Annotated in this window: 56 protein-coding genes, 1 tRNA gene and 1 pseudogene (2 of these 58 only partly in view); 28 read left to right on the top strand and 30 right to left on the bottom strand. The window is 60.0% G+C overall.

What is annotated here, in order from left to right; all coding sequences use genetic code 11:
* Together ASC96_RS08390 and ASC96_RS08385 are read left to right on the top strand one after the other, a co-directional pair.
* Positions 1 to 813, top strand: the 3' portion of a protein-coding gene (locus tag ASC96_RS08390; protein WP_060502570.1) for an alpha-glucosidase/alpha-galactosidase. Its footprint begins 558 nt before the window's first position; the window shows 813 of its 1371 coding nt (coding positions 559-1371); its start codon lies beyond the left edge, outside the window; its stop codon occupies positions 811 to 813.
* 115 nt (positions 814 to 928) lie between these two features.
* A complete protein-coding gene (locus ASC96_RS08385; protein ID WP_060502569.1) occupies positions 929 to 1675 on the top strand; it encodes a hypothetical protein in 747 nt (248 codons plus the stop codon).
* Between the two features lie 93 nt (positions 1676 to 1768).
* On the opposite strand, the gene ASC96_RS08380 is transcribed toward ASC96_RS08385, so the two are convergent.
* From ASC96_RS08380 to ASC96_RS08365, 4 genes are all read right to left on the bottom strand, one after another.
* Positions 1769 to 3373 carry a DUF1963 domain-containing protein gene (locus ASC96_RS08380; RefSeq protein ID WP_060502568.1) on the bottom strand — a complete coding sequence of 535 codons (1605 nt, stop codon included), beginning with the start codon at positions 3371 to 3373 and terminating at the stop codon, positions 1769 to 1771.
* 366 nt (positions 3374 to 3739) lie between these two features.
* The gene (locus ASC96_RS08375) at positions 3740 to 4426 is read right to left on the bottom strand and encodes a D-lyxose/D-mannose family sugar isomerase (protein WP_060502846.1); all 687 of its coding nucleotides are present in this window, start codon (positions 4424 to 4426) and stop codon (positions 3740 to 3742) included.
* Between the two features lie 22 nt (positions 4427 to 4448).
* On the bottom strand, positions 4449 to 5234 hold the full coding sequence (locus ASC96_RS08370) for an SDR family oxidoreductase (protein WP_060502567.1): 786 nt from the start codon (positions 5232 to 5234) through the stop codon (positions 4449 to 4451).
* Positions 5227 to 5964 (bottom strand): FCD domain-containing protein, encoded by a 738-nt coding sequence (locus ASC96_RS08365; protein WP_060502845.1) that lies wholly within the window; start codon positions 5962 to 5964, stop codon positions 5227 to 5229. Before ASC96_RS08365 ends, ASC96_RS08370 begins: the two co-directional genes overlap by 8 nt.
* Before the next feature lie 123 nt (positions 5965 to 6087).
* Here ASC96_RS08365 and uxuA point away from each other — a divergent pair, with 123 nt between their 5' ends.
* A complete protein-coding gene (uxuA, locus tag ASC96_RS08360; protein WP_060502566.1) occupies positions 6088 to 7263 on the top strand; it encodes a mannonate dehydratase in 1176 nt (391 codons plus the stop codon).
* An 18-nt stretch (positions 7264 to 7281) separates the two neighbouring features.
* On the opposite strand, the gene ASC96_RS08355 is transcribed toward uxuA, so the two are convergent.
* The 7 genes from ASC96_RS08355 to ASC96_RS08320 form a co-directional block, all read right to left on the bottom strand.
* A complete protein-coding gene (locus ASC96_RS08355; RefSeq protein ID WP_060502565.1) occupies positions 7282 to 8034 on the bottom strand; it encodes an ABC transporter permease in 753 nt (250 codons plus the stop codon).
* Positions 8031 to 8969: an ABC transporter ATP-binding protein gene (locus ASC96_RS08350; protein ID WP_060502564.1), complete on the bottom strand. Its 939-nt coding sequence runs from the start codon at positions 8967 to 8969 to the stop codon at positions 8031 to 8033. Before ASC96_RS08350 ends, ASC96_RS08355 begins: the two co-directional genes overlap by 4 nt.
* Positions 8966 to 10132, bottom strand: a complete 1167-nt coding sequence (locus tag ASC96_RS08345) for an ABC transporter permease (protein WP_060502563.1) — start codon at positions 10130 to 10132, stop codon at positions 8966 to 8968. Before ASC96_RS08345 ends, ASC96_RS08350 begins: the two co-directional genes overlap by 4 nt.
* Positions 10133 to 10206: 74 nt before the next feature.
* Entirely contained in the window at positions 10207 to 11118 is a 912-nt protein-coding gene (locus ASC96_RS08340) for an ABC transporter substrate-binding protein (RefSeq protein WP_156397422.1), read from the bottom strand.
* Between the two features lie 328 nt (positions 11119 to 11446).
* Positions 11447 to 12760 carry a TRAP transporter large permease gene (locus tag ASC96_RS08330; protein WP_060502561.1) on the bottom strand — a complete coding sequence of 438 codons (1314 nt, stop codon included), beginning with the start codon at positions 12758 to 12760 and terminating at the stop codon, positions 11447 to 11449.
* Positions 12757 to 13269, bottom strand: coding sequence for a TRAP transporter small permease (locus ASC96_RS08325; RefSeq protein WP_060502843.1), 513 nt, complete (start codon positions 13267 to 13269; stop codon positions 12757 to 12759). Before ASC96_RS08325 ends, ASC96_RS08330 begins: the two co-directional genes overlap by 4 nt.
* A gap of 60 nt (positions 13270 to 13329) precedes the next feature.
* Positions 13330 to 14304 (bottom strand): C4-dicarboxylate TRAP transporter substrate-binding protein, encoded by a 975-nt coding sequence (locus ASC96_RS08320; protein WP_060502560.1) that lies wholly within the window; start codon positions 14302 to 14304, stop codon positions 13330 to 13332.
* Between the two features lie 517 nt (positions 14305 to 14821).
* Between ASC96_RS08320 and ASC96_RS08315 the strand changes: the two genes are divergently transcribed.
* Positions 14822 to 16336: an acetyl-CoA hydrolase/transferase family protein gene (locus tag ASC96_RS08315; RefSeq protein ID WP_060502559.1), complete on the top strand. Its 1515-nt coding sequence runs from the start codon at positions 14822 to 14824 to the stop codon at positions 16334 to 16336.
* A gap of 146 nt (positions 16337 to 16482) precedes the next feature.
* Here ASC96_RS08315 and ASC96_RS08310 read toward each other — a convergent pair.
* Positions 16483 to 16572: transfer RNA gene (locus ASC96_RS08310), tRNA-Ser, on the bottom strand.
* A gap of 289 nt (positions 16573 to 16861) precedes the next feature.
* Between ASC96_RS08310 and rplU the strand changes: the two are divergent.
* The 4 genes and pseudogenes from rplU to ASC96_RS08290 form a co-directional block, all read left to right on the top strand.
* Positions 16862 to 17173 (top strand): annotated as a pseudogene (gene rplU, locus ASC96_RS08305) (50S ribosomal protein L21); the annotation flags it as partial.
* 99 nt (positions 17174 to 17272) lie between these two features.
* Positions 17273 to 17542, top strand: coding sequence for a 50S ribosomal protein L27 (gene rpmA / locus ASC96_RS08300; RefSeq protein WP_037096930.1), 270 nt, complete (start codon positions 17273 to 17275; stop codon positions 17540 to 17542).
* Positions 17543 to 17669: 127 nt separating this feature from the next.
* Positions 17670 to 18326: a GNAT family protein gene (locus ASC96_RS08295; RefSeq protein ID WP_060502558.1), complete on the top strand. Its 657-nt coding sequence runs from the start codon at positions 17670 to 17672 to the stop codon at positions 18324 to 18326.
* Positions 18323 to 18904 carry a GNAT family N-acetyltransferase gene (locus ASC96_RS08290; protein WP_060502557.1) on the top strand — a complete coding sequence of 194 codons (582 nt, stop codon included), beginning with the start codon at positions 18323 to 18325 and terminating at the stop codon, positions 18902 to 18904. The genes ASC96_RS08295 and ASC96_RS08290 overlap by 4 nt, the downstream gene beginning before the upstream one ends.
* 49 nt (positions 18905 to 18953) lie before the next feature.
* Here ASC96_RS08290 and ASC96_RS08285 read toward each other — a convergent pair whose 3' ends face one another.
* Positions 18954 to 19805 carry an endonuclease/exonuclease/phosphatase family protein gene (locus ASC96_RS08285; RefSeq protein WP_060502556.1) on the bottom strand — a complete coding sequence of 284 codons (852 nt, stop codon included), beginning with the start codon at positions 19803 to 19805 and terminating at the stop codon, positions 18954 to 18956.
* 89 nt (positions 19806 to 19894) lie between these two features.
* On the opposite strand from ASC96_RS08285, the gene obgE reads away from it, so the two are divergent.
* From obgE to ASC96_RS08235, 10 genes are all read left to right on the top strand, one after another.
* Positions 19895 to 20905, top strand: coding sequence for a GTPase ObgE (obgE, locus tag ASC96_RS08280; protein WP_060502555.1), 1011 nt, complete (start codon positions 19895 to 19897; stop codon positions 20903 to 20905).
* A 1-nt stretch (position 20906) separates the two neighbouring features.
* Positions 20907 to 22076: a glutamate 5-kinase gene (gene proB / locus ASC96_RS08275; RefSeq protein ID WP_060502554.1), complete on the top strand. Its 1170-nt coding sequence runs from the start codon at positions 20907 to 20909 to the stop codon at positions 22074 to 22076.
* Positions 22069 to 23349 carry a glutamate-5-semialdehyde dehydrogenase gene (locus ASC96_RS08270; protein ID WP_060502842.1) on the top strand — a complete coding sequence of 427 codons (1281 nt, stop codon included), beginning with the start codon at positions 22069 to 22071 and terminating at the stop codon, positions 23347 to 23349. The genes proB and ASC96_RS08270 overlap by 8 nt, the downstream gene beginning before the upstream one ends.
* A gap of 37 nt (positions 23350 to 23386) precedes the next feature.
* Positions 23387 to 23968 carry a nicotinate-nucleotide adenylyltransferase gene (locus ASC96_RS08265; RefSeq protein WP_051980854.1) on the top strand — a complete coding sequence of 194 codons (582 nt, stop codon included), beginning with the start codon at positions 23387 to 23389 and terminating at the stop codon, positions 23966 to 23968.
* A 106-nt stretch (positions 23969 to 24074) separates the two neighbouring features.
* Positions 24075 to 24521: a ribosome silencing factor gene (rsfS, locus tag ASC96_RS08260; RefSeq protein ID WP_060502841.1), complete on the top strand. Its 447-nt coding sequence runs from the start codon at positions 24075 to 24077 to the stop codon at positions 24519 to 24521.
* Positions 24522 to 24724: 203 nt separating this feature from the next.
* Positions 24725 to 25207: a 23S rRNA (pseudouridine(1915)-N(3))-methyltransferase RlmH gene (rlmH, locus tag ASC96_RS08255; protein ID WP_060502553.1), complete on the top strand. Its 483-nt coding sequence runs from the start codon at positions 24725 to 24727 to the stop codon at positions 25205 to 25207.
* 116 nt (positions 25208 to 25323) lie between these two features.
* Positions 25324 to 26763: a murein hydrolase activator EnvC gene (locus tag ASC96_RS08250; RefSeq protein ID WP_060502552.1), complete on the top strand. Its 1440-nt coding sequence runs from the start codon at positions 25324 to 25326 to the stop codon at positions 26761 to 26763.
* Entirely contained in the window at positions 26753 to 28075 is a 1323-nt protein-coding gene (locus tag ASC96_RS08245) for a S41 family peptidase (RefSeq protein WP_060502551.1), read from the top strand. The genes ASC96_RS08250 and ASC96_RS08245 overlap by 11 nt, the downstream gene beginning before the upstream one ends.
* 126 nt (positions 28076 to 28201) lie before the next feature.
* On the top strand, positions 28202 to 29401 hold the full coding sequence (locus ASC96_RS08240) for a divergent polysaccharide deacetylase family protein (protein WP_060502550.1): 1200 nt from the start codon (positions 28202 to 28204) through the stop codon (positions 29399 to 29401).
* Between the two features lie 70 nt (positions 29402 to 29471).
* Positions 29472 to 30008, top strand: a complete 537-nt coding sequence (locus ASC96_RS08235; protein WP_060502549.1) for an RNA pyrophosphohydrolase — start codon at positions 29472 to 29474, stop codon at positions 30006 to 30008.
* Between the two features lie 330 nt (positions 30009 to 30338).
* On the opposite strand, the gene bfr is transcribed toward ASC96_RS08235, so the two are convergent.
* The 5 genes from bfr to ASC96_RS32525 form a co-directional block, all read right to left on the bottom strand.
* Positions 30339 to 30824, bottom strand: a complete 486-nt coding sequence (gene bfr, locus ASC96_RS08230; protein WP_060502840.1) for a bacterioferritin — start codon at positions 30822 to 30824, stop codon at positions 30339 to 30341.
* Positions 30790 to 31101, bottom strand: coding sequence for a (2Fe-2S)-binding protein (locus ASC96_RS31580; RefSeq protein WP_082511986.1), 312 nt, complete (start codon positions 31099 to 31101; stop codon positions 30790 to 30792). Before ASC96_RS31580 ends, bfr begins: the two co-directional genes overlap by 35 nt.
* 324 nt (positions 31102 to 31425) lie before the next feature.
* Positions 31426 to 34887: an error-prone DNA polymerase gene (locus tag ASC96_RS08220; RefSeq protein ID WP_060502547.1), complete on the bottom strand. Its 3462-nt coding sequence runs from the start codon at positions 34885 to 34887 to the stop codon at positions 31426 to 31428.
* Positions 34884 to 36461, bottom strand: a complete 1578-nt coding sequence (locus ASC96_RS08215; protein WP_082511985.1) for a DNA polymerase Y family protein — start codon at positions 36459 to 36461, stop codon at positions 34884 to 34886. The genes ASC96_RS08220 and ASC96_RS08215 overlap by 4 nt, the downstream gene beginning before the upstream one ends.
* Positions 36343 to 37272 (bottom strand): hypothetical protein, encoded by a 930-nt coding sequence (locus tag ASC96_RS32525; protein ID WP_060502545.1) that lies wholly within the window; start codon positions 37270 to 37272, stop codon positions 36343 to 36345. Before ASC96_RS32525 ends, ASC96_RS08215 begins: the two co-directional genes overlap by 119 nt.
* A 170-nt stretch (positions 37273 to 37442) precedes the next feature.
* Between ASC96_RS32525 and ASC96_RS08205 the strand changes: the two genes are divergently transcribed.
* Complete coding sequence (locus ASC96_RS08205; protein ID WP_060502544.1) at positions 37443 to 37877, top strand: metallopeptidase family protein; 435 nt, start codon at positions 37443 to 37445, stop codon at positions 37875 to 37877.
* A gap of 34 nt (positions 37878 to 37911) precedes the next feature.
* Here the strand turns inward: ASC96_RS08205 and ASC96_RS08200 are convergent, their stop codons facing one another.
* Positions 37912 to 38118, bottom strand: coding sequence for a DUF1737 domain-containing protein (locus ASC96_RS08200; RefSeq protein WP_060502543.1), 207 nt, complete (start codon positions 38116 to 38118; stop codon positions 37912 to 37914).
* Positions 38115 to 39023, bottom strand: coding sequence for a CoA ester lyase (locus tag ASC96_RS08195; RefSeq protein WP_060502542.1), 909 nt, complete (start codon positions 39021 to 39023; stop codon positions 38115 to 38117). Before ASC96_RS08195 ends, ASC96_RS08200 begins: the two co-directional genes overlap by 4 nt.
* 115 nt (positions 39024 to 39138) lie before the next feature.
* Between ASC96_RS08195 and ASC96_RS08190 the strand changes: the two genes are divergently transcribed.
* The 3 genes from ASC96_RS08190 (at position 39139) to ASC96_RS08180 (ending at position 40501) form a co-directional block, all read left to right on the top strand.
* Positions 39139 to 39384 carry a hypothetical protein gene (locus ASC96_RS08190; protein ID WP_060502541.1) on the top strand — a complete coding sequence of 82 codons (246 nt, stop codon included), beginning with the start codon at positions 39139 to 39141 and terminating at the stop codon, positions 39382 to 39384.
* Positions 39385 to 39502: 118 nt separating this feature from the next.
* Positions 39503 to 40108, top strand: a complete 606-nt coding sequence (leuD, locus tag ASC96_RS08185; protein WP_060502540.1) for a 3-isopropylmalate dehydratase small subunit — start codon at positions 39503 to 39505, stop codon at positions 40106 to 40108.
* Between the two features lie 6 nt (positions 40109 to 40114).
* Positions 40115 to 40501: a RidA family protein gene (locus ASC96_RS08180; RefSeq protein WP_060502539.1), complete on the top strand. Its 387-nt coding sequence runs from the start codon at positions 40115 to 40117 to the stop codon at positions 40499 to 40501.
* 6 nt (positions 40502 to 40507) lie between these two features.
* Here the strand turns inward: ASC96_RS08180 and ASC96_RS08175 are convergent, their stop codons facing one another.
* On the bottom strand, positions 40508 to 40891 hold the full coding sequence (locus ASC96_RS08175) for a hypothetical protein (RefSeq protein ID WP_060502538.1): 384 nt from the start codon (positions 40889 to 40891) through the stop codon (positions 40508 to 40510).
* A 757-nt stretch (positions 40892 to 41648) separates the two neighbouring features.
* On the opposite strand from ASC96_RS08175, the gene ASC96_RS08170 reads away from it, so the two are divergent.
* Positions 41649 to 42089 (top strand): DoxX family protein, encoded by a 441-nt coding sequence (locus ASC96_RS08170; RefSeq protein ID WP_037096884.1) that lies wholly within the window; start codon positions 41649 to 41651, stop codon positions 42087 to 42089.
* Between the two features lie 109 nt (positions 42090 to 42198).
* Entirely contained in the window at positions 42199 to 43029 is an 831-nt protein-coding gene (locus ASC96_RS08165; protein ID WP_060502537.1) for an alpha/beta hydrolase, read from the top strand.
* Positions 43030 to 43137: 108 nt separating this feature from the next.
* Here the strand turns inward: ASC96_RS08165 and ASC96_RS32520 are convergent, their stop codons facing one another.
* Together ASC96_RS32520 and ASC96_RS32515 are read right to left on the bottom strand one after the other, a co-directional pair.
* The gene (locus ASC96_RS32520; protein ID WP_156393924.1) at positions 43138 to 43314 is read right to left on the bottom strand and encodes a hypothetical protein; all 177 of its coding nucleotides are present in this window, start codon (positions 43312 to 43314) and stop codon (positions 43138 to 43140) included.
* 123 nt (positions 43315 to 43437) lie between these two features.
* The gene (locus ASC96_RS32515; RefSeq protein ID WP_156393925.1) at positions 43438 to 43668 is read right to left on the bottom strand and encodes a hypothetical protein; all 231 of its coding nucleotides are present in this window, start codon (positions 43666 to 43668) and stop codon (positions 43438 to 43440) included.
* Positions 43669 to 43696: 28 nt separating this feature from the next.
* On the opposite strand from ASC96_RS32515, the gene leuB reads away from it, so the two are divergent.
* A complete protein-coding gene (leuB, locus tag ASC96_RS08160) occupies positions 43697 to 44809 on the top strand; it encodes a 3-isopropylmalate dehydrogenase (protein ID WP_060502536.1) in 1113 nt (370 codons plus the stop codon).
* A 226-nt stretch (positions 44810 to 45035) separates the two neighbouring features.
* Positions 45036 to 45731 carry a phosphatase PAP2 family protein gene (locus ASC96_RS08155; RefSeq protein ID WP_060502535.1) on the top strand — a complete coding sequence of 232 codons (696 nt, stop codon included), beginning with the start codon at positions 45036 to 45038 and terminating at the stop codon, positions 45729 to 45731.
* Between the two features lie 72 nt (positions 45732 to 45803).
* Here the strand turns inward: ASC96_RS08155 and ASC96_RS08150 are convergent, their stop codons facing one another.
* From ASC96_RS08150 to ASC96_RS08130, 5 genes are all read right to left on the bottom strand, one after another.
* A complete protein-coding gene (locus ASC96_RS08150; protein ID WP_060502534.1) occupies positions 45804 to 47690 on the bottom strand; it encodes an MFS transporter in 1887 nt (628 codons plus the stop codon).
* A 160-nt stretch (positions 47691 to 47850) separates the two neighbouring features.
* Positions 47851 to 49131 carry an ABC transporter permease gene (locus tag ASC96_RS08145; RefSeq protein ID WP_060502533.1) on the bottom strand — a complete coding sequence of 427 codons (1281 nt, stop codon included), beginning with the start codon at positions 49129 to 49131 and terminating at the stop codon, positions 47851 to 47853.
* Positions 49128 to 49820: an ATP-binding cassette domain-containing protein gene (locus tag ASC96_RS08140; protein WP_060502532.1), complete on the bottom strand. Its 693-nt coding sequence runs from the start codon at positions 49818 to 49820 to the stop codon at positions 49128 to 49130. The genes ASC96_RS08145 and ASC96_RS08140 overlap by 4 nt, the downstream gene beginning before the upstream one ends.
* Before the next feature lie 5 nt (positions 49821 to 49825).
* Complete coding sequence (locus ASC96_RS08135; RefSeq protein ID WP_244481964.1) at positions 49826 to 50248, bottom strand: hypothetical protein; 423 nt, start codon at positions 50246 to 50248, stop codon at positions 49826 to 49828.
* A 137-nt stretch (positions 50249 to 50385) separates the two neighbouring features.
* On the bottom strand, positions 50386 to 52143 hold the full coding sequence (locus ASC96_RS08130; protein ID WP_060502530.1) for an alkaline phosphatase: 1758 nt from the start codon (positions 52141 to 52143) through the stop codon (positions 50386 to 50388).
* A 418-nt stretch (positions 52144 to 52561) separates the two neighbouring features.
* On the opposite strand from ASC96_RS08130, the gene ASC96_RS08125 reads away from it, so the two are divergent.
* The gene (locus ASC96_RS08125) at positions 52562 to 53596 is read left to right on the top strand and encodes an aspartate-semialdehyde dehydrogenase (protein ID WP_060502529.1); all 1035 of its coding nucleotides are present in this window, start codon (positions 52562 to 52564) and stop codon (positions 53594 to 53596) included.
* A 271-nt stretch (positions 53597 to 53867) separates the two neighbouring features.
* Positions 53868 to 54689: a lytic transglycosylase domain-containing protein gene (locus ASC96_RS08120; protein ID WP_060502528.1), complete on the top strand. Its 822-nt coding sequence runs from the start codon at positions 53868 to 53870 to the stop codon at positions 54687 to 54689.
* Between the two features lie 150 nt (positions 54690 to 54839).
* On the opposite strand, the gene ASC96_RS08115 is transcribed toward ASC96_RS08120, so the two are convergent.
* Entirely contained in the window at positions 54840 to 55481 is a 642-nt protein-coding gene (locus tag ASC96_RS08115) for a carbonic anhydrase (protein WP_060502527.1), read from the bottom strand.
* 214 nt (positions 55482 to 55695) lie between these two features.
* Positions 55696 to 56152, bottom strand: the 3' portion of a protein-coding gene (pdxY, locus tag ASC96_RS08110) for a pyridoxal kinase PdxY (protein WP_060502526.1). 419 nt of this gene lie beyond the right edge of the window; only the last 457 of its 876 coding nucleotides appear in the window; its start codon lies beyond the right edge, outside the window; the stop codon is at positions 55696 to 55698.

Below are 56152 nucleotides of genomic sequence, written 5' to 3'. Positions count from 1 at the left end.
CTCGATATTCCCTATGAGGAGATCCGCTATCGTTCGGCCGGTATCAACCACATGGCCTTCTTCCTGAAGTTCGAACACCGCCAGGCCGACGGTTCCTACCGCGATCTCTATCCGGATCTCGTGCGTGGCTACCGCGAAGGCCGGGCACCAAAGCCGACCTGGAACCCGCGCTGCCCCAACAAGGTCCGCTACGAGATGCTGACCCGGCTTGGCTATTTCGTCACTGAAAGCTCGGAGCATTTTGCCGAATACACGCCCTATTTTATCAAGGAGGGCCGCGAGGACCTGATCGAGAAATTCGGCATTCCGCTCGACGAGTATCCGAAGCGCTGCATCGAACAGGTCGAGAAATGGAAGGGTCAGGCCGCCGCATTCCGCTCGGCCGACAAGATCGAAGTCGCGCAATCGAAGGAATATGCTTCCTCGATCATGAACTCGGTCTGGACCGGCGAACCCTCGGTGATCTACGGCAACCTGCGCAACAATGGCTGCATCACCTCGCTACCGGACAATTGCGCCGCCGAAGTGCCGTGCCTAGTCGATGAAAACGGCATCCAGCCGACCTATATCGGCGCCCTGCCGCCGCAGCTGACGGCGCTGATCCGCACCAACATCAACGTGCAGGAACTGACGGTGGCGGCAATGATGACCGAAAATCGCGAGCATCTCTATCACGCCGCGATGATGGATCCGCATACGGCCGCAGAACTCGATCTCGACCAGATCTGGTCGCTCACCGACGATCTGCTCGCCGCCCACGGAACCTGGATTCCCGAATGGGCCCGCGTATCGAAGAAGGTCCAAGCCGCGTAACGTCCCTCCCCGTTGCGTGACAGGAAGCCCCGGAACAATAATTCCGGGGTTTTCCTTTTGTCCGAGGTGTGGTCGAAGGGAATGACACATCGCCGATCCCCTGCAGGAGACAAACATGCCCGCCACCCTCGCCCGCCAACTGTCAGACGCCGACAATCAGGGTATCCGGCTAACATCCGCATCGCTCACTGAGCCCGCCACCCCGGCGGAAGCGTTTGCCGTGCAGCGCGAGACGCTGGCCTTGAACAATTGGCTGACCGGCGGCTACAAGGTGGCAATCCGCCCCGATGGAAGCTCGGTCTCGGCACCGATCGCCCATATCACCCATGCCAGCGAATCGGGAACCGCGGGTTTCGAGCGCCCCGCCGTCGATGCACTGGAAGTGGAAATCTGCTTCGTGCTTGGCAAGGATCTCGCCGCCCCCGGCACCACGCCCTATACCCGTGAAACCCTGCTCGATCATGTCGCCGCCATCTATTCCGGCGTCGAATTTCTGGGCCACCGGCTGGATAACGGCGGAAGCTCGCCCGCCCTGCTGTTCCTCGCCGACCGTCTCGGCAATGCCGGCTACATATTGGGCGAAGAACTGCCAGCGAAAGTGATCGAGCCCGGGCAGGTCTATCCGCTGACCATCACCGTCAATGGCGACACGGTGTTTACCGGCCCCGGCAAACACCCCAACGACGACCCTGTCGCCGGTTTTCTGGTCTTCGCCAACGCGCTGACGGAAACCGTCGCCAAGGGCCGCATCATCACCACCGGTAGTCTCTGCGGCGCCATCCCGACCCCCGCCCGCGCCGCCATCGCCATCAGCGGGTTTACCACACTGACAGTCACTGCGGCATCGACGCGGGAGGGATGAGGCGGGGGGATCTTGCGTGCTTCGGAGAGGCAGCCGCCTGCCATCTCCGGGGCAAGCATAGACAAATGACTGCCGGACGTTACAGGGCCAGTCTCAATTCGTGATCTGCGCCATGACCTGGCCAAATTCACCGCGCTCGAGGTCTGCCCTGCTGATCGTGAGTACGAGGTCGTACGTGTCTCCCCACATCCAGTTCATCAGATGGCTGGTGGGCAACTGCAACAGCGTCACTTCGCTGTCCATCGCAAACTGGTGAACATAACCGTCAGGCACGTGCCGCATCGCTCCCATTTCGTATTGCGCGTCGAAAGCCGCCTGTTCCTCGACCTTCGCCCGCCACGCCACCGGCAGCGAACGAGGATCGGAGGCGTAAAGATACGTTGCATGCTGCTGTGCGAGCACTGCCCAGTCCGATAGCCACCCACCAACTCTTGGTGCACTCAGCGTGGGAAATGCTTGCCGGGTCAGCGCACCATCCTTCTCTGGCGTCTTCATTGCCGCAAGTCTGGAGATCAAGGCATCGACCCTCGCTTCCGAGAAAGGCTCGGCCTCCGCTTCCGTTGCGGTCTTCGCGCGCAAGGCCTCTACGTCTGGCAAGTGGGTTTCCCAGGCCGATATCCGTTGCTTGGTCCAAGCCAAATTCGCTTCCGCCCGTTCCCGCGTCATGCCCGGAAGCCATGCCGGATCAAGTAATACCTGATCCAGAACCTCGATATTGGTGGCGAGCTGCTGTTGGTCCCGCCTTAAGTTTGAGCGTACGTAAGCAATGGCGGTATCGAGCAGCAGCAAGGTGGTTGCCCAATCGAACGGTTTCCAGCCCGGCTCGGTCAGGGCAAAACCCGTTTGATAACGAACCGCACGCGGATCGCCGTCCCGGCCACCACTCACCGGTTCGCGAACCAACGGGTCTTCTTCCGGTGAAGGTACCCAGACCACATCGACCGGCCACTTCGGAACATCCCTCCGGGCAAGCGAAGTCCAATCCATGGTTGGTATCTCGCTGAGGTATAACCATTCGGAATCAACCGGCAGAAGCGGCTGCACCGGAGCACCGCGAGACTGGGTATGAAGTATCTTCGCGACGGTATAGCCCTCCTCGGAGCCGAGGAAAAACGACAGCCAGCCGGCGCGTGGTCCCACGCCATCCCAGAGATCGGCAGGAAGGCTGGAGCAATCGATCTGGGCTAGGAATTCTGCCGGTTTTCCATCGCAGACCGGCCATGCGGTGCCTTCGGGCAGCGATGGCGTTCCGCCAAACCAGCTGCGCGGCGGCACACCGACCAAGATCGGCACCTGCGGCACAAGCCGGACGAAGGGTTTCGGCCGCTGATTGGCAGTCACCATCTCGTGCTCGCGTGCAACCTGTTCGATAGCGCCGATCAGGAGGTTCTTCATGAATTGCTTGTTCTCGGGGCTCAACTCGCTCTGGGGCGACCGATCCACCGCACGCCGCATGCGTGCCGGCGTAATTGCGGCAGGCTCCGGCTCTAATGGCCGCGCGGTGCGGGGGCTGCCATAATAGACGAGAATCGGCAGAAAGAGCGTTAGGAAAACAAGAAGCGCCTGAGTATTGGTGTGGCCCAGCCAGGAGACCAGGCCGATCCGTATAGTGGCGTCGATCCCTTCAACCGCACGCGGCACTTTCTCGGTAAAGCTTGCCAGCAGCCCGGTGCTGAAATGGACAGTGAGCAGCAGCATAAGGGCAAAAACGATAACGGCACGTCCCACTGTGTTCATCGCTACCTCGAAGATTAGATCGACAGACAATTATTGGTTGTAATTATTGATAAGTCGTCAAACGGGAAGCGAATATGGAGGGAATCGGACGTGTGTTATTTGGCACATCTTCCCCCGCGTCCGTCTTCCTCTCCTCGGGTTTAACCCGAGGACCTGTGGCAGGATCCAGCTCCCGCGCGTCCGCACGGTGAGAAAACTGGCCAACCCAAAAGGAAGAGAATCCCCTTGCGACATAGACGCGGCGCGCTGGATCCCGGAACAAGTCCAGGATGACAGGGAAATTGGAGGCCCAAAGCCGAACGAAACGTCAGGCAAAGGCCCGACCGCCTACCGCAACCACCCCGCATAATCCGGCACCAGCAGATGCAGCGGCGCCTCGTCTTCCTCGATACCGGAAAACCGCGTCACGGCCGGATCCTCGAAGATATTGTCGGTATTGTCGTCGTTGACGGTCGAAACCTCGGCGACAAAGACATCGGCGCCCTCGCCCCAGAAGGCGTGCCAGTCGCCGGGCATCAGCGTCACGCTTTCGCCTGGGGAAAGCTTCAGCTTGTAGCCCGGCGCCAGATCGCGCCAGATGCCGTCCGTCGCCACCCGCGTTCCCTTGTTGCGATCGCATTGCCCGCCGGTATCTCCGAACAGCTCGATCACCAGCGTACCGCCGCCGCGATTGATGATGTCCTCGGCCTTGAGGATATGCCGGTGCATCGGGGTCAGCTGGTCCTTTCGGGCGATCATTGCCTTTTCCGCATAAAGCATGCCGCGTCCCCGCTGCAGGTCGGCAAAACGTCCGTTGCGGACGGTGAAGAGAAACAGTCCGGTCTTTTCGAAATCGCCAAGACCGAAATCGGTGATATCCCAACCGAGCGACGCACTAGTGATCCCGTCGATCTCGCCCTTGCGCGCCTGCATCTCGTCCGGAGACCAGCGCGAAAACGGCGGCAGGATGAAGCCGAACGAGCGCATGAAAGCCTCGCTCTCGCGCATGATGGCATTGATGGCGCTGCGTTTCATCGGAATGCTCATTGTCTCTCCCTCAGCGAACGCCGATGCCGGCCGTCAGGCCGCCGTCGATCCGGTGATCCGATCCAGTGATAAAGCCCGCCTTGTCGGAGGCGAGGAAAGCCGCAAGCACGGCCACCTCCTCCGGCTCGCCGATCCGCCCCAGCGGATGGGCGGCGCCGAAGCGTTGAAACACGCCGTTGATATCGGCATCGGGACCTTCGAATGTCCGCGCCGCCAGTTCCAGGATGGGCGTGCGCACCGAACCCGGGCTGATCGACACGACCCGGATGCGGTCAGTGGCAAAATCCAGCGCCATCGCCCGCGTCAAGGCATGGATCGCGCCCTTGGAGGCGACATAGGCGGAGACGCCGCTCTGGCAGGCATGGCCCTGCACGCTGGAGAGGTTGACGATGACGCCGCCGCCGCGCCTGCGCATCTCCGGCACGCCGAATTCCGCCGTCAGGTGGATCGAGCCGACATTGACGGCCATGCAGCGCATGAAAATCTCGAACGGTGTCGTCTCCACCGTGCCATAGGGGTGAACAGCGGCCGAGTTGACGATGATGTCGATGCCGCCGAACGCCGCCACCGCGGACGCCATGGCACGCTGCACATCGGCGGGGACGGACACATCGGCGTGAAAGACGGTCAGTGCAAGGTTCTCGGCCACCGCCATCGTCTCAAGCTCGGCATTGGCTGCCTGATCGATCCCGAGCGAAGCAACGGCCGCGCCCTGCCGGGCGAGATGCAGAGCAACGGCGCGGCCGATACCCGTCGTTCCGGTGACCACCGCGACTTTTCCGGTAAATTCACGCATCGCCTACCTCCCGTCCACTGGCCGCTTCCAATCCTGCGGTTTGTCCGCCTCGCGCCGCCGGAATGAACTCCAGCCCCGCATCGAGATGCCGGTCCATATGATAGGCGAATCCGATCCGGTCACGCTCACGCAGCGCCTTGACGATATCGGCATGTTCGGCGGTAACGTTTTCAAGCACCAGCCGCTGCGACTTGCCGGCCAGCATCAACCGCCCGATCACCGGTTTCAGCATGCCGTAGGTTTCCGACAGCGTGCGGTTTCCGGCCGCATCCACCATCAGCTTGTGGAACTGATAGTCGAGTTCGGACGCCTCTTCCGGCGTACCCGCCTGCCGTATCCGCGCATTGAGCATCTCCATCCCTTCAAGGGTTTCCTCGGTGATCCGGGTCGAGAGCAGATCGAACAGGTTGATCTCGGTCAGCCGCCGGTAACCCTGGACATCGCGGAAAGCATCGACGGAAATGTCCATGGCAAAGGAAAACAGATCGCGCATCGCCGTCTGGTGCTGATCCGTCAGCACGGCACCGACCTTTTGTCGGGATTCGGCCACGCCATAGGCCTTCAGCGTCCGGAAGGCCTCGCGCACCGTGTTGCGGCTGGCATCGAACATGACGGCGAGCTCCGCCTCGCTTGGCAGAACGTCGCCGACGGTCAGGCCACGCTCGCGGATAAGGTCGCGGATGTGGTCCACCATTCCGTCAACGGCAGAACCCCGCACGCCGTTCTCCATGCCATTCTCCTTGCCCAGCTTGTGGCAGCATATGTCCGACATAATGATCGGATCAACACTCCCGTATTGATTTTCCGAAAATTAACGCATTAATTGTCCAACATTATAACAGGAGAGATGGACATGCTCGAAAGCTGGCGCTGGTTTGGACCACAGGACCCGGTTACTCTTTCGGATGCGCGCCAAGCGGGCGCACATGGTGTCGTCACCGCCCTTCACCATATTTACGATGGCCGTATCTGGACACCGGATGACATTGCCGAGCGTATGGCGCTGGTCCGGAAAGCCGGAATGACCTGGTCCGTCTGCGAGTCCATTCCCGTCAATTCCGCAATCAAGCGGCGCGACGGCGAATGGCGCCGCTATCTCGATGCCTGGAAACAGAGCCTGGCCAATCTCGGCAAGGGCGGCGTGCCGGTGGTTTGCTACAATTTCATGCCGGTGGTCGACTGGACCCGCACCAACCTGATGTACCCGACCGAGGCCGGCGGCTTCGCGCTGCGCTTCGACATGATCGATTTCGTCGCGTATGACGTCTTTGTGCTCAAGCGCCGCGCCGCCGAAGACAACTACGCGCCGGATGTCATCGAGGCTGCAAGACAGCGGCTTACAGGAAAGAGCGAAGACGAAATCCTGACACTCGAAAAGAACATCATTGCCGGCCTGCCCGGTGGCGAGGATAGCCATACGCGGGAAAAAATCCGCGCCGAGATCGCCAGCTTCGATGCCGTCTCATCCGATGACATGCGCGCCAATCTGATCGAATTCCTCAAGGAAGTCGTGCCGGTTGCGGCGGAAAATGGCGTCCGGCTCGCCATCCACCCGGACGACCCACCCTTCTCGCTGTTCGGCCTGCCCCGCGTCGTATCCACGGCGGGCGACGTTCAAACCATCCTCGATGCAGTCAATGAGCCGGCAAATGGCATTACCTTGTGCGCCGGTTCCTATGGCTCGCGCACCGGAAATGATGTGGTTGCGTTGGCAAAGCGCTTTGCCGATCGCATTCATTTTGCGCATCTGCGTAACGTCAGCAAGGAACCGGACGGCTCCTTTATCGAATCCGAACATCTGGCCGGTGACGTCAACATGGTCTCGCTGATTTCGGCCCTGCGCGCCGAGGAGCGGCGGCGCGAGAAGGAAGGGCGCAGCGACACCGTCATCCCGATGCGGCCGGATCACGGCCATCTGTTGATCGACGACCAGAAAAAGACGGTCAATCCCGGTTATTCCTGCATCGGTCGCCTCAAGGGCCTCGCCGAACTGCGCGGCGTCATCGCCGCCGTCGATCAGTTGACTTAGAAAGGTTGAGGCGCGGGATCAGGCCCGCGCCGACAGGCCTGCGCGACGGGCAAGGACACGTTCAATCGCCGAAAACCCATCATAGATCAGCACGGCAAGCGCCCCGACGATCAGCCCGCCCTGCAGAACGAAGGCGATATTGTTGGATTGCAGCCCGGCGATGATGACTTCGCCCAGCGTCTTTGCTGCGACCGTCGAGCCGATCGTCGCGGTGGCCAGGCTGATCACCACCGACAGCCGGATACCGGCCAAGATCACCGGCATCGCCAGCGGCAGTTCCACCTTGAACAACCGCTGGCGATCCGTCATGCCGGCGCCGCGCGCCGCTTCCATCATCGAGGGCGGCAAGGTCGTCAATCCCGTCAGCGTGTTTTCAAAGATCGGCAGCAAGCCATAGAGAAACAGTGCCACCAGCGTCGGCTTCTCGCCGAAACCGAGGATCGGCACCGCTAGCGCCAGCACGGCCACCGGCGGAAATGTCTGCCCAATGTTCACGAGACTGCGCGACAAAGGCAGGAATTCGGCACCAAAGGACCGCGTGACAAGGATCGCTAACGTCACAGCAACGAGTATGGCGCCGGTCGTGGCGATGGCGACGGTGCGCAGATGCAGGAGGGTCAGCGTCAGCAGGCTGCCCTGATTGTAGATCGCCGGCGCATTGTCCTGCACCAATGGTTTCAACAGGGGATCAAACAAGTCTGGCGACACCAGAAAGGCGATCAGAACAGCCAGCAGCGCTGCGCGCAGGATATTTGGGATCCATGCCCTCATTGCGGTTTTGCCGCCCGTCTGCTCAGTCCCTCCAGGGTCACCCTGCCAAGGATCGTCCCATCGGCGGCGGCGACCGGCAACGCGGATCGGCCGGTCCACAACAGTTCGGAAAGCGCGTCGCGCTGGCTCATCGTTTCCGCCAGTGGTTTTCCATCGGCCGCTCCCGGCTCGACGGCATCACCCGCGGTCTTGATCGACAACAGGCGGAACGGCCGCTCGCTGGCGCCGATCAGTGTCTGGACGAATTCCGTCGCCGGGTCCTTCACCAGTTCGGCGGGCTTGCCGTATTGGACAAGCGCGCCCTTGTCCATGACGGCAATCTTGTGGGCGAGATGAAACGCCTCGTCCATGTCATGCGTCACCAGCACGATCGTCGTGCCCAGCAGCCTCTGGATGGCCAGCAGATCCGCCTGTGCCTTTGCCCGGATGATCGGATCGAGCGCACCGAACGGTTCGTCCATCAACAGCACGTTCGGCTCCGCCGCCAAGGCCCGCGCCACGCCGACACGCTGCTGCTGGCCACCGGAAAGCTCGTGCGGAAACCGCGCCGAAAACGCAGCGGGATCAAGCTGAAACAGGGCCAAGAGTTCCGCCACCTTGGCGTCGATCCGCGCCTTGTCCCAACCCAGCAGAGTGGGCACCGTAGCGATGTTCTGCGCGACGGTGCGATGCGGAAACAGTCCGTGCCCCTGGATCGCGTAGCCGATCCGGCGGCGCAGCTCAAAGCCCGGCATCGAACGATTGTCCTCGCCATCAAGGCGGATCGCCCCGGATGTCGGCTCGACCAGCCGGTTGATCATCCGCAGCAGCGTTGTCTTGCCCGAACCGGAGGTCCCGACAATGACCGTCACCGTGCGTGGTTCGATCATCATCGACACATTGTTGACGACCGTGTTGCCGTCATAGCGTTTGGTGATCCGGTCGATTTCGATCATGCGGCCCTGCTTCGTTCTCGCTGAGGAGCGGTGATTTCAATAAGTGCGTCGAGCACGATCGCCGCTGCAAAGGCCAGCACCACGGTCGGCACCGCCCCAAGCAACACCAGATCCATTGCCGTCTGGCCGATGCCCTGGAACACGAACACGCCGAAGCCTCCACCACCGATCAGTGCGGCAATCGTCGCAAGGCCGATATTCTGCACCAGCACAATGCGAATGCCAGTGAGGATCACCGGCATTGCCAGCGGAAACTCGATCCCGAACAATCGCTGCCGGTCCGTCATGCCGATGCCGCGGGCAGCCTCGTTGGCCTCGCGCGGCACGCCTGCTAGGCCAACCACGGTGTTGGCGACCACTGGCAGCAGCGAATAGAGAAACAAGGCGACGAAAGCGGGAGCGGCACCGATGCCGCGAATGCCGATGGCGGCGGCCCCCGGCACGTGGACGGCGATCCAGCCAAGCGGTGCGATGAGAATGCCGAACAGGGCAATCGACGGTATCGTTTGAATAAGGTTCAACGTGTTGAGTACGCCGGCCCGCAAAGGCGCCACCCGATGGCAGAGAATGCCGACTGGCAAACCTACCAGGACGGAAGCAACGAGCGACCCAAGCGCCAGCGTCACATGCCTTCCGGCCTCCAGCCAGAACACATCGGCACGGCCGGAATATTCCTTGAGGATCGACAGCCCATCCCACAGGCCCGACATCAGGACCACGGCTGCCCCACCGAGCGTGATCGCCAGAAGCAGCACCCTGACCAATGGCAAAGGCCGCAGTCGCGTGATCGAATCGGCAGCAAGCAGGGCAAAGGAAAACAGCAGGATCCAAAAGCCGGAAGCAGGAGAAACCCGGGCATATGCGTTGGCGGGTGGTGTCAGGTGGGTCGCAGCCATTCCGATGAACACGGCAATGGCGGCCAGACCGGCCGCGGCGACAAGCAGCCGAAGACGTGTAGGCGTCCTTAAAAGAACGATCATCGCCGCTCCGACCATCAGCCCAAGAAGGAGCATGCCTGCCCCAGTGGGCAAGGCAGCGAGGATACCCTTTGCGTCGCCCGGCACGATGCGGTTGGCGCGAAAGGTCGCAAACGGTGCGGCGAGCGCCCCGTAAGCGATCAATACCCCAATGACCACGCCGAGCTTATCGAAGCGAATGCTCAAACTGCCATCCCCATCCCATTAGACCGGCTCCGCTTCGGGAACCGGTCATTTCAGGGCAGCCTATTTCAGCCGGCTTACTTCAGAAAACCATTCTTTTTCAAAAAGTCTTCCGCAACCGCCTTTGCAGGCTCGCCGCCAACCTGAACGCGGCCGTTCAGGTCCTGCAGGGTCACCAGGTCAAGCTTCTCGAACACCGGCTTCAGCAGGGTTTCGATTTGCCGATGCTCCTTTAGAACCGCCTCCCGGATGATCGGCGCGGGCTGGTAGACGGGCTGCACCGCCTTGTCGTCTTCCAGAACCACAAGACCCGATGGCGCGATGCCGCCGTCCGTGCCGTAGACCATGGCGGCGTTGGCGCCATTGGTCTGGTTGGCCGCGGCCGCGATGGTCGCTGCGGTATCGCCGCCCGAAAGGGTGATAAGTTGGTCTGATTTCAGCGTGAAACCATAGGTCGTCTGGAACGCAGGCAGGGCTGCCGCCGAGTTGACAAATTCCGAGGATGCCGCCAGCACCACCGCGCCGCCGCCCGCAACATATTTGCCGAAATCGCTGAAGGTCTTGATGCCGCTGGCATCGGCCAGATCCTTGCGCACGGCGACGGCCCAGGTATTGTTGGCCGGCGACGGCGACAGCCATACAATCTTGTTGGCGTCGTAGTCGAGTTTCTTGGCTTCGGCATACCCCTTTGCGGCATCCTTCCAGAGCGGATCGTGCGCCTTTTCGAAGAAGAATGCGGCGTTGCCGGTATATTCGGGGTAGATATCGATTTCACCGGCAGCGATCGCCTTGCGCACGACCGGGGTTGCCCCGAGCTGCACCCGGTCGGTCGTCTCGATATTGTTGGCCTTGAGCACGGCAAGAATGATGTTGCCAAGCACACCACCCTCGGTGTCGATCTTAGAGGAGACGACGACCTGGGCATTGGCCGCAGCCGTGGAAACGAGCACGGCGAACGCGGCCCCGATCAATGTTATTTTCAGACGCACGTTAATTCTCCCTTGAAACTGTTCACAATTTCTCCCACGCCCGCCGGCATGCGTCGGGGCATAAACTGCCATATGTGGCAAGGTTCGGAGAAAAATAGAGCGCGGAAAAGGGAATTTGCGCAGAACAACAACCCGATCGATCCAGGCCGCTTCAGAACCATGAGGGATACAAAGGTTAAGGATGCCGAAAAGCGGCCCGCCCAAGGTACAAACCGGGACGGAGCCCCACCTGCCCGCCCGGTTTTGTCGTTCGGCAACGTCTCTGGCGTTGTCTATGCTGATGCCTGAACCGGCATCAGCATGCCCCAGGTGCGCGCGAAGCGCACCATCATTGCACGGACGCCGTTCCGTAGATGAGGTCGGGAAGCCAGAGGGAAAGCTGCGGAAAAATACTGAGAATCCCGAGCAGAACCATCATCATGAGCAAGTAGGGAACGACCTCTCTTGCATAGGCCATCATCGGAACACGCATTACCATCGAGGAGATGTACATCAGCCCTCCAACCGGCGGCGTAATGCCGGCGATTGTCAGATTGGTGATGAAGATGATGCCGAAATGCACCCGGTCGATATGGACGCCATCGATGATCGGAATGAGCATCGGCGTCAGGATGATCAATGCCGCCGATCCCTCGATCGCCGTGCCGATAATCATCAGCATGACGTTGATCAACAGCAGCATCATCAACGGATTGTCGGTGGCCGCACCAAGCCAGCTCGACATCGCCTGCGGAACCTGCTCCCAGGCAAGATAGAAACCAAAGGCCGCGGCAGCGCAAATCATCACCATGACGACGGCGGAATCGCGCACGGCCTCAGCCAGCACTTCCGGTATCTGGCGGACGGTGAATTCCCGGTAGCCGAAGATGGCAACGAACAGCACATAGACAACGACGACCGCGCCGGCCTCGGTTGTGGTGAACAGGCCATAGCGTGTACCCGCAAAGATGACGACCGGGATGGACAGAGCCCAGAGACCGTCAAGCAACGCGGCCCTGACCTCGGCGCCGCTCGCCCTTTTCTCGCGCAACGATTTGTAGCCGCGCTTCTTGGCGATAAAAAACGTGGTGATCATCAGGCCAAGGGCAAGAGCGAGCCCGGGGACGACCCCGGCTGCAAACAGCCGGCCGATCGAGGTTTCCGCCAGAAAGCCATAGACGATCAGCCCGATGGACGGCGGAATGAGGCTGGTGATGACAGCAGCCGAGGAGGTGATCACGGCGGCAAAGGCGCGGCTGTAGCCGCGCTCGGCCATCTGCACGCCCAGCGTCTTGGCGAGCATCGCCGCGTCGGCATTGGCCGATGCCGTGAGACCGCCGAGAAGCGTTGCAAGCACCGTGCACATCTGAGCAAGCGCACCGGTCATGTGGCCAACCAAGACATCGGCCAGGTTGAGCAGGCGCCGCGTGATGCCGGACGCGTTCATGATGCAACCGGCCAGAACAAACAGGGGAAGCGCCAGCAGAGAAACCGACTGGCTGCCTTCCGCCATTTCCTGCGCGAAATTGGACAACGGGATCATGTCCATGTTCAGGAAGAAGAAGGCGAGCGCGCCGATGGCCATGGCCCAGGTGATCGGCGTCGAAAGCAGGAAAAGGATGGCAACGAGAAGGGACGGCCCGGCAAGATGGAAAAAGGTCATATGATCGAATCCACGTTTCGGTGCGTTCTCGGGCGCCACGGCCGCTCAACAAGCAAATGCTGGAGCAGCATGCCTGCCGAGGCCAGCGCCAGCGGGCCGTAAGCGAGGCTGCGCGACAGATCGAGGGCGATCGTGTGCACATGCCGCGATGTCCAGGCCTGCCAGAGGAAGAGAACGGTCATCAGGATGAAAAATGCAGCGAGAAGCACATAGTTGAACCAGCGGATGGCAGTCTGCCAGCGGTCAGGGAGCGCCGTCACCAGCACATCGATGGCCGCATGCGTTCCGAGGCGGACGCCGGTGATCGCACCGAAAAACACCAGGTAGGAAAATGCAAGGATGGCAAGCTCGTATGTCCAGGCCGCCGGCTGCGGAAAGATGTAACGGCTGACGACACCCCAAAGGATCGAAAAGACGACGACGATCAAAGCGGCGACACCGATCGCTTCATCGGCACGGCGAAGACTGAGCAGCGGGCTATCGCCGCTGGTTTCGGTAAAACTGTTCATGATACCCCCCGGACGCGACAGAAATGGCCAGCCGGACACATGTCCCGCTGGCCGGCTGTTTCACTTCATGGCGTCCTGGATACGCTCGAACATGCCGGGCGTCAGGTTCGGAACCTTGCCATAGGCAGCCTTGGAGGCTTCGACGAAGGCAGGAACATCGACATCGGAGATGATGTCCACACCGGCATCGGCCAATTGCTTGGCGTAGACATCATCGGTCTCGAGCGTCATTTTCGTCAGGTCGATGGCGATTTTCTGGCCCTCCTCGGTCATGATCTTCTGCAGATCTTCCGGCAGGCCGTTGAAAAATTGGGCTGACGCGACCCAGGCGGTGAACATCGCCTGATGGCCGGTCTTGGAAATGACCTTGCGCGTCTCATTGAGCTTGGACCCGGCAATCGACCCAAAAGGACCTTCCGCCGCATCGACGACACCGGACTGGAGCCCATTGTAAACATCGCCCCAGGGCAGTTCCGTCGGACGCGCGCCATAGGTGGCGAACGTCGCCATCATGATCGGCGAGGAGGGCACGCGGATGGTGACACCGGCCAGATCGGCGGGGGTACGAATAGCCTTGTTCGCGATGATGTGGCGATAGCCGAAAAGGCCATTCGGCATCAGAATCTTGATACCCTGCGCCTCAAGCTTGGCGGACAGCTCCTTGTAGACGTCCGACGAGAACAGCTTGTCGCTCGCTTCGAGGCTTGGATAGACGTAAGGGCCGGCGAGAATGGACATATCGGGTTCAAACTGGCCGAGCTGCCCATAATCGGTCGCGCTGAGCAGGTTTGCGCCGCTCATGACCATCTCATTGACCTTCTTCTGCGCTCCCAGCTGGTCGCCGGTCATGACCGTGATGGCGATCCGGCCCTCTGACCGCTCGCCGACACGCTCGGCATAAAGCTTCATCGCCTTCACGATCGGCTCGTTCGGATTAACCTGCGATGTCGAAAAGCGCAGATTGTATTCCTGAGCCGACGCGACGCCGCAAAACGACAATGCGGCCAGAACGGACGCAAGCATGACTGCCTTCATGAAATCCTCCCCTTCAGCCTGAACTCCTCTTCAGGCATAATTCATATGCGAATATAAAAGTTATAAGAGAATGATTTAGGAACGTCAACCAAGCAAACGCCTTGCCTTCCCGCACAGTCTGGTCTTTTAGCGGAAGAGACAGGGAATTAATTTCTTATATAAAGACTAAGTCTATATATGAGCAAAAATGAGCCTCTTCCCGCATAAAGGGTAACCATCCCTCCGCATAAGGGTAAAAAGGCTGCACGCCCTTCCTCAGGGCACAGGCAAGCGCGCGCCGGGCGTCGATGAAAGCTGTGGTTCGGCGGCACTCGGCGCGAAGATGTCCCGCTGGGAAAGCCCCATCAATCTCCGATTATTCCGGGCGCAGCGCTGCGGACGCTCCTGGACCAAGCTTTAAGATGTCCAAATGTGTTGGAGGCCTGCGCAAGCCGGCGTATAAACACGTTTGGAGCCGCCCAAAATCAGGCGTCTACCGATGGATAGCCCGACATTGCGTGCGACCCGAGGAAACAAAATGACTGGAACACGGATAGGCTGCGAGCAGCTGCGTTCAAAGGTAATGCACGCAGAAGACGCGGCATCCCTGATCAAGACAGGCTCCACCGTCGGGATGAGCGGGTTTACCGGATCCGGCTATCCCAAGACCGTTCCACTCGCGCTCGCCGCACGCATCGAAGCCGCGCACGCGGCCGGTGACCCCTTTCGGCTGCGTGTCTGGACCGGCGCCTCGACAGGACCCGAACTCGACGGTGCACTAGCCAAGGCAGACGGGATCGATTTCCGGTTGCCGTACAATTCCGACCCTATCGCCCGCGAGAAAATCAATCGCGGCGCGATGAACTATTTCGACATGCACCTGAGCCAGGTCGCGCCGATGGCCTGGCAAGGCTTCCTCGGCCCCCTCGACACGGCGATTGTCGAAATTTCCGGTATCCGGCCCGATGGCTCGCTGATCCCCTCCTCCTCCGTTGGCAACAACAAGACCTGGCTCGACCGCGCCGACAAGATCATCCTCGAACTCAATCGCTGGCAAAGCCCCGACCTGGAGGGGATGCACGACATTTACTATGGTACGGCACTGCCGCCGAACCGGGTTCCGATCCCGCTCACCCGGCCCGACGATCGCATCGGCGAGACCGCTTTCCGCTGTGATCCCGAAAGGATCGTCGCAATTGTCGAAACCGACGCGCCGGACCGTAACCTGCCCTTCACACCGCCCGACGGCACTGCCCGCGCCATCGCCGGCCATCTTCTCGAGTTCCTGGCCCATGAGGTGAAAAAGGGCCGCCTGCCGGCCTCATTGCTACCGATCCAGTCCGGCGTCGGCAATATTGCGAATGCTGTGCTCACCGGGTTGATCGACAGCCCGTTCGAAGACATGACGGCTTTTACAGAAGTCATCCAGGACGGCATGCTGGATCTCCTCGACGCCGGCAAGCTGCGCATGGCCTCAGCCACCGCCTTCTCGCTGAGCCCCGAAGCGGCCGGCCGGCTGAACGCCGACATGGCCCGCTACAGAAACCGGATGATCCTTCGCCCTCAGGAGATCAGCAATCACCCCGAATTGGTCCGCCGGCTCGGCTGTCTGGCCATGAACGGCCTGATAGAGGCCGACATCTACGGCAACGTCAACTCGACGCACATCATGGGCTCACGCATCCAGAACGGGATTGGCGGGTCCGGAGATTTCGCCCGAAATGCCTATGTCTCGATCTTCATGACCCCCTCGACCGCGAAAGGCGGAAATATTTCGGCGATCGTGCCACAGGCAAGTCACGTCGACCACATCAGCCAGGACGTGCAGGTGCTGGTGACAGAGCAAGGACTTGCGGACCTGCGTGGTCTCTCCCCCAAACAGCGCGCGGCAGTTATCATCGATAACTGTGCGCATCCGGACTACCAGCCCGCGCTTCGGGACTATTTCACACGCGCCCTCAAGGGCTCCTATGGCCTGCAGACCCCGACCTTGCCCAGCGAGGCATTGTCCTGGCACCAGCGCTACATCGACACGAGTTCAATGATGATGTGACATATGACCGACATCGCCGCCTCCGGCAGAAGCCCCGGCCCGTAGCCAGTCGGGACGGACGTGCGGCCCTGACCAATTTTGGCATTGGGATCTAAGATTGAGCAAATCAACTGATCGCGGGAGACCTTACGGCCCAGGGTTCAGAATGGCGGAGAGGGTGGGATTTGAACCCACGATACCCTTGCAGGTATGCCGCATTTCGAGTGCGGTGCGTTCGACCACTCTGCCACCTCTCCGGATATGCTGGTCGGCGCCGTAGCGCGACGCGGTTCATAGCGGCAGTTTTTGGCGATGGCAAGAGGGTGGATCAAGGAAAATCAGGCTCATCCGCGCCTTTCTTCTTGACAGTTTTGCCGGCTTCCCGTAATTCGCGAACTTGAAGTGGTGTGGCATGCCCTCACCGCGCCGGGCTTTTATTGGCCCGTTTCACCGGCAAGACCCACAAGGCCTTGTCATCGTCCGACTGAAGAAAAAGACGGCCTCGCCATCGCGTGAAGAGCCGGAACGAACATGAAAGGATAAAAAATGTTCGCAGTCATCAAGACCGGCGGTAAGCAGTACCGCGTGGCAGCCAACGACGTTCTGACGATTGAAAAATTGGAAGGCGCCGCAGGCGACAAGATTGAATTTACCGAGATCCTGATGGTCGGCGTCGGCGCCGATGCAACCATCGGTGCTCCGTTTGTCGAAGGTGCCGTTGTCAGCGCCGAAGTTGTGGAACATGGTCGCGCCAAGAAGGTTATCGCCTTCAAGAAGCGCCGCCGCCAGAACTCGAAGCGCACCCGCGGTCACCGCCAGCACAACACGACTGTCCGCATCCTGGATATCGCTGCTGCTGCCGGCGCGAAGGCGAAGAAGGCTTCCAAGAAGTCTGACGACGCTGCCGCTGAAGCCGCAAACTGAGACAACGGATCCAAGGTTTAAAGGAGAACATCCATGGCACATAAAAAAGCTGGCGGTTCCTCGCGCAACGGTCGCGATTCGCAGTCCAAGCGCCTCGGCGTGAAGAAGTTCGGTGGCGAAGTCGTCATTCCGGGCAACATCATTCTGCGTCAGCGCGGAACCCAGTGGCATCCGGGCGCCAATGTCGGCCTCGGCAAGGACCACACCATTTTTGCACTTACGGCCGGCAACGTGAACTACCGTACGAAGGCCAATGGCCGCGTGTACGTGTCTGTAATGCCGAAAGCCGAAGCAGCGGAATAAGCCGGTAGCGCTCTAAAACAGCCGGCGTCTCATCGACCCGGCTGGCGCTTATCCGTTCAGGCCAAGACCAAAAGGGGAGATGGGGCGATGCCCGATCTCCCCTTTTTCACGTCTTGGAGAACTGAACATGCAAAGCGAACTGTTGAGGGAGAGCCAATCACGGTCTCCCCGGGAAGATTCCCTGGAATCTTCTCAGGAACGGCTGCGGCCACAACGGTCAAGGACCGATTGCCCGATATTGTTATCGCCCCGGCTCGTTTTGCGCGCGCCCCACGAAGACGATATCGACGCCCTTGCCCATCTTGCCAACAACGCCAATATCGCCACCATGGTTTCGCGCATGCCGCACCCGTATACGGTGGCCGATGCCGCGGATTTCGTACGCCGTACGAAGACCGGCACGATTGGCAAGTGCGTCTATGCGATTACCAAAGCGGATAATGGCGCATTTCTGGGGTGCTGCGGTATCGAGCCGCATCCCGATGGCAAGACTGCCGAGCTCGGCTACTGGTTGGGCGAACCGCACTGGAACAAGGGTTACGCCACAGAGGCAGCGCAGGCGCTGACCGACATGGCCTTCCGCACCCGCGACATCGACCAGATCGATGCGCGTTGCCGGGTCATGAACGTCGCTTCGCGGCGGGTCATCCAGAAATGCGGTTTCCAGTTCCAGGGCTCCGGTATGGTCGACAGCCTGGCTCTGGGCGGCATGATGTCGGTCGAATGGTACCGGCTTGACCGCAAGACCTGGATGTCGTTGCGCAGCTGGGGAGGTCTGAGATGACCGCTCACCTGCGAGAACGGCCAAAGATCGCTGTTCGTCCCGATCCAGGCCCCTGCCCGGTCATCGAAACCGCACGGCTGACCTTGCGGCCGCACAAGCTGTCGGATGCCGATGCGGTGGCGGAATCGCTTGCCGATTATCAGGTCTCGCGCATGCTGTCGCGGGTGCCCGTGCCCTATCACCGGCAGGATGCACATGACTGGCTGGTCCGCCAGGGCTCGGGGCTGATTGCCGGTTGGACGCTGGCGATCACCACCGGCGACGACGTCCATATCGGCTGCATCGGCATCGAGCTCATGCACGGCCAATGGCATCTTGGCTACTGGCTGAACCGCTATTACTGGAACCGCGGTTATGCCAGCGAGGCAGCACATGCGGCGATGGAACGCTTCTTCCGGCGCATGCCGGCAACCGTCCTGCATTCCGGTGTCTTTGCCGATAATGCCGGATCGCTGAAGCTGCAGAAGAAGCTCGGCTTCGAGATCACCGGCTGCAGCCAGATTTATGCACTGGCCCGCAACGGCATGGTCAGCCATATCGAGACCAGTATTACGGCGGCTGCACTGCGCACGCCGTAAAAACGAACGAAGGCCCGCAGCACCAAAGCCGCGGGCCTTTTCTTTGGCGTTATTCCAGTTCGAAGCCGACCGGCAGGTGGTCCGAACCGGTGGCCTCCATATCGATCCAGGCATGTCTCAATCGCGGCACAAGGCCGGCACTGAGGAAACAATAGTCGAGATGCATGCGCCTTTGATGATCCGCGGGATTGATCCAGCTGTAGCTTTCAGGCGAAAGCCGGCCGAGATGCGCCAACGTGTCTACCAGGTTTTCCAGCCGCAACGAACGGCCGTAATAGGCATCGCGCGAGCCGGTCATCGTGCAGTATTCCGGCCCTTCCGGTTCCATGTTGAAATCGCCCATCAGCACGAAATCGTCGGGATACGGCAGCTCGCTAAAGCCGAAATCGCCGCCGCCGGTCATGGCGCCGCCTTCGCGCGAATAGGACACCGCCTTCTCCTTGAGATAGGCGATCTGGGCGATGCGTTCGGCCGGATAGGCATGGTCGAGATGGACTGAATAGACCCGCAACGGACCCGCCGGAGTTATAATGAGCGCTTCGGTCGCGCCGCGCTGCAGGTTCATCGGCGAGATCGTGCGGGTGCGTGGCAACGGAATGAGCCGGGTCGCGGCAATCGGAAAGCGCGACAGGATCATGTTGCCGAACTGGAAGCGGCGATCGACGGCACGGCCGTTCTCGATCGCCGATCCGGCATCGATCTCGCAGGCGGGCCAGAAGGTGGAAAAGTACTGCGGCATCAGATCGCGGAAAATGGCGGGAAGATCGGCATGGCCGTTGCGATGAAAATTCCGCGTCACTTCCTGCAGCGCGATCACATCGGCGCCTTCAAGACTTCTCACAATGCGTTCGGGATCGAAACGGCCGTCGAGACCGACGCCGTACTGGATGTTATAGCTCAAACTTCACGATATTCTTTGACCTCCGGGGCACGCGCCTATATCGATGGCGGCAATTGTGGCGGCAAATACACCAAACAGATGGCAGTGCGATGAAATTTCTCGACGAAGCAAAAGTCTATATCCGGTCCGGTGACGGCGGTGCTGGCGCTGTGTCGTTCCGGCGCGAAAAATTCATCGAGTTCGGTGGCCCGGATGGCGGCGACGGCGGGCGCGGCGGCGATGTTTGGGTGGAGGCCGTCAACGGGCTGAACACCCTGATCGATTTCCGCTTCCAGCAGCATTTCAAGGGTGGCACCGGTATTCACGGCATGGGCCGCAACCGCACGGGCGCCGGTGGCGCCGACGTGACGCTGAAGGTTCCGGTCGGTACCCAAATCTTCGAGGAAGATTCTGAAACGATGATCGTCGATATGATCGCCGAAGGCCAACGCTTTCGCCTGGCCGCCGGTGGTAATGGTGGCTTCGGCAATACCCATTTCAAATCCGCGACCAACCAGGCGCCGAATTGGGCCAATCCGGGACTTGAGGGTGAAGAAAAGACCATCTGGCTGCGGCTGAAGCTGATCGCCGATGCCGGTCTGGTCGGTCTTCCGAACGCCGGGAAATCGACCTTCCTGGCAACGGTGACCCGCGCCCGCCCGAAGATCGCCAACTATCCGTTCACGACGCTGCATCCGAACCTGGGCGTGGCGACGATCGATGGCCGCGAATTCATCTTGGCTGACATTCCCGGCCTGATCGAAGGCGCCCATGATGGCGTCGGCCTCGGCGACCGGTTCCTCGGCCATGTCGAGCGCACGCGCGTGCTGCTGCATCTCGTGTCCGCGCAGGAAGAGGATGTCGCAAAGGCCTACAAGACGGTGAAACACGAGCTTGAGGCCTATGGCGGCGAATTGCTCGACAAACCGGAAATCGTAGCGTTGTCGCAGATCGATATTCTCGACCCCACCGAATTGAAGAAGAAGCAGAAGGCATTGGCGAAGGCCAGCGGCCAGACGCCGCTTCTCTTGTCGGCCGTTGCCGGCATGGGCATGACCGAAACCCTGCGCGGCTTACGCGATATTATCGTCGCCGCGCAGACCCCGGTGGACGAAGACTGACATGACACCGCACCGCAAACCGCTGGAAAAATACCGCCGGATTGTGATCAAGATCGGCTCCGCCCTGCTTGTGGATCGCAAGTCCGGGCTGAAGAAGCAATGGCTGAATGCCATGTGCGCCGACATTGCGGCGCTGAGAGCCAAAGGCGTCGAGGTTCTCGTCGTCTCCTCCGGGGCCATTGCGCTCGGTCGCTCGGTGCTGGATTTCGCGCCCGGCGCGCTGAAGCTGGAGGAAAGCCAGGCGGCCGCGGCCGTTGGCCAGATCGCATTGGCCCGCGCCTGGTCCGAAAGCCTGTCGGCAGACGAGATCGTTGCCGGACAGATCCTGTTGACGCTCGGTGATACCGAAGAGCGTCGCCGTTATCTCAATGCCCGTGCCACGATCAGCCAGCTTTTGAAGATGGGCGCCGTGCCGATCATCAACGAGAACGACACCGTCGCCACCACTGAAATCCGCTATGGCGACAATGACCGGCTTGCTGCCCGCGTCGCCACGATGACCGGCGCCGATCTGCTCGTGCTTCTCTCCGATATCGACGGGCTCTACACGGCTCCGCCGCATCTTGATCCCGATGCGCGTTTCCTTGAAACGATCGCCGAGATCACGCCCGAGATCGAGGCGATGGCCGGGGGGGCTGCGTCCGAGCTGTCGCGTGGCGGCATGCGCACCAAGATCGATGCCGGCAAGATTGCCACGGGCGCCGGGTGCGCCATGATCATCGCGTCTGGCAAGGTCGATCATCCGCTGTCGGCAATCGGCGAAGGCGCCCGCTCGTCCTGGTTTGCTCCGTCCGGTTCGCCGGTCACTGCGCGCAAGACCTGGATTGCCGGGCAGCTGCTGCCCGCTGGCAGCCTTTCCATCGACGCTGGTGCCGAAACGGCGCTTCGCTCCGGCAAGAGCCTGCTTCCGGCCGGCGTTCGCCAGGTAACAGGATTGTTCAGCCGCGGCGATACGATCGCCATCCTCAGTGCGGAAGGCCGCGAAATTGCCCGTGGGCTGGCCGGTTACGATGCCGATGAAGCCCGTCAGATCGCCGGCAAGAAATCGGCAGAAATTGCCGTCATTCTCGGTTATGCCGGGCGCGCCGCCATGGTGCATCGAGACGATATGGTGATGACAGCATCCGGAAAGCGGGAGACGGATGCGGTGAGGAGCGATGCTCATGCTTGACGATGCACGAAAGAAAGAGATCCAGGAATTGATGGCGGTGATCGGCCGTCAAGCCCGCGCCGCCAGCCGCCCGCTCGCCACGGCGTCGGCCGAGCGCAAGCATGCGGCCCTGATCAGCATGGCCAGCAATATCGTTGCCCACAAGGACGACATTCTCGCAGCCAACGCGCTCGACCTCGAAAACGCCCGCGAAACCGGCGTCGCCGCATCCTTCCTCGATCGGCTGACCTTGTCGGAAACCCGTGTCCTCGACATGGCCAATGCCATCCGGGCGATCGCCGAACTGCCCGATCCCGTTGGTGATGTCATCGCCGAGTGGGATCGCCCCAACGGCCTGCATATCGAACGCGTACGTACGCCCCTTGGCGTCATCGGCGTCATCTATGAAAGCCGGCCGAACGTCACGGCCGATGCCGGTGCGCTCTGCCTGAAGGCAGGCAATACCGTGATCCTGCGCGGCGGCTCGGACAGCCTGCATTCATCGCAAGCGATCCATGCCTGCATGGTGCAGGGCCTAAAGGATGCCGGGCTTCCCGTGCATGCGATCCAGATGGTGCCGGTTGCCGACCGTTCGGCCGTCGGTGCCATGCTCACCGGTCTTGGCGGCTGCATCGACGTCATCGTTCCGCGCGGCGGCAAGAGCCTTGTAGCCCGGGTGCAGAACGAGGCCCGTGTGCCGGTCTTTGCCCATCTCGAAGGTCTCTGCCACGTCTATGTCGATGCTTCCGCCGATCTGGAGATGGCGAAAAAGATCGTCGTCAATGCCAAGATGCGCCGCACCGGTATCTGCGGCTCGGCCGAAACCTTGCTGATCGATCGCAAGGCGAAGGACAAGTTCGTCCTGCCGCTGATCACTGCCCTGCGCGATGCCGGCTGCGAGGTCCGCGCCAGCGAAGACATTCGCGCCATGGTGCCGGGATTGATTGCCGCGACCGAGGAAGATTGGGCAACGGAATATCTCGATGCGATCATTTCGGTGACGCTGGTCGACGATATTGCCGGCGCAATCGATCATATTTCGTCTTGGTCCTCGGCTCATACGGAAGCCGTCATTGCCGAAGATCCGGCCGTCGTCGAGCGCTTCTTCGCCGAAGTCGATTCCGCCATCCTCTTGCACAACGCCTCGACACAGTTTGCCGATGGCGGCGAGTTCGGCATGGGCGGCGAGATCGGCATCGCCACCGGCAAGATGCATGCGCGCGGCCCAGTCGGCGTCGAGCAGCTGACCTCGTTCAAATACAGGGTGCGCGGCACCGGTCAGGTCCGGCCTTAAGGTGCAGCCGGGCGACGTCGATCCGTTCTACCTGAAAATGCCCCATGTCGAAAACGGCATGACCGTCGGACTGTTTGGTGGCTCGTTCAATCCGCCGCATGACGGCCATGTGCTCGTTGCCGATATTGCCCTGCGCCGGCTTGGCCTGGAACAGCTCTGGTGGATGGTGACACCCGGCAATCCGCTGAAAAGCCGCAACCATCTCGCCCCGCTTGCCGAACGTATTGCGCTCAGCGAAAAAATTACCCACGATCCGCGCATCAAGGTGACGGCGTTCGAGCAATCGCTCGGCCAGAGCTATACGGCGCGCACGCTGGAAAAGATCCGCGAACGGAATCGCGGCATCCATTTCGTCTGGATCATGGGCGCCGACAATCTGAAGAATTTCCATCTCTGGCAGGACTGGCAGAAAATTGCCTGCACCTTCCCAATCGCCGTCATCGACCGCCCGGGCGATACCTTGTCCTACCTGTCATCGAAGATGGCAAAGACTTTTGACTATGCGCGCGTTGACGAAGCCCATGCCGCGAGCCTCGCGTGGCGCAAGGCTCCCGCCTGGACCTTCATCCATGGACCGCGTTCACCGCTCAGTTCTACGGCGCTGCGGGCGAAAACATGAGTGCACATAAGCAATGATTAACCGTCATTTACTTCTCGTGTCTTGAAACATTAGGGTATTGGTGCCTACATTTAGGGTGCGGCTCGACCGACATTCGAATCGCATCATGCCTGTTCTGTTCACCTGGAAAGGAAAACCTCTGACAACAGTACACGCGAAGGGAAATGTCACCCGCATTTTCCCGCAAAGCCCGGAACGCAGCGACGAAGCCGCTGCCCGTGCTCTTCAGCTGGTTCTCGGCAGTCTCGAGGACTCAAAGGCAGAAGATATTGTCACCATCAACATTGCCGGAAAATCGGCGCTTGGGGACTACATGGTCGTGGTCTCAGGGCGGTCGAGCAGGCATGTCATGGCGATCGCCGATCACCTGATCACCGATCTCAAGGACGGCGGCCAGGGCAATGCCCGCGTTGAAGGTCTGGAAACCGGCGACTGGGTTCTGATCGACGGCGGCGATATCATCGTCCACGTATTCCGCCCGGAAATCCGCGAGTTCTACAACATCGAAAAGATGTGGGCCGCGCCGGACATGGAAGACGGTACTTTGCACTGAGCCTTTGGCGCCCTTCCCGGGTGCTTTGAGCGGCAGTGATATATTGGGATCCTGTAGTGGTCGTGCAGGACAGGTTATCTGATTGCGGCCATTTGCAGAATGAAGTCCGGCACCAGCGCTCCGCTGGACGGATAGGAATGTGCCTCACGTCGCTGACTGAACGGCAACGCCCTGACCGGCGTGATGAAAATTAAGGAACTGACATGCGGGTTGGCCTCTTTGCCGTCGGGCGCCTCAAGGCTGGCCCGGAAAAGGATCTTGCGGCCCGTTATCTCGACCGTTTTTCCAAGGCCGGCCCTGCCATCGGCCTGGAGCTTTCGCGCATTGCCGAAGTTCCTGAAAGCCGCGGTTCGAGCGCCGATACGCGCAAGCGCGAAGAGGCCGCACAGCTCGAAAAATCGCTCCCCGATGCCAGCCTGCTCGTCCTGCTCGATGAGCGCGGCAAGGCGCTGGATTCCGAAGGTTTCGCAAACCTCATCGGCTCCTTCCGCGATAGCGGCAAGCGCGACCTGACGATTGCAATCGGCGGCGCAGACGGGCTGGACCCGGCCCTGCACGCCAGGGCAGATGCCGTCATCTGCCTCGGAAAAATGACCTGGCCGCATCAATTGGTGCGTATCCTGATTGCAGAACAGCTCTACCGGGCTGTCACCATCCTTTCCGGCCATCCGTATCACCGGGTTTGAAGAAACACCGTTGCGCCGCCATCCCGATGCCGCAATTGCCGCGAAAGGCTGTTGGCTGAAACAGCCAAATCAGCGTAGGGTTTTGCTTAATTAGACAGCTGACAGCGAATGGCGGAATGACGAAAGGTGCGGCAGAGCAAGCGCGGAAAGAGCAACCGGGAAAGACCGGGTGGCTCTGTTTCCGCGCGGGCCTTTTGGCCACCGCGCTCCTATTTGCGACCAGCGCGCCGGCACAAACTGCGGAAACACCTGATCAGGGCCGACAAGACAAGGAAGAGCAGGGGCAGCCGCCTGCCGATCCAGCTGCTGACCTTACGCTCAAACGCGACAGCACCCGTAGCGAACTGGAAGCCCTGTCGAAGACCATCACGCTATCGAACGACCGCGCCGCGGAATTGCAGGCCGGCATCGCCGAGATCGAAAAGACCAATGAATCGCTGCGATCAGCATTGGTCGATTCCGCTAACAAGCGTAAAGCACTGGAACAGCAGATCGTCGATGGTGAAAACAAGCTGAATACGCTGCGGACAAAGGAAGATGCCGTGCACGCATCGCTGCGGGCCCGGCGCGGTGTGCTTGCCGAGGTCCTGGCAGCGCTACAGCGAATGGGACGCAATCCGCCACCGGCACTTTTGGTGACGCCTGAGGATGCGCTCGCCTCCGTGCGCAGCGCCATCCTGCTTGGCGCCGTTGTTCCCGGCATCCGGCACGAAACGGAAAATCTTGCCGCCGACCTCAAGGCGCTCGCCGGCGTTCGCAAGGACATCGTAGCGCAAAGAGAGGCGCTCGGTGACGACATGACGGCGCGGCTTGAGGAAGAGCGGCGCATGAACATGCTGATTGCCGAAAAAGAAAAACTCAAGCAGCGCAGCGCCACCGAACTCGCCTCAGAGCGTCACAAGGCCGAACAGCTTGCCACGCAGGCGACGAGCCTCGAAGGGCTGATCGGTTCGATCGAGAACGAGATCGCGTCCGTTCGCGATGCAGCGGCTGCAGCCAAGGCCGAAGAGGAAAACCGCAGGCTGATGTCGGAAGCGCAGCGCAATGAGGCCCGCGAACTGGCCAACAGCACGACGCCCGACAAAAACCGTATTGCGCCTGCATATGCGTTTTCGGACCTGCAGAAAAAGCTCGCGCTTCCCGTTGCCGGATCGATCCTGCGCAAGTTCGGCGATGCCGATGGCACGGGGCATTCGCTTCAGGGCATGATGCTTGAGACCAATGCGGGGGCTTTGGTGACTGCGCCATCGGACGGCTGGATCGTTTTTGCCGGCACGTTTCGCAGCTACGGCCAGATGATCATTCTCAATCCGGGCGACGGCTATCACGTCGTTCTCTCGGGTTTGGAAGGTGTGACAGTACAGCAGGGGCAGTTCGTCGTCGCCGGCGAACCGCTTGGCGCCATGGGTAACAAAAGAGTGGCTAGCGCCACCGCATTGGCGCTGGAAACCGAGCGTCCGACGCTTTACATTGAATTCAGGAAAGACGGAAAACCGGTTGATTCCCGACCATGGTGGACCGCAGCAGACACCGGAAAGGCACGCAATGATTCGTAGAACGTCACTTGTTCTGGTCGGGGCACTCATGGGTGCAGCGGCCACGGGCCTTGTATATTCCTCCATAGTTCCGGCCGTCGCCGCCAATCCGTCGACCTATCGCGAATTGTCGATTTTCGGTGACGTTTTCGAGCGCGTGCGTGCACAGTACGTGACCCCGCCGCAGGACGACAAGCTGATCGAGAATGCCATCAATGGCATGCTCTCCTCGCTGGACCCGCATTCGAGCTACATGAATTCGACAGATGCCGAAGATATGCGCACCCAGACAAAGGGTGAATTTGGCGGTCTCGGCATCGAAGTCACCATGGAAGACGATCTCGTCAAGGTGACGAGCCCGATCGATGATACCCCGGCCGCCAAGGCTGGCGTTCTCGCCGGTGACTTCATTTCGAAGATCGACGGCGCTGACGTGCGCGGCCTCAAGCTCGAGGAAGCCGTAGACAAGATGCGTGGCGCGGTCGGCAAGCCGATCAAGCTGACCATCCTGCGCAAGGGCGCTGACAAGCCGATCGAACTGACGATCATTCGCGACATCATTGCCGTTCGCGCCGTCAAGTTCCGCACGGAAGACGATGTCGGTTATGTCCGCGTCATTTCCTTCACGGAAAAGACCTATGACGACCTGAAGAACGCAATCGAAAAGATCAAGACGCAGGTTCCGGCTGATAAGCTCAAGGGCTATGTGCTCGATCTGCGCCTCAACCCGGGCGGTCTGCTCGACCAGGCGATCAACGTCTCCGACGCTTTCCTGGAGCGTGGCGAAGTGGTTTCGACTCGCGGCCGCAACCCTGACGAAACGCGCCGCTTCAATGCGACGCCGGGCGACCTGACCGATGGCAAGCCAGTGATCGTTCTCGTCAACGGCGGTTCGGCTTCGGCATCGGAAATCGTTGCCGGCGCCCTGCAGGATCTGAAGCGCGCCACAGTTCTCGGCACGCGTTCGTTCGGCAAGGGCTCGGTCCAGACGATCATCCCGCTCGGCGAAGCTGGCGCGCTGCGTCTGACCACCGCGCTCTACTACACGCCATCGGGCAAATCGATCCAGGGCACCGGCATTTCGCCTGATATCAAGGTCGAACAGCCGCTTCCACCAGAACTGCTCGGCAAGGTCGAAACGACGAGTGAGTCCAGCCTGCGTGGCCATATCAAGGGCCAGAGTGAAAACGAGGAAGGCTCCGGCTCCGTCGCTTACGTTCCGCCGGAAGCCAAGGACGACCTGCAGCTGAACTATGCGCTCGACCTCCTGCGCGGCAAGAAGACGGATCCGGCTTTCCCGGCCAATCCGGAAAAGGCCGAACTGAAGCCATAACATCCACTGAAAATGTGGATGGCCTGATACTCTTCGCCGCCTGGCTCCGGCCGGGCGGCGGTTTCGATTCTTAAGGGAACGCCACCAAGGCTTCCGTCACCGCAACTCAGATCGATAGAGGCCCTCTTGGGAACAGATCTCAACGCTCCTCTTGGTCAAAACCGCAAGACGCGCGCCTCCAAAGCTGAAAAATCCAGCCTGACATTCGGCCGCCTGTCCCTTGGCCTCGCTGCCTTGGCATTGATCGGCATTTCCGCGTGGGCAGTGCTGAAACCGACCGGCCTGATCATTCCGCCAGAAACGCAGACTGTGGCGGATGCTGCCCAACCGAATGAAAAGAGGGTGGCAGAGCCCAACACCACCCCGCTCAAGCAGCAGAAGACAAGCGGCGCGCTTTCCGGCGCCCATGTCGAGGAAACGCTGACCGATAACGGCTCCATCGTCACCAAGTTCTCCCCAAAGCAACGCGATGGCGATGGCCCCGCCTTCATCGAGGTCGGCCGCACCAAAGGTCAGGACCCGCGCCTTGCCACCTTCCCGAATGAGGATCTCTTGGAAGACAGTCCGGAGGGGCGTCTACCGATCACCGGCCCTGATGGTCTACGGCCGATGGATCAATATGCGCGGCCATGGTCGGGAGCACGTGGCATCCGCATCGCAATCGTGGTCGGCGGTCTCGGGCTCAGCCAGACGGGAACGCAGAATGCCCTGCGTCAGCTTTCCCCCGATGTCACGATGGCCTTTGCCGCAACCGGCAACAGCCTGCAACGCTGGATGCAGGAGGCCCGTCGCACCGGCCATGAAATCCTTTTGCAGATTCCTTTTGAACCTTTCGATTACCCGGACAACAATCCCGGCCCACACACGCTTCGCGTCGGGCTCGATGCGAAGAAGAACCTGTCTGAACTGCACACCTCGCTGGCACAGATCACCAACTATACCGGCATCATGAATTTCCTCGGTGGCCGTTTTCTCTCGGACGCGGATGCGCTGGAGCCGGTGATGCGCGACATCGGTAGACGCGGGCTGCTCTTCCTCGATGATGCGACATCGGCACAGACCCTGACTGGAACGCTGGCCGGCACGATCGGCGTCCCGCACGGTTTTGCCGACATGGTTGTCGACGATCAGATTGACCGCACGGCGATCCTGAAGAAACTCGATGAACTCGAACGCATCGCCAGGCGCAATGGCGGCGCCATCGGCGTCGCCTCGGCCTTCGACGAAAGCGTTGCAGCCATTTCCCAGTGGATGGATGAGGCAAGCACACGCGGCATCGAATTTGTCGGCGTTTCGGCGCTCGTCAAGGATCCGCAACAGCAATAGCGTAGATTTGGTTGAGCCGCGCGAACCTCGTTGTTGCGGCATGCAAGGCAGATAGACAAGGGGCAGGCACATGAGCAAGGACAAATCGAAACCGGTAAAGGCGGACGACTTGCCGTATCGCCCCTGCGTCGGGATCATGGTACTCAACCGTGAGGGGCTCGTCTGGGCAGGACGACGGATTCCGATCGGCAATTCCGAATATGACGGCTCGGCGCAACTCTGGCAGATGCCGCAAGGCGGCATCGACAAGGGCGAGGATCCACTGAAGGCTGCCTATCGCGAACTCTACGAAGAAACCGGCATGACCACCGTCTCGCTGCTTGCCGAAGCACCGGACTGGATCAACTACGATCTGCCTGCCCATCTGATGGGTATCGGTCTCAAGGGCAAATATCGTGGCCAGACCCAGCGCTGGTTCGCCTTCCGCTTTGAAGGCGGCGAATCCGAAATCGCCATCAACCCACCGCCAGGCGGCCATGAACCGGAATTCGACGAATGGGCGTGGAAGCCGATGCACGAATTGCCAGGCCTGATCGTGGCGTTCAAGCGCGGTGTTTACGAGGATGTCGTGGCGGCGTTCGGACATCTGGCTGCATCGTCACGATAGATAAAAACGCGCGTCCACGTTTCGAAAGAGCGCTGCCGGTCAAGATCGGAAAACAGCGTCGATCATTTGACGTGCCAACCCGCCAGTTCCTGTGGTCGGGCACTTGAGTGCCCTCTTGTCGATACCAGCGAGTAGCGAGGGCCACCCCCAAATACCCAGCGGCCGCCCAGGGAGATTTCCGGCAAACGACAACAAGGTCCAATATGAAGGCGGCTTCCAGCGTAGAGCCGTGAGCTGACGGCTTCCACGCACATCCCGGCGGGCCACTGGTTTTCGATGTCAGCAAAACGCCCGCCACGGAACCGGGGCGGGCGTTTTGCTGAGTGAGGCTTATTCGGCTTCGTTGGCCGGAGCTGCGTTGAGCTGGCCGTATTTCTCGGCGCCGATCTTGTTGAACAGATCGAGCTGGGTTTCGAGGAAGTCGATATGGCCTTCCTCGTCCATCAGCAATTCTTCGAACAGCTTCATGGACACGTAATCTCCCGCATCATGACAGATATCGCGGGATTTCTTATAGGCTGCGCGGGCGTCGTATTCGCCAGCGAGATCGGCTTCCAGGACTTCCTTGACCGACTGGCCAATACGAAGCGGTGCGACCGTCTGCAGGTTGGGATGACCTTCGAGGAAGATGATGCGCGAAACAAGCTTGTCCGCGTGCTGCATCTCTTCGATGGATTCGGCCCGCTCCTTCTTGGCGAGAAGCGTGTAGCCCCAATCGTCAAGCAGGCGATAGTGAACCCAATACTGGTTGACGGCACCGAGTTCGAGATACAGCGCTTCGTTAAGCTGCTCGATGACTTTTTTGTCGCCTTTCAAGATCCGCTCTCCTGTTTTCTTCATGGAATTGTTTGAGGCGGGTCATGAAATCAAATATCTGGTCGCCCGTCGAGGGGCGGCCGGCGTGATATTGCTCGGTGGTGCGGATGATGATGTCGACGACATTCGGGAAACAGCCGCAGCAACGGCCGCGTTTTTCCATCGCATGATAGACTTTTGCAGGCACGATAAGCTGCCAACAGTCCTCATCGAGCATCTCGATGATGGTGTCTTGAATGTCCTTATCGGTGATAAAATTGCAGCTACAAACCAGCATTTCCGTCTGCCCGTGATACGCAACGCACTGAATTCAAGCCATAAAGCAAAAGCGGATATTTAGTGTCAACAAAAAAGACCTCCCAGATGAGGTGGCAAATGAGCGGCACAACATTAGATCAATTCCAAACTTGATAAAAAACATCGCCTTTTCATTGGCTTAGTATTAGAGGTTTCTTTCTGTTGCGCCTTTTTGGCAGAATTCAAGTTTTCTTGAGCGGCAAAAATTCCATACAATTTTTGTTACAATGATGTGGAAATTGACCTGCTGAATCCAAATCACCGATCTCAGCTCAGCAATGTGCATGCTCCTGTACTGCAAATGTCAGTGAAAATTTCGCCCTTTCGGCATGACGGCTGCGGTCTCGGCGGTATCACTGCGACGAGTGACGTTGCGTGCCTGCGTGTCAGGCGAGAATCCTTCCATCCCGCTTGACCGTCTCTTCTGCCGATGATCGGCTGTCGGGCGCAGGACCTCGTCTGCTCGCTCGCATGCGCCAAAACGGCGGGCCTCGCGCTGCAGCAGGCCCAGCATTGGCTTCATATCCTCGATATGATCGGCCACGACGTGAATGACCCCGCTTTCACATTGCAGCTTGCCCCTGATTTTCACCAACCGGGCGTTCATGACAACGGAGCGGTACCGGTCGAATGTCTTGGACCAGACGATAGCATTGGCAACGCCGGTTTCGTCTTCCAGCGTCATGAAGATCACCCCCTTGGCGGATCCCGGCCTTTGGCGAACCAGCACAAGCCCGGCAATAGTGACAAACTGCCCGTTCCGCACATCCAGAAGCTTCCTGTTCGGCAGGATACCCATGCCGGCAAATTCATCGCGCAGGAAGGAAACCGGGTGCGCTTTCAGCGAGAGCGACAGATAGCGATAATCCTCAATAACCTGTTCGCCCGGCAGCATGTCCGGCAGGCGGGTTTTCGGCTCCAGCCGAAGATCGGCGCGATCCGCACGGTCGAACAAAGGCAGATTGTCAGCCGCACTTTTGGTATCCAATCCCCGCACGGCCCAGAGTGCTTCCCGCCGCGACAGCCCGATGGAGCCGAAGGCGTCGGCATCCGCCAGCCGCTCGATATCGGATTTCTGCAATCCCGACCGCAGCCAAAGATCGCGCACGGAGAGATAACGCTCACCGCGATTGGCGACGAGCGCGATCATATCCGGCTCCGAAAGACCCTTCACCTGCCGGAAACCAAGCCGCACCGCTCTTTTCGTCCTGATGCTTTCCCGCATCGAAAGATGCCGCTGATCAATCATATCCGGATCGAACCCCGCCTCTTCCAACAGGCAATCCCACTCCGAAATATTGACGTCAACCGGCCGCACCGTGACCCCATGTTCCCGTGCATCACGAACCAGTTGCGACGGCGCATAAAAGCCCATCGGCTGCGAGTTCAACAAGGCTGCACAGAAGACGTCGGGGTAATAGGCTTTGATCCAGGAGGACGCATAGACAAGCAGCGCAAAGGAGGCGGCATGGCTTTCCGGAAAGCCATACTCGCCGAACCCTTCGATCTGCTTGAAACAGCGCTCCGCAAAATCACGCGTATATCCATTGGCCACCATGCCATCGACCATATCGTCTTTGAACGAGTTAACCTGCCCGGAACGCTTGAACGTTGCCATGGAGCGGCGGAGGCGATCGGCTTTCGCGGGCGAAAACTTCGCGGCGGTAATGGCAATCTGCATGGCCTGCTCCTGGAAAAGCGGCACACCAAACGTCCGCTCCAGAATGGGCCTCATCTCCTCCTTGGGATAATCGATCTTGAACCCGGGAAGATGAGACTGCCCACGGCTCTTCAGATAGGGATGCACCATATCTCCCTGGATAGGGCCGGGCCGGACGATCGCAACCTCGATGACCAGGTCATAAAATATGCGGGGACGAAGGCGCGGCAACATGCTCATCTGCGCCCGGCTTTCGATCTGAAAGACTCCGATCGTATCGGCCCGGCACATCATGTCGTAGACCGGCTTGCCATCCTCGTGATCCTTGTTGCCGAGATCCGCCAGCGTCTTGCTGACACCATAGTGAGACCTCAGAAATTCAAAGGCTTTGCGCAGGCAGGTGAGCATTCCCAAAGCCAGGATATCGACCTTCAGAATGCGAAGATTGTCGAGATCGTCCTTGTCCCACTCAACCATGTACCGGTCCAGCATGGCCGTGTTCATGATCGGAACGACCTCATCAAGCCGGTCCTTGGTGATGACAAAACCACCGACATGCTGTGTGAGGTGCCGGGGAAAGCTCATGAGTTGTGTCGCGTAGTGAAGAACATTCCGGGTAACAGGGTCGGAGAGATCGAGACCCGCTGCCTTTGCCTCGCGCTCAGACAAATCCTCTGCCGACCAGCCCCACACCGTGCTGGCAAGAGCCGATTGCACATCCTCCGAAAGCCCGAAGGCCTTGGCCACCTCGCGGCCAGCAGACCGGGCACGGTAGCTCGTCACCGCTGCGGTCAGGCCGGCGTGCTCCTTGCTATACGTGCTATAGATATACTGGATGACCTCTTCCCGTCTGTCGTGTTCAAAATCGACATCGATATCCGGCGGCTCATCCCGGTCCATCGACAGAAACCGGTCGAAGAGAAGCGTGCTTTTCTCCGGGTTGACCTCGGTAATCTCCAAGCAATAGCAGATGACGGAATTTGCCGCTGAACCGCGTCCCTGACAGAGGATCTTCAATTCATAACGGGCATGCTGGATGATCTTGTAAACCGTCAGGAAATAGGGGGCATATTCCTTGTCGCGGATAAGCTTCAGCTCATAGCCGATCTGGGTTTTGACTTTATCCGGAATGCTTTCCGGGTAGCGTTTCCGCGCGCCCTCCCACGTCAAGCGCTCAAGCATGTCGGATGGTGGTTCTCCTTCATCGCCTTCATCCGGATAATTGTGTTTCAGTTCATCCAGCGAAAAGGACAGGCTTTTGAAGAGTTTTTGCGTGTTGGCGATGGCCTGCGGATAGGCGCGGAACAGCCGCGCCATTTCACGTGAATCCTTGAGGTACCGTTCGGCATTGGGGGCGAGCCGGAAACCGGCCTGCGTAACCGGCACGTGCTCGCGAATGGCGGTAACGATGTCTGACAGAGGGCGGCGGGATATGTGGTGATAGAGCGGCTGGTTACTGGCAATCAGTGGCACGCGGTTGCGGGCGGCAAGCAGGGAGAGCGTCGCAAAAACCTCTGCATCCCGTCCGTCATAGGCGGGCGACAAAACCATAAAGAAGGCCTCGCGAAAGCGTTCTCTCAGGCGAGCAAGACAGCCTTCCAGCTTTTCTTGTGCTCCCGCATCGCCCACGAGAGAAGGGGAGGGAATGAGGGCAAGCATCATCTCGTCCCCCCATTCCATGAGATCATCCTCGTTGAGAATGCACGATCCCTTTTGAGCTCTGAGATTCCCGGCGCTGAGCAAGCGGCAGAGGTGCCCCCATCCCCTCCTGGTTTGGGGGTAGGCGAGAACGTCCGGCGTGCCGTCGGAAAAGACCAGCCGGGCGCCCGGCTGAAAAGGCACGGCTTCGAGAGGCCGCTTCTGTTCCTCTCCCTTTTTACAAAGGGTCAGATTTTCCTGAATTGTCTTTGCGTGCTCCTCCTTGAGTGCCTTGATCTGCGCATGGGCGCGAACCACACCTGCAACGGAATTACGGTCGGCAATCCCGATGCCCGAGAGGTGCAAGAGCGCGGCTTGCATCACCATCTCCTCAGGTTTCGATGCCCCTTCGAGGAAGGAGAAATTCGAGCGGGCACCGATCTCGAAAAATTGGGGTTCCGCACTCATGCGAAAATTCCGTGCATGAACCAGCGCGGTGACGGCAACTGGCCGTAAAGCCCCTCGCGGTAGAGCCAGAAGCGATGACCGGTATCGTCCTCAATGCGGAAATAATCCCGCGACTGCGCATCCGCGCCATCGACCCACCACTCCATGGCAAGCCGTTCCGGCCCTTGGCTGCGGGAGACGCGGTGCGTCACGCGGCGCCAATGAAAGCTTTGCGGTGGTCCCTCCGGCACTTCGGCCAGGGAGACCTCTACCAGCTCCGGCCGGCGGAAAAGCCTGAGTGGGCGTTCGCTACGGGACCAGGGAAAAACGCCTGCGGCCGGTTTCTTGCCCGGTGTGAACGCATGGATGGCCGGGTTCGCGGCCACCGCCCGTTCCGGCACATGGCTTTCGCACAATTGAAAACTCTGCAGGCAATCCGCGCCGAGGCGGGCTGACACGCGATCGACAAACCCTGCGAGAGAGACATCCTTTTGCCGGGCACCGTCAAAATCCTCCTGCGGTGTATCAAAGGCTTCATACCGCATGACGTTCAGCCGCAGGATTTCAAACCCATAGCCGGCATCCAGATCATCATGAACGGCTTGAAGACGTTCGGAAAACAGTCCGGCGATCCGCTTCGGATCCCGCAATGGCTGCGAGACACCGGCGGCGATGCGAAAGACCCGGCCATCGACCCTAAACAGCATGAGTTCGAAAGCCCGCCCGCCCGCGCCGCGCTCTTCCAGGCTTGTTTTCAGCGACAGGGCGATCTGCCCGGTCAAATAGAGGATATCCTCCTCCGCCTGGACAGGTTCGATCAGGCGCCGCTCGGCAGAAAGACTGGCGACGGGACGGCGTGGAGACACCGGCTCTTCATCACGGCCGAGCGCCTGATCAAGCCGCAGCAGCAGTTTCGCTCCGAAACGCCGCGCAAGGGGCGCTCGTGGCGCCATGATGAGATCACCGACCTGCTTCAATCCAAGCTTCTGGAGTGAGGCGACCGTCTGCTCCTCCAGCCGGAGAGACGCGACCGGCAAGGGTGCCAGCACGAGCTCCATGTCCTCCTCGGCGATGACGCCACCGCTCCCGAAGCGGGAGGCCGCCCAGGAAAGACCCGGCGCCGAAGAGATGGCGCCGCGCGCATCGATACCCATCTGGAAGAGGCGCAAGAGAATGTCCTTGAGCAGCGCCTGCTCGCCGCCGAAGAGATGGGAACTGCCGGTAATATCAAGAAACAGCCCATCCCGGCCATCAAGCGCCACCAACGGCGTGTAGCGGTCGCACCAGTCGGCAATGCCATCGAGCAGGCGGCGATCGGCGGCCAGATCTTCTTCCATGACCTCAAGCCTGGGACACATGGCGCGCGCCTCCGCCACGCCTTGGCTTTTCTTGAGGCCAATCGCTTCCGCCACCTCGTCAAGCGCCGTCAGCCGCATGGCATTGTTGAGCCGCCCGGAGCAGACGATGGGCGGGGCGTCAGGACGCCCGCTCAAGCGCCAGGACAGACCCCACTTCTTGCGGGCGATCCGGTCGGTTGACAGGTGCGGGAAGGCGAGGGCCAGAATGCGCTGGGAGCTTGCGCGCAGACCGAGCATGGTCTGGCTCGCGGGCGGGGAGAAACTGACGGTCATGGGGATTCCACTCCAGAAGCAGGGAGACAGGGGCCGGATTTCGGCTTTTCTCCAGGGTGAGACGGAAAACCGGGTTGCCGATGCTGCCGCCAAGCATCGACCGATCCGGCAAAAAGCGGCTTGTTGCGGGCGCGGGTTCAACCAGAAAGCGGAAAGGTGCGCTGCTTGCCTCTTCCTCTCCGGACTGACGCAGGAGGAGGAGCGGGCGCCCTGCCATCTTTGCCCGCAGACTCAGCCGCCGGCTTTCGGTCAGGCCGAAATGGGCCGGATTGCCTTTGACCTCCAATATGCTGACTGAAAAGGCACCGCTTTCGACGGCGGTTTCCGCAAGCCAGAGCGCCTCCTCCAGCCGGCGCGGAGCAGCGTGCAGGAAACGCTCCGGCTTCACTCCGAAATCCGCAAGCCCGAGCGCATAGGGAATGCCTGTTTCCATCGATGTAACGGCATCGCTGATCCACAGAACCGGCGAGCGATCCTCATCCGGCATACGCTGCAGCAGGGCGGCAAGCGCCAATGCAAAACCAGTTGCCGCCGTTGCATCGCGCATCAGTTGCGAGCGGATTTCAGTCATGCCATTTAGGGCCAACCCGCCTTCCATGGCATGATCAAGCGCCGCTATCCCCAGCGGAACACGGTGGATTTCCCTTTGTTTTGCATAGCCGCTTTCACCGTCCAAAGCCTCCTGCCTCGCGGCGACGATGGAGCTACCCTCCAGCCTTGATATCTCTTCGCGGAGCGCAAAAAGACGCTCGCGCGTCATGGGCGTCTGCACCATGACGTCACTCCAATTCAGATTGTTCCTGTTATGTTCTTATAGATTCCAGAGCTTCAAAGAAGAGTCAACGGGATTCTCTAAGAATTTATTCCTTGACAGAGGGCATTCAAATTCAACCCTCGAAAAACGCTGGGGAAATAGCTATATCAGGGGGCAAGCAAGGAGTGCCCATGGCCCGCATAGACCAGAGCGACGATTGGCGAGACCGCCACGCGCCGACAATCAGCACATTCGAATCCCTGGCGCTGGAGGCTTACAGCCACCTGCCGGAGGAATTCCGGGCGCTGGCAACCGATCTGACCATCGAGATCAATGATTTTCCAGACGAGGACGTTTTCGAGGACATGGCGCTGGAAACGCCGTTCGATCTGCTTGGATTGTTCGAGGGGCGCGGCATCGGCGAGCGCTTCACCATGGAAACCGGCGAGATGCCGAACCGGATCATTCTCTACCGCCGGCCGATCCTCGACTATTGGGCCGAGAACGAAGAGACGCTGGGCGATATCGTCACCCATGTGCTGATCCACGAGATCGGCCATCATTTCGGCCTGTCAGACGACGACATGGAGCGGATCGAGGAAAGCGTCGAGCATGTCGGCGGCTGAGATGGCTTGAACCATCCCAGCCGGCCTTGAAGGCTCAGTGTTCGGAGAGCTTGGTGTCGGGGGTATATTCCTTGCCCTCGACATTCTTGATGACGGCCTGGCCGCACATCATCACCTTGGCTTCCTTGTTCCAGGCATAGGTCGGCGAACCATAGAGGTCCCAACCCTTGTTGAGGGCGGCGGTAACCTTGTGGCAGAAGGTGGCGTCATCGACGGCAGTCAGCAGGCGGTAGAGTTTCAAGAGTTTTTTCCTTTTGTGGTGATGGCATCAGCCTTTGCGGCGAGCCGCAGGGCTTGATCCAGATGAAGGCGCTCGACCATCAGGCCGTTGAGATTGATGACGGCTTTATCCCTATTTTCCGGGAGCGCGAAGGCATCAATGATGGATCTGGCCTCGGCAAGGGCGGTACCGGCCACACCGAAGGCGCTGTTGGCCGGGCCGATCTGGGCCGGGTGGATCAGCATCTTGCCATCAAAGCCCATGTCGCGGCCCTGGGTGCACTCGGCCGCAAACCCGCTCTCATCCCGGAAATCGTTGAAGACGGCATCGATGATATCAAGGCCGCAGCTGCGGGCGGCGAGCAGGATCTGCATCAGCCAGGCAATCAGGTAGGTGCGGCCGAGCAGGGCAGGCACGCCGGTTTCCTTGCGCAGGTCGTTCAACCCCGGCACGAAACAATCGAGCCTGCCGCCGCGGGTGCGGCCGGTTTCGGCAATCGCCGCTGCATTCAGCACGCCGCGCGGGGTCTCGATCATCGCCCAGAGGCGAACGCTATCCGGCGCATCGTTTTCCGACAGGATATCGACGACCGCCTGGATATCCTGCGGACTTTCGACCTTGGGAAGCAGGATGGCATCGGGGGACAGCGTCAGCGCGAAGGCCAGATCCTTTTCACCGAAGGGTGTCTTCAGATCGTTGATGCGGACAATCACTTCGATATCGCTGCGGCGCTCCCGCTTCAGATGATCGGCCAGTATCTGGCGGGCGGCAACCTTGTTGTCGATGGAGACCGCATCCTCGAGATCGTAGATCACCGCGTCGCAGGCAAGGCTGGCGATCTTGGCAAGGGCGCGGCCATTGTCGGCGGGCACACACAGGACCGAGCGGCGCAGACGGGCGGGGTGGCGATCGTTGAGCGAATTCATGAGGGCTTTTGTGCCCGGCTTTCGCCATTTTCGCAAGGCAGGCATGTGATACGGAAGTAGGTCTTGCAACGCGGCGCGGGCGAACCCACATTTCAGGCAACGAAAGGTGACGACAATGCAAAGCATACGCTCTCTCCTCCTGACGATCGCAGGCATCGCGTTCACGCTGATGGCCTTCGTGTTTACCGCATCGCTTGGCCTCGCCCTGATCGGCATCGCCTCGGTGGTGATGATCGGCACGACGATTGCAGCACGGCTGGCGCCCAAGCCTGTGCGCGCCACGGTGAACCGCAATTCCACCCGCCAGAGCCGCGAACCGCGCATCTGGAATGATGGCCGCGGCACGATCATCGATCTCTAAAGGCCGCGTTGCGGGCTTTCCGGCGACCCGGAATAAGATTCTCCTTCATTTCGGCATGAAATTGCTCTAAACGCTGGGCGGAAATTTTTCCGCCCCGTTGAAATCGAAGGCCATAGCCATGGACAAGTTCGTCAAGCTCACCGGCGTTGCTGCGCCTCTCCCCGTCGTCAATGTCGACACGGACATGATCATTCCGAAGGATTACCTGAAGACGATCAAGCGCACGGGGCTCGGCACCGGCCTTTTCGCGGAAGCCCGCTATCATGAAGACGGCTCGGTCAACGAGGATTTCGTCCTCAACAAGCCCGCCTACCAGAATGCCAAGATCCTCGTTGCCGGCGACAATTTCGGCTGCGGCTCGTCGCGCGAACATGCCCCGTGGGCGCTGCTCGACTTCGGCATCCGCTGCGTCATCTCGACCTCGTTTGCCGACATCTTCTACAATAACTGTTTCAAGAACGGTGTACTGCCGGTGGTCGTTTCGCCGGAAGACCTGGAAAAGCTGATGGATGACGCCTCGCGCGGCTCCAACGCCATCCTGACGGTCGATCTGGAAAACCAGGAAATTACCGGTCCGGACGGCGGCAAGATCACCTTCGAACTCGATGCATTCCGTCGCCATTGCATGCTGAACGGCCTCGACGATATCGGCCTGACGCTGGAAAAGGCCAGCGCCATCGACACATTCGAAAAGGCCAATGCCGCCTCGCATCCCTGGGCCTGATCCGAGATGCCCAGCCCGCGAAAACTGATCTCTTCCGGCTCGCCGTTTGAAAAGACGGCGGGTTATTCGCGGGCTGTCGTGCAGGGCGACTGGTGCTTCGTTTCCGGCACGACCGGATACGACTACCAGACGATGACCATGCCGCAGACGGTGGAAGAGCAGACCCGTAACTGCCTGAAGACGATCGAGGCGGCGCTCATTGAGGCCGGTTTCTCGCTCAAGGATGCGGTGCGCAATCACTATTACGTTACCGATGCCACCTTTGCCGATATCGTTTTCCCGATCCTTGGCGAGGCCTTCGGCGATATCCGCCCGGCAGCGACAATGGTGGTCTGCGACCTGATCCGTCCGGAAATGCTGATCGAGATTGAAGTCACCGCCTTCAAGGGCTGACATGGATCAGCCTTCGACGAAGGGTGGCCCCAAAGGTTCTTCCAATCCAGCCTTTGCCAGCTCCTGATGATAGTAGAGAAACACGCGACGCCGGAAGGTGATCATCTCGCGCTCCTCATCCGTTTTTGCCATTGCAAGACCCGCCGCGAACGCCTCTGGAGTAGCCAGCTCGACCGTATAGGTCACAAAATCCAGCATCTCCCTGGTTTCCTCGGTTTTCATGGGGCGGATGCATAAAAGCAATCCGCTTGCCGCCACCTTGCCGAGGCAATGACCATCGCGCCGGCAGCGGCGGACACGGCAGCGGAGATGATTGAGCCAGACCGTGGTCGCCACGCGCAGGAAGACCTCCGATGAAGGCGAGCGGGGCGGAGGCTTGATATAGGGCATACCGGTTTTCCTCTTATCGGCTGATCGGACGGCAGCAAGAAACATCCCCGGGCGGTGTCCGCCGTGGTTTTGAAAACATGCACTCAATCGGACGGGGCACTGGAAACCGTCTCTAATGAGTTAATATAATTGACGCCTTCCAGCGCCCCGTTTGGCGTTCTCTCGGGAGCTCTCCTCCCTACAGACCCCGACTGCAGATTCTCTGACCCGGGACGATCGACGCGACATAGATTTCCGGTTCCGGCGTTCAGCATCACGGTTCCGGTACATCACGCTCCTCATCCCGGCATGCGTGCCACACAGGCACACCCGCCCCAGAAGGACAGGGGGAATCCATTTTCCGGGGGCTCTCCTTCCGGTCCGCCTGACGTTCNGACGCGACATAGATTTCCGGTTCCGGCGTTCAGCATCACGGTTCCGGTACGTCACGCTCCTCATCCCGGCATGCGTGCCACACAGGCACACCCGCCCCAGAAGGACAGGGGGAATCCATTTTCCGGGGGCTCTCCTTCCGGTCCGCCTGACGTTCGCAGCCTCCTTGCGAGAGACGGCGAAGCTTCACGTGGAGCGCCAGCCCTGCCTCGCCGCAAACGCCTTGCGGTGTATCCGTGACAGAACCCCATGATCATGACACGGTTTTTCAAAGCGGGGATTTTGGAGGAAGACGATTCCGATAAAACTGTTCGATTTCAACGCGCGGACATGTAGCATCGCGTTTGAACGTCCACGCCAGAAGGGGAAAACCATGCTTTTGAGAATGGAAGCCAAACTTGCCGGTGTCTGCACGCCGGTTTTCACCAGCCATCCAATCCGCTGGCTGGGGCTTTTGGCACTTTGTTCAATCTTCATCCTGAGCGGCGTGACCAAGCTCATGGACTTCAACGCCGCTGTCGCCGAGATGGAGCGATACGCGCTTTTACCGGCCAGGCCGATTGCCGCCGTGGTCATCCTCTTCCAGCTGAGCGCTTCGGTCATGGTCATCAGCGGTTTCATGCGGTGGATCGGCGCTCTGTCTCTGGCCCTGTTTACAGTGGCTGCCACATTCATTGCGCTGCGCTTCTGGGAAATGCCGATGGGACAGGAGCGTTTCATGGCGATGAACTTCTTCTTTGAACATCTCGGGCTGGCCGGAGCCTTTCTTCTTGTCGCCTGGTACGATCTGCACAAATGGCGCCGGGGCGAAAAGGACTGGAGCTGATCTGCAAATCCCTGCTTACTTGCTAATTTTATGATATTGCCGCCGGCATGTACGACAGGCATTCTGCTGCCGTGCCTTTCACCCCGTCCTCCCAGAAGGAAATACACGAATGAGCAGCATCACCACAAACGACGGAACGGAAATCTTCTACAAGGACTGGGGGCCGCGCGACGCCCAGCCGATCGTCTTCCATCACGGCTGGCCACTCAGTGCTGACGACTGGGACAATCAAATGCTCTATTTTCTGGCGCAGGGGTTCCGCGTCATCGCGCATGACCGGCGCGGCCATGGGCGCTCGACGCAAACATCGACCGGCCACGAAATGGATACCTATGCTGCCGACGTAGCAGCACTTGCCGATGCGCTCGACCTCAAGAACGCTTTCCATGTCGGACACTCCACCGGCGGCGGGGAGGTCGTCCACTATGTGGCGCGCGCCAAGCCGGGCCGCGTCGGAAAGGCTGTCATCGTCGGCGCCGTACCGCCCGTCATGGTGAAATCCGAGAAAAACCCCGGCGGATTGCCGATCGACGTCTTCGACGGCCTGCGCAGCGCGCTGGTGGCAAATCGCGCCCAGTTCTTCATCGATGTGCCAACCGGCCCGTTCTACGGCTTCAACCGCCCAGGCGCCAAGGTTTCCCAAGGGCTGATCGACAACTGGTGGCGGCAGGGAATGATGGGCGCTGCCAATGCCCATTACGAGTGCATCAAGGCCTTTTCCGAGACCGATTTCACCGAGGACCTCAAGAAGATCGACGTTCCGGTGCTTGTGCTGCACGGAACCGACGACCAGATCGTTCCTTATGACGACTCTGCCCCGCTCTCGGCAAAACTGCTGAAGAACGGAACGCTGAAGAGCTATGACGGGCTTCCGCACGGCATGCTCTCGACCCATCCGGAGATTGTCAATCCGGATATGCTGGCGTTTTTCAAGGGGTAAGAGCACTGGCGGCATATCAGCCTGACGGGGAGAAGGGACAAGCCGCACTAAAAATCCGGCTACAGGGACAGCCGGGCTTTCAAGAAAAACGTCAGAAACAGCGGGCGCTTATTCGCAGACACGGACCTTCTTGACGATCAGATTGCCGTCATAATCGTAGGTTCTGACCTTCTTGACGTGGCAATAGGGCCGGCAGTCGTCGCTGTAATAGCCAGCCTGCGAGGGGACTGCGAAAGAAGCGGCGGCAATGACGGCAACGGCGGCGGTCAGAACGAACTTGCGCATGCGGGGTCTCTCCTTGAGATCGTGTGGATGAGCTTCCCTCATCCCGTGACAGGACAATCCCACAGGCCGGATACCGGCGCTGTTCCGGATGGAACAGGATCCCCTTATCTTCGCGGCCTGCCATCAAACAGAAGCAAGTCCAGCGTGCGCCGCAGGATGACGGTTATGGAGTAGATGAGTTTGCGCATTGGTTGTTCCATCGGCAAGACCGGAGAGATATCCGGCCGATGGAGAATCCCACAGCTGCGCAAGGCCATTCGTTCCGGCGGGAACTGACATTTCGCGCACAATTCTTTCCAAAACTGCATTTTCCTTGAACGGAAGTTGCGTTAAGAACGCGCCAACATCTGACACGCCCACCCTTCGATATGAGGAATGCCCCATGACAGTGCGCAATCTTTTCCTTCTGCCCGGCGACGGTATCGGCCCGGAAGCCATGGCGGAAGTCCGCAAAATCATCGCCTACATGAACGCCGAAATGGCCGGTGGCTTCACGACCGACGAAGGTCTGGTCGGCGGATCGGCCTATGACGCACATGGTGCTGCGATTTCCGACGCCGACATGGCAAAGGCAATGGCGGCGGATGCCGTCCTGTTTGGTGCCGTCGGCGGCCCGAAATGGGATGACGTGCCCTACGACGTGCGCCCGGAAGCCGGCCTCCTGCGCCTGCGCAAGGACATGCAGCTGTTTGCAAACCTGCGCCCGGCGATCTGCTATCCGGCGCTCTCCGATGCTTCATCGCTGAAGCCGGAACTGGTCGAAGGCCTCGACATCCTGATCGTGCGCGAACTGACTGGCGGCGTCTATTTCGGCGAGCCGAAGGAGATCATCGATCTCGGCAATGGCCAGAAGCGCGGCATCGACACGCAGGTCTACGATACCTACGAGATCGAGCGCATTGCCGGCGTCGCCTTCGAACTGGCTCGCACCCGCGGCAACCGCGTCTGCTCGATGGAAAAGCGCAATGTCATGAAGTCGGGCGTGTTGTGGAACCAGGTGGTGACGGCAACGCACAAGGCAAAATATTCCGACGTCGCGCTCGATCACATGCTGGCCGATGCCGGCGGCATGCAGCTCGTTCGTGCGCCTAAGCAGTTCGACGTCATCGTTACCGACAACCTGTTCGGCGACATGCTGTCCGACGTTGCAGCCATGCTGACCGGTTCGCTCGGCATGCTGCCGTCCGCCTCGCTCGGCGCACCGGACGCCAAGACCGGCAAGCGCAAGGCGCTCTACGAGCCCGTGCACGGCTCGGCCCCGGACATTGCCGGCAAGGGCATTGCCAACCCGATCGCGATGATCGCCTCGTTCGCCATGTGCCTGCGCTACTCCTTCAACCTCGTGAAGGAAGCCGACAACCTGGAAAAGGCGATCGCCAACGTTCTCGACAAGGGTATCCGCACCGGCGATATCATGGCCGACGGCGCTCGCAACGTTGGCACCGTCGAAATGGGCGATGCGATCCTTGCCGAGTTCAAGGCGCTTTCGGCTTAAATTTTGCCAGACTGACAGTATTGGACGGCATCCGGATTACGATCCGGATGCCGTTTTTGTTTGGATGGGGTTGAATCCGCTCCCCAGACTCACAAGTTTGCTCAGATAGCCATTTCAGGCCGCGTCAGAGAGTCCTCTGCAGCGCAGACGCGCCGCAACTGGATCCCCGCCACAAGGGCAGGGATGACGGAGGAAAGAAGGGGCGCCATGCCAAGAAAGCACCTCCATGAACCGACCACTCTCCTCGTCTCTCTGGCTGTTGATGGCGGCAGCCCTGCTGGTTGTGGCGCTGCTTCCCTTTGACGGCATGATCTCGCAGACGGCGCAGGCGCTGCCGGGCGGGGTGGTTGCCTTCAACAAGCGGATCACCGATTTCGGTACGTTTGCCTGGATGATCTACGGCTCCGGCTCGATCGTCATCGTTGCCTATATCCTCCACCGGATATCGCGCAGCGACGGGTTTTCCTCGAAGACGAAGACCGGTTGGCGGTTGGCGCTATATTTCCTTGTAACGATCGGCAGCGCCAGCATCGTCGTGCATCTGGCGAAGCTGGTGATCGGCCGGGCGCGACCCGAATTGTTCGCCGAATATGGCGCTCACAGCATCTCGTTCTTCTCCGGCCATGACTGGGTGTTCCAGAGTTTTCCGTCCGGCCATTCCGCCGCCGTCGGCTCGTTTTTCGGCGCATTCTCGATGCTTGCCCCCCGGCTGCGCATCCCGTTTGCGCTTGGCGCTTTGGCCATCGGTATCAGCCGCATCATCGTCGGCGCGCACTATCCAAGCGACGTGGCGGCCGGGCTTTTGGTGGGATTGTGGACGGCGCTGATGACTGCCTTCTTCTTCGCCCGGCAAAACTGGCTGTTCCGGCTGGATGAGGCCGGCTGGCCCCGGCCGAAGAACAGTTTTCAGCCTTCGAAATGACGGCTAAAGCTCAATGAAAAAGCCCGGCGCAAGGGGCTGCGCCGGGCTTTTCCGTGTCGATATCGGCCTGGATCAATCCATGGCGTGAATATCGCGATCCTTGGTTTCGGGCAGGAACAGCATGCCGATCACCAGCGTGATGCCTGCGAATATGATCGGGTACCAGAGACCATAGTAGATATCGCCCTGGGCAGCGCTCATCGCGAAGGCCGTTGCCGGAAGCAGACCACCGAACCAGCCGTTACCGATATGGTAGGGCAGGGACATGCCGGTGTAGCGGATGCGGGTCGGGAAGAGTTCGACCAGCAGCGCTGCGATCGGGCCATAGACCATGGTCACATAGATGACCAGCACGGTGAGCACGGCGATGACGGTCAGCCAGCTGACACGGGCCGGATCGGCGACCATGGAGAAGGAGCCGCCCTTGTCGATGGTGTAAACAGGCATTTCGGTGACGCCGGCAGCTTCTTCCGCCGTCAAGAGCTTGGCCGCAACCAGCTGTTCGCCGGTCATGGATGCCTTGTCGCCGCCGCGAACGGCTGCGGCATCAAGCGCCAGTTCAGGATTGGCGGCAACGAAGCCGTCCAGCTTGCTTTCCGGAACCTTGGCGGCGCCACGAACGAGCGGATAACCGGCATCGTGAAGCGCGATGTTGATCTGCTTTTCGAAGGCGGAACCGGATGCCTTGGCCTTGTCGCCAGCGGCAATTGCGTCATAGCTGGTGACCGTTTCTTCACCGATCTTCACCGTTGCCGGCGAACCCGCCGGGCCGGGAACGACGTCATACGGAACCGAGTTGCGGGTCAGGAACGACGTGGCGATATCGCAGGATGTGGTGAACTTTGCCGTGCCAGTCGGATTGAACTGGAACTTGCAGTCATCCGGAGCGGCCGTGACCGTTGCGCGGACCGTTTCCTGTGCTTCGGCCAAAGCCGGGTTACCGGCCCAGGTCAGGGCCTTGAACAGCGGGAAGTAGGTGAGCATGGCGAGAAGCAGGCCGGCCATGATGATCGGCTTGCGGCCGATCTTGTCGGACAGCCAGCCGAAGAAGACGAAGAAGCCGGTGCCGATCAACAGCGAGCAGGCGACCATGATATTTGCTGCCTGGCCATCAACCTTGAGGATGTTCTGCAGGAAGAACAGCGCGTAGAACTGGCCGGAATACCAGACGACGGCCTGGCCGACGACGGCACCGAACAGCGCCAGAAGCGCGATCTTGGCATTTCTCCACTGGCCGAAAGCTTCCGTCAGCGGTGCCTTGGAGCCCTTGCCTTCTTCCTTCATCTTCTTGAAGGCCGGAGATTCATTCATCTTCATGCGGATCCAGACGGATACGCCGAGCAGGAGGCAGGAGAGCAGGAACGGAATGCGCCAGCCCCAGGCTGCGAAGGCTTCCTTGCCGAGCAGCATCTGCACGCCGACGATCACCACCAGCGACAGGAACAGACCGAGCGTTGCCGTCGTCTGGATCCAGGAGGTGAAATATCCGCGTTTGCCCTGTGGCGCGTGTTCGGCCACATAGGTGGCAGCACCGCCATATTCGCCGCCGAGCGCCAGGCCCTGCAGCATGCGCAGAATGATGAGCAGGATCGGAGCAGCAATACCGATCGACGCGGCACCGGGCAGGATGCCGACCAGGAATGTCGACAGGCCCATGATCACAATGGTGACGAGGAAGGTATATTTACGCCCGACGAGATCGCCGAGACGGCCGAATACCAGCGCGCCGAACGGACGCACGAGGAAGCCCGCCGCAAAGGCAAGCAGGGCGAAGATGTTACGGGTGGTTTCAGGATATTGGGAAAAGAAGGTTGCGCCGATATAGACGGCCAGCGAACCGTAGAGATAGAAATCGTACCACTCGAAGATCGTACCGAGCGAAGAGGCGAAAATCACCTTCTTCTGCTCGCCCGTCATCGGTGCGCTTTTTGCACCGGACGCTGCTGCGACATCTGCCATTTCGTTTGTCCTCCACTCAAAAACGGCTTTGTGCGCACCCTTGAATGCTTCGGAATCCTCCCTGATACCGAAGCGGAATGCGCCATGAGACCAAAATGGCAGAAAACACCCTGGGGTGGCAGAGCGGCTTTGGGATTATGACTTTAGTCGAATGCGGCGATCAGGCGCGGAGCGCTGCGGCCGGGGATTGGCGATAGGCGAGAAGCGCCGGTGCAAGCGCAAGCATGGCGGAGAATAGCACGATGGCTGCCACGCTCTTCAGATCGTCACGGATGAAACCAACCGGCAGAACAATGCCGCTTTCACCCGAAAACATCGCCGACAGCAGGATCGCGGCACCGTAACCGATGGCAAAGCCGAAGAGAATGCCAAGCGCGATCAGGATGAAAAGTTCCAGCCAGACGATCGCAAGAACAGCCGATTGCGGCGCGCCAAAGGCTCTGAGCGCGCCGATCTGCCGGCGCCGCTGGCCGATATGCATGACTGTGACCATCAGGACGGCGGCAGCGACAAGGATCTGCGCCCCGACGGCAACGGCCGACAGAACCCGTTTGGCATCGCCAAGCGTCGCGTAGAGATTGGTCAGCACCTCGCCTGGAAACACCGCAAGGGTGCCGTTGCCGCGATAATCCTGCCGCAACTTGTAGGCGTCGGCGATGGTTTTTGGCTTGACGAGAATGGCAGGAAGACCGGGTGCCTCCGCCGTCCAGTTTTCATCAAGGGGAGCATCCGGGTCGACATGACCATGCCCGTGACCACCGGCGTGATCCTCATGACCGGGCTCTTCCGCATTATGAGCCTCGCCCGCTTCGGCAGCGTGATCGTGCTCATCCGCGTGTCCGCCCATTCCGTGCAGGCTCCAGACCGACTGGATCGGCACCAGGATCGCCCGGTCCCAGGACGTACCGGTTGCCGCCATCCGGCCGGTGATCCGATAGGCAAGTTCGGTGTGGGTTTCACCGCCGAGTGCGGCAAGTCCGTGGGTCGGCTTGACCTCATAACCGAGCGGCAGCGTCACCGCCGCGCCGATGACGGCTTCGCCTGCCTTGGAAAATACCCGGCCCTCCTTGAGTGCCGACAAATTGGTGGTGAGCGCGGTGGACGTGCCGACGATCGGATAGCCGGAGAAGGAATCGCCGAAGCCGACGGGCGCTGCCCAGGCAACGCGCGGATCGGCCGCAAGCTTGCCCAGCACATTGCCCGGCATCAGGGGCAGGGGAGAGGGCTGCAGGAAGACGGAGGAAAGCAGCAGTTGCGTTTCGCTGCCCGGCGCACCGACCACAAGGTCGAACCGGTCGGCGGCGCGGGCGCTGCCGAGCCTGAGCGCCCTTTCCTGTAGCGTGACAGCGACGCCAAGCGCGGTGGCAAAGGCGATTAGAAGCACGACGACCAGCGAACCGGCCCAGAGACGGCGCAGATCGGCAAAAATGAAACGGGTCACGCCGCCTTCTCCCGATGGGCGCGGTCCGAGGCGACCCGCCCGGCCGACAACGTGATACGGCGATCAAGCTGGCCCGTCAGGCGCGGATCGTGCGAGACGACAATCAGCGTACTCTCGTTGCTGACGGAAAGATCGATCAGCAGGCGGGAAACCGCATCGCCGCTTTCGCTATCGAGACTGGCCGTCGGCTCATCGGCGATCAGAACGCCGGGTTTGCGCAGCAGCGCCCGGGCAATCGCCACGCGCTGCATTTCACCGCGCGACATGGTCTCGATTTTCTGGTCGGCGCGACAAAGGCCGACCGCATAAAGCAGCATCAGCGCCCGGTCGGGATCGCCGGGTTTCATCGCACGCGATAGCCGGGCGGGCAGGAGGATGTTGTCGACCGCGCTTAGGCCTGGAAAGAGATGGAAGTCCTGCATGATCAGGCCGATATGCGCCCCACGCCAGCGATCGCGGCCGCGCTCGGACATTCCGGCAATATCGGCATCGCCCCAGCGGATGGAGCCGCCCGTTGCACAACGCTCAAGCCCGGTGAGGACATTCACCAGCGTACTCTTGCCCGAACCCGAGGCGCCGGTGACCGCAATACGGCTACCGGCTGTAATAGACAAAGAGGGGATATCAAGCACAGGGGAAAGGAGGCCGGGATAAGAAACGGAAATCCGGCTAAGCTCTAGCGATAACATCAGGACTATACCGAAGCATATTCAGCATTGCGCAACCGCAGGAGGCTGACAAAACCGGTTTCCGGATCGGTCCACGACCCGAACTCAAGCACGCCGCGCGCTTCGATCGTCTGCGAAGGCTGCACGAATGTCTGTTTCTCACCGAGATAGACAACGACGATATTGTCCGGCCAGTCCGAATCGGTCGAGCAGAATGGGCAGATCGACATCGGAATTTCGGTCAGCACGAAGAAGGCAGCCTCGGCCTTCAGCGGCGGCGCCATGAAACCCTTGATGGTGATCTCCTGACCGGCGAGCGACTTTACCTTTTCGGAGAACTCCAGCCCGAGAACGCCGAACTTGCTGTAGAGTTCATCGAAGGCAAGAGAGGGAGCGGCGGCGGCCGGGCGCGTAGCCGTCAGCAAAGGCAGACCCGCGAGCAGCGTCATCAGGGTACGCCGGGTCACTTGGGGATCAGGATGGGTCATGGGACGATCTCCTCGCGGAGCGGCTGGGGCTCAAGCGCAGCCTGAACCGGAAACGGAATTCGGCGGGCTGCAGGCAGCCCGCCGGACGCGATCATGGATCAGTTGGTCTGTTTGACGCCGAGAGCGAACGCATCGGCGAGGACGCGATACACGTCGCTCTGCTCCATATAGCCCTTGAAGCCTTCCGAACCGGGGCCGACAGCCTGCAGCACGACGTCGTCGACGGCGTGAACGCCTGAATCGCCTTCCTTCGGAATGTTGCCGGGCACGAAGACTGCGCCGGGCACATCCTTGTAGGCCTCGTTGGCTACATATTCCTTCTTTTCGTTCTGAATTGCCGGAACGAACGGACCATCCAGCTTCGGACGGAAGGTTTCATAGTGGTCCGGGCCGTTGTTGGCATTGAGGAACAGACGGCGGGTCACATCGACCTTATCCGGATAACCATCATTGTTTTCATCGGTATAGTTCGGGAAGCCGGCGCTTGCATACGTGCCGACTTTTTCGCGCATTTCGGTGCCCGGCTTTTCGTCATCGACGGTGCCGATGATCGAAACGCCGTGTGTGTGGTCACCAGTGACGATGATCAGCGTGTCGGGGTTCTTGGCGGCGAATTCGCGGGCAACGCCGATTGCCTTGTCGAATTCAATCGTATCGACGACGGCACGATCCCAATCGAGCGGGTGGGACATCTTGTCGACATTGGCAGCTTCGACCATCAGGAAGAAGCCTTCCGGGTTCTTCGACAGGTTGTCGAGGGCGACCTTGGTCATCTCGACGAGGCCAGGTTGGTTTGGAAACTTCTCGACTGTGCCCTTCTTGAGGAATTCGCGGTCGAGCGTGGTGTCCATGTTGCCGGTGTGGAAGATGCCGAGGATTTTTCCGGTGTTGGTCCCGGCCGCAGCTGCCAGTTCGGTCTTGTCGGTTGCAAGCGTATAGCCGGCGTCCTGGAACAACTTGACATAGTCCTTGTCGTCCTTGCGCTTCGAGCCAGGCGTGGCCTGCGGCAGGAAGTAAGCCGAGCCACCACCCAGGATAACGTCCGGCTTCACGTCGAACAGCATACCGTTGATCTCGGCCTTGTCGCCGCGCTTGCGGGTATGGGCGACAACGGCTGCCGGTGTCGCATCCTGCAGTTCGGCGGTCGAAATAATGCCGATCGACTTCTTGGTCTGGCGGCGGATGGCTTCGGCAATATTCTCAACCTTCGGGTCATCGAACGAATCCGGGGTGCGGTCGGCATAGACGCCGATGGCATTCACGGCCGTCTTGTGACCGGTCATGTAGGCGGACATGGTGTTGGCCGAATCCGTGGCGACCGCATCGGTTGCCGAGGTGCCGATGAAGGCGGCCGGCGGGATGTCGTCAAGGTTCAGACGGCCATTTGCCTTGCCCTCGGCCATGCCCTTGGACATGATGCGGGCAGCGGTGCGATGGGCAACCGAGAAGCCGTCTGCGATCAGGAAAATGACGTTCTTGGCCTTGGCGGTTTCGCCGGTGTTGTAGACGTCCCAGGTGACAGACTTCGATTCCGAGCCGGCGGTCACTTCGATCGTGTAGGTGCCTTCGGTCGGCAGGACGAGATCACGGGCGATCAATGCCGAGCCCAGCACCTTGTCTTCCTTGCCCTTTTCCTCGGCGACGAATTCGGCTTCCTTGCCGAGCACCGCCTTGTAATCCTGGCCGTTGACGGTGATCTTGACGTCTTCCGGCTTGACGACGGACTTGAACTCGACCTTGAAATCGAATGGGGAGCCGGCGAGGATCGTTGCACGATCCAGCGGATAAACGGTGGCGGCCTGTGCCGCCCCAGCGAGGATTGTCGTGGCGACAAGCGCCGACAGAAGCATACGCATGGAAAACCCCTTTTTGGTTTCGTCCGGTAATGACGGCCCGCAATAGTCACCCAGGATGACAGCGGCATGACACTTGCGTAACGTTTTGACAGCAGGCTGGCAGGCCTGTCTTCCTGACGCGTATTCTCAGCTTTCTGTTGACTCTGCGCCAAAACCGCGTAAGAGCAGCAGCGGAAAAGGACCCACCATGCACCGTTTTGGTTACGCCATCGCTGCGCTGATCGCCCCGGCATTCGCTGCCGGGCGGGTTCGTTCTTTCTCGATATCTTCCAAAACAACGGCCAAAACGACGACGAAAACCGTCTGACGTCTCTGGCCACCGCTCTCTCCCCGGCACGGCCGGGGACCTGAAACCCGCGCCTTTGGCCGGCGGGTTTCCCCCAAAGCCCCGCGGAGAGACAGAAAGAGAGCAAAGACAATGGGTTTCAAGATTGCTATTGCCGGCGCGACCGGAAATGTCGGCCGCGAAATGCTGAACATCCTCGAAGAACGCGGCTTTCCGGCTGATGAAGTCGTGGCTTTGGCCTCGGCCCGCAGCCAGGGCACCGAAGTTTCCTTCGGCGACAAGACGCTGAAGGTCAAGAACCTCGAAAATTACGATTTTTCCGACACCGATATCTGCCTGATGTCGGCCGGCGGCGCCGTGTCGCTGAAGTGGTCGCCGAAGATCGGCGCACAGGGCTGCGTCGTCATCGATAACTCGTCGGCCTGGCGCTACGACCAGGACGTGCCGTTGATCGTGCCGGAAGTAAATCCGGACGCCATCACCCAGTTCACCAAGCGCAACATCATTGCCAACCCGAATTGCTCGACAGCCCAGCTCGTCGTGGCGCTGAAGCCGCTGCATGACTTTGCCAAGATCAAGCGCGTTGTCGTCTCGACCTATCAGTCGGTGTCCGGCGCCGGCAAGGAAGGCATGGACGAACTGTTCAACCAGACCCGCGCCGTCTTCGTCGCCGATCCGGTCGAATCGAAGAAGTTCACCAAGCGCATCGCCTTCAACGTCATCCCGCATATCGATAGCTTCATGGAAGACGGCTACACGAAGGAAGAATGGAAGGTCCTGGCCGAAACCAAGAAGATGCTCGACCCGAAGATCAAGGTGACCTGCACCGCCGTGCGCGTTCCCGTCTTCATCGGCCATTCGGAATCGGTCAACATCGAATTCGAAAACGAGATCAGCGCCGATCAGGCCCGCGATATCCTGCGCGAGGCGCCGGGCTGCATCGTCATCGACAAGCACGAGAACGGCGGCTACATCACGCCTTATGAATCGGCCGGCGAAGACGCCACCTATATTTCGCGTATCCGCGAAGACGCGACAGTAGAGAACGGCCTGAACATGTGGGTTGTTTCCGACAACCTGCGCAAGGGCGCCGCCTTGAACGCCATCCAGATTGCCGAGCTTCTCGTCAATCGCGGCCTGATCAAGGCGAAGAAACAGGCTGCCTGATCAGAAATTATAAAGTTTTAACCAATTATACCCATTCGTGATGATACCAACCTTTCGGTTTTATCATCACGAATGGGTGAAAGCCTCGCATGATCCGTTAAACGGGATGCGGGGCTTCTTTGTAAAAAGGCAACTGCGACGTTTTTTCATAGTCAAAAGGAGGATTCACGTGAAACACGCCCTCCCGATACTGTACCAACGTCGTGACAGAAACCGCAAAGACTGGCATTTTGCGGACACAAATTTGGATTCAGGCAATACGGGGTATTTCATGCGCAAGGCAAAGTGCGTACTGGCAGGTTTCACGGCGATGGTCGCGGCGGCAATTCTGCCGTCGATGGCATCGGCTGCGCAATGCAGCAACACATCGGCAGGCTTTGATGCCTGGGTCGAGAACTTCAAGGGCGAAGCCGCAGGACGTGGCATCAGCCCGGCGGTGCTGAACAAGGCCTTTGCCAACGTCACCTACAACAAGGCGACGATCCGCGCCGACCGCGGCCAGAAGAGCTTCAAGTTGTCGCTCGACCAGTTCATGCAGAAGCGTGGCGGCCAGACGATCATCTCGCGCGGCAAGAAGATGAAGGCGCAGAACGCCGCCCTCTTCAACTCCATCGAAAACCGCTACGGTGTACCAGCCGGCCCGATCATCGCGATCTGGGGCATGGAAACCGGTTTCGGCGGCTTCCTGGGCAAGGAACACACGCTCTCGGCCGTCGCGACACTGTCGTTTGACTGCCGCCGTTCCGACTTTTTCACCAACCAACTCTATGCGGCGCTAACCCTCGTGCAGCGCGGCGACCTCAGCCCCGACGCCCGCGGTGCAGCGCATGGCGAAATTGGCCAGACGCAGTTCCTGCCGGCCAATGTGCTGAAATACGGCGTCGATGGTGACGGCAACGGCCATATCGACATGGTCCGCTCCAAGGCGGACGCACTTGCCTCGACCGCCAACTTCCTGCGCGGCCACGGCTGGAGCGCCGGCGCCGGCTATCAGCCCGGCCAGCCCAATTTCGGTGCGATCCAGGGCTGGAACGCCGCCAGTGTCTATCAGCAGGCAATCGCCATCATCGGCGCCGAAATCGACGGCCGCTGATCCGCAACGCAGTTTTAGGAATAAAAAAATCCGCAGCCCGGGAAACCAGGCTGCGGATTTTTATTTGACGTCGAGCGGCAACGCGGGATCAGGCGCAGATTGCCGGCATCGCAGATGTCTGACGGCCATGTGTGCCCGCCGCGCGGAGGTTCACATTCCCGGCCGGCCGAAATCACCGCTCTTGGCGTCCATAACCCAAAGCTCACCGGTCGAAATATCGAACCAGGCACCGTGAAGCTGCAGTTTGCCGCGCTGTTCGAGGATTTGAACGCACGGGAAAGTCCGCAGATTGGCAATGGAGTTGCGGATGGACACGCGTTCCAGCGCCCTCTGGCGCTCACCGGCGGTCATCACCTCGTTGCTCTGGATCTGTTCCGCAGCCGGCTTCAGAAGGTGCATCCAGCGGCCGATGAAATCCCCCGGCGAGAGCGGCTCGGCATTGACATCGAGCGCAGCCTTGATGCCACCGCAACGGCCATGGCCCATCACGACGATATCGCTGACCTTCAGAACCTGTACCGCAAATTCCAGCGCCGCCGATGTCGAGTGATAGTGACCATCCGGCTCATAGGGCGGCATCAGATTGGCGACGTTTCGAACGACGAACAGTTCACCCGGGCCACTATCGAAAATGGTTTCCGGCGCCGCACGGCTGTCACAACAGGCAATGACAAGCGTTTTCGGTTGCTGACCAGTTTCCGCCAGGGCCTTGTATCTCTGTTGCTGCTCGCTGAAGCGGCCGCTCATGAAGTTGTTATAGCCCTTCAGCAACTGGCTCGGGAAACGCTGCATGTTCGATCACTCCGCTCTTTGAGTTAGTGGACATTTACAAATGCTCATGCCGACAGCCCGCGACATATCATCTTTGTGCGCCGCACACAGGCAAATTTACGGCAGCCCACGCCGCCGGTGATATCCGTGAAACTCTCCGTATCGTTTGCTTTGGGTGGAAACGGTTTATTCGCTCAAGGCATGTGCTGGCAAGAGGTAGATCGGCCGAACGATATCAAGAGCGCCGTTTCTGCCCGGGATGCAGCAATCGCCGCATCTGAACCATGGCCATCGGCGTCGCCAGACTGGCGGCATCCCGCTCCAGCGTTAGTTCATCGGCACCGCGCTTGCCAGTGCGGGCAATGATCTCGAAAACGCTCGCGGTCGCCAATTGCAGCGCCCGCTCCTCGTTCAACCCTTCCAGAAGCCGGGCAACAAACAAAGCCGCCAGGAGGTCGCCGGTCCCGTTCGGCGGATTGTCGATCAGCCGGTGTTCGGCCAGCAGCGCATGATTGCCGGACAGGTAGAGATTGCCGGTGCCCCCCTGCATCATCGGGATGGCCGAGGTGACGAGCATGCGCGACGGCCCGAGCGAAAGGGCCGCCTCGAGAATTGCAGCATTTGTTTCAAGTTCCACGCCACAAAGCCAGGAAAGCTCGAACCGGTTCGGCGTGGCAAGCGAGGCAAGCGGC

This window comes from Rhizobium sp. Root1204 (genome assembly GCF_001424965.1).
In the GTDB taxonomy this organism is placed as follows: Bacteria; Pseudomonadota; Alphaproteobacteria; order Rhizobiales; family Rhizobiaceae; genus Pararhizobium.
Note: the sequence above shows the minus strand (reverse complement) of the source record. Positions and strands in the feature narration are given on the sequence as shown.

Excerpts from the sequence above, each read along its gene's own strand:
- ASC96_RS08270 (WP_060502842.1), top strand. The coding sequence starts at position 22,069 with ATGCTTGACGATGCACGAAAGAAAGAGATCCAGGAATTGATGGCGGTG.
- ASC96_RS31580 (WP_082511986.1), bottom strand. The coding sequence starts at position 31,101 with ATGCTGGTTTGTAGCTGCAATTTTATCACCGATAAGGACATTCAAGAC.
- rpmA (WP_037096930.1), top strand. The coding sequence starts at position 17,273 with ATGGCACATAAAAAAGCTGGCGGTTCCTCGCGCAACGGTCGCGATTCG.
- leuD (WP_060502540.1), top strand. The coding sequence starts at position 39,503 with ATGGACAAGTTCGTCAAGCTCACCGGCGTTGCTGCGCCTCTCCCCGTC.
- ASC96_RS08180 (WP_060502539.1), top strand. The coding sequence starts at position 40,115 with ATGCCCAGCCCGCGAAAACTGATCTCTTCCGGCTCGCCGTTTGAAAAG.
- rlmH (WP_060502553.1), top strand. The coding sequence starts at position 24,725 with ATGCGGGTTGGCCTCTTTGCCGTCGGGCGCCTCAAGGCTGGCCCGGAA.
- ASC96_RS08325 (WP_060502843.1), bottom strand. The coding sequence starts at position 13,269 with ATGAACAGTTTTACCGAAACCAGCGGCGATAGCCCGCTGCTCAGTCTT.
- ASC96_RS08365 (WP_060502845.1), bottom strand. The coding sequence starts at position 5,964 with ATGGAGAACGGCGTGCGGGGTTCTGCCGTTGACGGAATGGTGGACCAC.
- proB (WP_060502554.1), top strand. The coding sequence starts at position 20,907 with ATGACACCGCACCGCAAACCGCTGGAAAAATACCGCCGGATTGTGATC.
- ASC96_RS08190 (WP_060502541.1), top strand. The coding sequence starts at position 39,139 with ATGCAAAGCATACGCTCTCTCCTCCTGACGATCGCAGGCATCGCGTTC.
- ASC96_RS08350 (WP_060502564.1), bottom strand. The coding sequence starts at position 8,969 with ATGATCGAAATCGACCGGATCACCAAACGCTATGACGGCAACACGGTC.
- rsfS (WP_060502841.1), top strand. The coding sequence starts at position 24,075 with ATGCCTGTTCTGTTCACCTGGAAAGGAAAACCTCTGACAACAGTACAC.
- obgE (WP_060502555.1), top strand. The coding sequence starts at position 19,895 with ATGAAATTTCTCGACGAAGCAAAAGTCTATATCCGGTCCGGTGACGGC.
- ASC96_RS08130 (WP_060502530.1), bottom strand. The coding sequence starts at position 52,143 with ATGCGTATGCTTCTGTCGGCGCTTGTCGCCACGACAATCCTCGCTGGG.
- ASC96_RS08175 (WP_060502538.1), bottom strand. The coding sequence starts at position 40,891 with ATGCCCTATATCAAGCCTCCGCCCCGCTCGCCTTCATCGGAGGTCTTC.
- ASC96_RS08320 (WP_060502560.1), bottom strand. The coding sequence starts at position 14,304 with ATGAAGGCAGTCATGCTTGCGTCCGTTCTGGCCGCATTGTCGTTTTGC.
- leuB (WP_060502536.1), top strand. The coding sequence starts at position 43,697 with ATGACAGTGCGCAATCTTTTCCTTCTGCCCGGCGACGGTATCGGCCCG.
- ASC96_RS08120 (WP_060502528.1), top strand. The coding sequence starts at position 53,868 with ATGCGCAAGGCAAAGTGCGTACTGGCAGGTTTCACGGCGATGGTCGCG.
- ASC96_RS08380 (WP_060502568.1), bottom strand. The coding sequence starts at position 3,373 with ATGCTGCTGCTCACTGTCCATTTCAGCACCGGGCTGCTGGCAAGCTTT.
- ASC96_RS08265 (WP_051980854.1), top strand. The coding sequence starts at position 23,387 with ATGCCCCATGTCGAAAACGGCATGACCGTCGGACTGTTTGGTGGCTCG.
- ASC96_RS08355 (WP_060502565.1), bottom strand. The coding sequence starts at position 8,034 with ATGAGGGCATGGATCCCAAATATCCTGCGCGCAGCGCTGCTGGCTGTT.
- ASC96_RS08220 (WP_060502547.1), bottom strand. The coding sequence starts at position 34,887 with ATGAGTGCGGAACCCCAATTTTTCGAGATCGGTGCCCGCTCGAATTTC.
- ASC96_RS08155 (WP_060502535.1), top strand. The coding sequence starts at position 45,036 with ATGAACCGACCACTCTCCTCGTCTCTCTGGCTGTTGATGGCGGCAGCC.
- ASC96_RS08205 (WP_060502544.1), top strand. The coding sequence starts at position 37,443 with ATGGCCCGCATAGACCAGAGCGACGATTGGCGAGACCGCCACGCGCCG.
- uxuA (WP_060502566.1), top strand. The coding sequence starts at position 6,088 with ATGCTCGAAAGCTGGCGCTGGTTTGGACCACAGGACCCGGTTACTCTT.
- ASC96_RS08245 (WP_060502551.1), top strand. The coding sequence starts at position 26,753 with ATGATTCGTAGAACGTCACTTGTTCTGGTCGGGGCACTCATGGGTGCA.
- ASC96_RS08315 (WP_060502559.1), top strand. The coding sequence starts at position 14,822 with ATGACTGGAACACGGATAGGCTGCGAGCAGCTGCGTTCAAAGGTAATG.
- ASC96_RS08165 (WP_060502537.1), top strand. The coding sequence starts at position 42,199 with ATGAGCAGCATCACCACAAACGACGGAACGGAAATCTTCTACAAGGAC.
- ASC96_RS32520 (WP_156393924.1), bottom strand. The coding sequence starts at position 43,314 with ATGCGCAAGTTCGTTCTGACCGCCGCCGTTGCCGTCATTGCCGCCGCT.
- ASC96_RS08295 (WP_060502558.1), top strand. The coding sequence starts at position 17,670 with ATGCAAAGCGAACTGTTGAGGGAGAGCCAATCACGGTCTCCCCGGGAA.
- ASC96_RS08235 (WP_060502549.1), top strand. The coding sequence starts at position 29,472 with ATGAGCAAGGACAAATCGAAACCGGTAAAGGCGGACGACTTGCCGTAT.
- ASC96_RS08370 (WP_060502567.1), bottom strand. The coding sequence starts at position 5,234 with ATGCGTGAATTTACCGGAAAAGTCGCGGTGGTCACCGGAACGACGGGT.
- ASC96_RS08385 (WP_060502569.1), top strand. The coding sequence starts at position 929 with ATGCCCGCCACCCTCGCCCGCCAACTGTCAGACGCCGACAATCAGGGT.
- ASC96_RS32525 (WP_060502545.1), bottom strand. The coding sequence starts at position 37,272 with ATGGTGCAGACGCCCATGACGCGCGAGCGTCTTTTTGCGCTCCGCGAA.
- ASC96_RS08140 (WP_060502532.1), bottom strand. The coding sequence starts at position 49,820 with ATGTTATCGCTAGAGCTTAGCCGGATTTCCGTTTCTTATCCCGGCCTC.
- ASC96_RS08170 (WP_037096884.1), top strand. The coding sequence starts at position 41,649 with ATGGAAGCCAAACTTGCCGGTGTCTGCACGCCGGTTTTCACCAGCCAT.
- ASC96_RS08290 (WP_060502557.1), top strand. The coding sequence starts at position 18,323 with ATGACCGCTCACCTGCGAGAACGGCCAAAGATCGCTGTTCGTCCCGAT.
- ASC96_RS08150 (WP_060502534.1), bottom strand. The coding sequence starts at position 47,690 with ATGGCAGATGTCGCAGCAGCGTCCGGTGCAAAAAGCGCACCGATGACG.
- ASC96_RS08135 (WP_244481964.1), bottom strand. The coding sequence starts at position 50,248 with ATGACGCTGCTCGCGGGTCTGCCTTTGCTGACGGCTACGCGCCCGGCC.
- ASC96_RS08125 (WP_060502529.1), top strand. The coding sequence starts at position 52,562 with ATGGGTTTCAAGATTGCTATTGCCGGCGCGACCGGAAATGTCGGCCGC.
- ASC96_RS08330 (WP_060502561.1), bottom strand. The coding sequence starts at position 12,760 with ATGACCTTTTTCCATCTTGCCGGGCCGTCCCTTCTCGTTGCCATCCTT.
- ASC96_RS08250 (WP_060502552.1), top strand. The coding sequence starts at position 25,324 with ATGACGAAAGGTGCGGCAGAGCAAGCGCGGAAAGAGCAACCGGGAAAG.
- ASC96_RS08375 (WP_060502846.1), bottom strand. The coding sequence starts at position 4,426 with ATGAAACGCAGCGCCATCAATGCCATCATGCGCGAGAGCGAGGCTTTC.
- ASC96_RS08195 (WP_060502542.1), bottom strand. The coding sequence starts at position 39,023 with ATGAATTCGCTCAACGATCGCCACCCCGCCCGTCTGCGCCGCTCGGTC.
- ASC96_RS08115 (WP_060502527.1), bottom strand. The coding sequence starts at position 55,481 with ATGCAGCGTTTCCCGAGCCAGTTGCTGAAGGGCTATAACAACTTCATG.
- ASC96_RS08215 (WP_082511985.1), bottom strand. The coding sequence starts at position 36,461 with ATGCTCGGTCTGCGCGCAAGCTCCCAGCGCATTCTGGCCCTCGCCTTC.